Origin of the sequence: Oleomonas cavernae (assembly GCF_003590945.1) — a bacterium.
Lineage (GTDB): Bacteria > Pseudomonadota > Alphaproteobacteria > Zavarziniales > Zavarziniaceae > Zavarzinia > Zavarzinia cavernae.
In genome coordinates this window covers 3,348,013-3,405,242 of the sequence record NZ_QYUK01000011.1, presented here as the reverse complement: position 1 = coordinate 3,405,242, position 57,230 = coordinate 3,348,013, and the positions used below count along the sequence as shown (strand labels likewise).

General features: G+C 67.1%; 50 protein-coding genes and 3 pseudogenes (1 of these 53 running past the window's edge). 29 read left to right on the top strand and 24 right to left on the bottom strand.

Annotation, left to right across the window (positions count from 1 at the left end; all coding sequences use genetic code 11):
* The 3 genes from D3874_RS20320 to D3874_RS20310 all read left to right on the top strand — a co-directional run.
* A protein-coding gene (locus tag D3874_RS20320) for a methyl-accepting chemotaxis protein (protein WP_158596122.1) crosses the window boundary here: on the top strand, positions 1–111 show its 3' end. It extends 1,497 nt beyond the left edge of the window; only the last 111 of its 1,608 coding nucleotides appear in the window; its start codon lies off the left edge, out of view; its stop codon occupies positions 109–111.
* A 258-nt stretch (positions 112–369) separates the two neighbouring features.
* Positions 370–2,184, top strand: coding sequence for a calcium-binding protein (locus D3874_RS30685; protein WP_119780168.1), 1,815 nt, complete (start codon positions 370–372; stop codon positions 2,182–2,184).
* A gap of 37 nt (positions 2,185–2,221) precedes the next feature.
* A complete protein-coding gene (locus tag D3874_RS20310; protein WP_119780166.1) occupies positions 2,222–4,033 on the top strand; it encodes a calcium-binding protein in 1,812 nt (603 codons plus the stop codon).
* Here the strand turns inward: D3874_RS20310 and D3874_RS20305 are convergent, their stop codons facing one another.
* From D3874_RS20305 to D3874_RS20285, 5 genes are all read right to left on the bottom strand, one after another.
* Positions 4,034–4,930, bottom strand: coding sequence for a haloalkane dehalogenase (locus D3874_RS20305; protein ID WP_119780163.1), 897 nt, complete (start codon positions 4,928–4,930; stop codon positions 4,034–4,036).
* A 26-nt stretch (positions 4,931–4,956) separates the two neighbouring features.
* On the bottom strand, positions 4,957–5,760 hold the full coding sequence (locus D3874_RS20300) for an undecaprenyl-diphosphate phosphatase (RefSeq protein WP_119780161.1): 804 nt from the start codon (positions 5,758–5,760) through the stop codon (positions 4,957–4,959).
* 198 nt (positions 5,761–5,958) lie between these two features.
* Entirely contained in the window at positions 5,959–6,930 is a 972-nt protein-coding gene (gene corA, locus D3874_RS20295) for a magnesium/cobalt transporter CorA (RefSeq protein WP_119780159.1), read from the bottom strand.
* Between the two features lie 51 nt (positions 6,931–6,981).
* Complete coding sequence (locus D3874_RS20290; protein WP_119780156.1) at positions 6,982–8,823, bottom strand: potassium/proton antiporter; 1,842 nt, start codon at positions 8,821–8,823, stop codon at positions 6,982–6,984.
* Positions 8,824–9,025: 202 nt separating this feature from the next.
* Positions 9,026–9,925 carry a LysR family transcriptional regulator gene (locus D3874_RS20285; RefSeq protein ID WP_119780153.1) on the bottom strand — a complete coding sequence of 300 codons (900 nt, stop codon included), beginning with the start codon at positions 9,923–9,925 and terminating at the stop codon, positions 9,026–9,028.
* 190 nt (positions 9,926–10,115) lie between these two features.
* On the opposite strand from D3874_RS20285, the gene D3874_RS20280 reads away from it, so the two are divergent.
* Entirely contained in the window at positions 10,116–11,612 is a 1,497-nt protein-coding gene (locus tag D3874_RS20280) for a CoA-acylating methylmalonate-semialdehyde dehydrogenase (protein ID WP_119780150.1), read from the top strand.
* Positions 11,613–11,720: 108 nt separating this feature from the next.
* Here the strand turns inward: D3874_RS20280 and D3874_RS20275 are convergent, their stop codons facing one another.
* From D3874_RS20275 to D3874_RS20265, 3 genes are all read right to left on the bottom strand, one after another.
* Positions 11,721–13,352: an acyl-CoA synthetase gene (locus tag D3874_RS20275; protein WP_119780147.1), complete on the bottom strand. Its 1,632-nt coding sequence runs from the start codon at positions 13,350–13,352 to the stop codon at positions 11,721–11,723.
* Positions 13,353–13,425: 73 nt separating this feature from the next.
* A complete protein-coding gene (locus D3874_RS20270; protein ID WP_119780144.1) occupies positions 13,426–14,058 on the bottom strand; it encodes a TerC family protein in 633 nt (210 codons plus the stop codon).
* Between the two features lie 79 nt (positions 14,059–14,137).
* Entirely contained in the window at positions 14,138–15,448 is a 1,311-nt protein-coding gene (locus D3874_RS20265) for a hemolysin family protein (RefSeq protein ID WP_119780141.1), read from the bottom strand.
* 279 nt (positions 15,449–15,727) lie between these two features.
* Here D3874_RS20265 and D3874_RS20260 point away from each other — a divergent pair, with 279 nt between their 5' ends.
* Entirely contained in the window at positions 15,728–17,638 is a 1,911-nt protein-coding gene (locus D3874_RS20260) for a propionyl-CoA synthetase (protein ID WP_119782406.1), read from the top strand.
* A gap of 7 nt (positions 17,639–17,645) precedes the next feature.
* On the opposite strand, the gene D3874_RS20255 is transcribed toward D3874_RS20260, so the two are convergent.
* From D3874_RS20255 to D3874_RS20245, 3 genes are all read right to left on the bottom strand, one after another.
* Positions 17,646–18,476 (bottom strand): sterol desaturase family protein, encoded by an 831-nt coding sequence (locus tag D3874_RS20255; protein ID WP_119780138.1) that lies wholly within the window; start codon positions 18,474–18,476, stop codon positions 17,646–17,648.
* A 29-nt stretch (positions 18,477–18,505) separates the two neighbouring features.
* The gene (locus D3874_RS20250; protein WP_119780136.1) at positions 18,506–18,766 is read right to left on the bottom strand and encodes a cysteine rich repeat-containing protein; all 261 of its coding nucleotides are present in this window, start codon (positions 18,764–18,766) and stop codon (positions 18,506–18,508) included.
* A gap of 153 nt (positions 18,767–18,919) precedes the next feature.
* Positions 18,920–19,318 (bottom strand): hypothetical protein, encoded by a 399-nt coding sequence (locus D3874_RS20245; protein ID WP_119780133.1) that lies wholly within the window; start codon positions 19,316–19,318, stop codon positions 18,920–18,922.
* A 169-nt stretch (positions 19,319–19,487) separates the two neighbouring features.
* Here D3874_RS20245 and D3874_RS20240 point away from each other — a divergent pair, with 169 nt between their 5' ends.
* The 3 genes from D3874_RS20240 to D3874_RS20230 are packed head-to-tail and all read left to right on the top strand — an operon-like array spanning position 19,488 to position 22,342.
* Positions 19,488–20,213, top strand: coding sequence for a response regulator (locus D3874_RS20240; RefSeq protein ID WP_119780130.1), 726 nt, complete (start codon positions 19,488–19,490; stop codon positions 20,211–20,213).
* On the top strand, positions 20,210–21,571 hold the full coding sequence (locus D3874_RS20235; protein ID WP_119780128.1) for a sensor histidine kinase: 1,362 nt from the start codon (positions 20,210–20,212) through the stop codon (positions 21,569–21,571). Before D3874_RS20240 ends, D3874_RS20235 begins: the two co-directional genes overlap by 4 nt.
* Before the next feature lie 9 nt (positions 21,572–21,580).
* Positions 21,581–22,342 (top strand): SDR family NAD(P)-dependent oxidoreductase, encoded by a 762-nt coding sequence (locus D3874_RS20230; RefSeq protein ID WP_119780126.1) that lies wholly within the window; start codon positions 21,581–21,583, stop codon positions 22,340–22,342.
* Positions 22,343–22,502: 160 nt separating this feature from the next.
* Here the strand turns inward: D3874_RS20230 and D3874_RS20225 are convergent, their stop codons facing one another.
* The 4 genes from D3874_RS20225 to cyaY all read right to left on the bottom strand — a co-directional run bounded on the left by D3874_RS20225 (position 22,503) and on the right by cyaY (position 26,336).
* Positions 22,503–22,955, bottom strand: coding sequence for a PaaI family thioesterase (locus D3874_RS20225; RefSeq protein WP_119780123.1), 453 nt, complete (start codon positions 22,953–22,955; stop codon positions 22,503–22,505).
* Positions 22,956–23,054: 99 nt separating this feature from the next.
* Positions 23,055–24,125, bottom strand: coding sequence for a strictosidine synthase family protein (locus tag D3874_RS20220; protein WP_147385747.1), 1,071 nt, complete (start codon positions 24,123–24,125; stop codon positions 23,055–23,057).
* A 62-nt stretch (positions 24,126–24,187) separates the two neighbouring features.
* Entirely contained in the window at positions 24,188–26,014 is a 1,827-nt protein-coding gene (locus D3874_RS20215) for an ABC transporter transmembrane domain-containing protein (protein ID WP_119780119.1), read from the bottom strand.
* Positions 26,007–26,336 (bottom strand): iron donor protein CyaY, encoded by a 330-nt coding sequence (cyaY, locus tag D3874_RS20210; RefSeq protein ID WP_119780117.1) that lies wholly within the window; start codon positions 26,334–26,336, stop codon positions 26,007–26,009. Before cyaY ends, D3874_RS20215 begins: the two co-directional genes overlap by 8 nt.
* A 421-nt stretch (positions 26,337–26,757) precedes the next feature.
* On the opposite strand from cyaY, the gene D3874_RS20205 reads away from it, so the two are divergent.
* The 7 genes from D3874_RS20205 (at position 26,758) to D3874_RS20175 (ending at position 34,723) form a co-directional block, all read left to right on the top strand.
* Entirely contained in the window at positions 26,758–27,585 is an 828-nt protein-coding gene (locus D3874_RS20205; protein WP_158596121.1) for a substrate-binding periplasmic protein, read from the top strand.
* A complete protein-coding gene (locus D3874_RS20200; RefSeq protein ID WP_119780113.1) occupies positions 27,578–28,873 on the top strand; it encodes a dicarboxylate/amino acid:cation symporter in 1,296 nt (431 codons plus the stop codon). The genes D3874_RS20205 and D3874_RS20200 overlap by 8 nt, the downstream gene beginning before the upstream one ends.
* Positions 28,874–28,992: 119 nt before the next feature.
* Entirely contained in the window at positions 28,993–30,912 is a 1,920-nt protein-coding gene (gene thrS, locus D3874_RS20195) for a threonine--tRNA ligase (RefSeq protein ID WP_119780111.1), read from the top strand.
* 26 nt (positions 30,913–30,938) lie between these two features.
* Positions 30,939–31,724 (top strand): glycosyltransferase family 2 protein, encoded by a 786-nt coding sequence (locus D3874_RS20190; RefSeq protein WP_119780109.1) that lies wholly within the window; start codon positions 30,939–30,941, stop codon positions 31,722–31,724.
* Complete coding sequence (locus D3874_RS20185) at positions 31,721–32,788, top strand: glycosyltransferase family 4 protein (RefSeq protein ID WP_119780107.1); 1,068 nt, start codon at positions 31,721–31,723, stop codon at positions 32,786–32,788. Before D3874_RS20190 ends, D3874_RS20185 begins: the two co-directional genes overlap by 4 nt.
* Before the next feature lie 103 nt (positions 32,789–32,891).
* The gene (locus D3874_RS20180; protein ID WP_158596120.1) at positions 32,892–33,677 is read left to right on the top strand and encodes an FkbM family methyltransferase; all 786 of its coding nucleotides are present in this window, start codon (positions 32,892–32,894) and stop codon (positions 33,675–33,677) included.
* A 149-nt stretch (positions 33,678–33,826) separates the two neighbouring features.
* Entirely contained in the window at positions 33,827–34,723 is an 897-nt protein-coding gene (locus D3874_RS20175) for a class I SAM-dependent methyltransferase (protein WP_158596119.1), read from the top strand.
* A 7-nt stretch (positions 34,724–34,730) separates the two neighbouring features.
* Here D3874_RS20175 and D3874_RS20170 read toward each other — a convergent pair whose 3' ends face one another.
* Complete coding sequence (locus D3874_RS20170) at positions 34,731–35,345, bottom strand: methyltransferase domain-containing protein (protein WP_158596118.1); 615 nt, start codon at positions 35,343–35,345, stop codon at positions 34,731–34,733.
* A 165-nt stretch (positions 35,346–35,510) separates the two neighbouring features.
* Complete coding sequence (locus D3874_RS20165) at positions 35,511–36,221, bottom strand: FkbM family methyltransferase (RefSeq protein ID WP_119780099.1); 711 nt, start codon at positions 36,219–36,221, stop codon at positions 35,511–35,513.
* Positions 36,222–36,350: 129 nt separating this feature from the next.
* Between D3874_RS20165 and D3874_RS20160 the strand changes: the two genes are divergently transcribed.
* The 3 genes from D3874_RS20160 to infC all read left to right on the top strand — a co-directional run bounded on the left by D3874_RS20160 (position 36,351) and on the right by infC (position 39,111).
* Positions 36,351–37,334, top strand: coding sequence for a glycosyltransferase family 2 protein (locus tag D3874_RS20160; RefSeq protein ID WP_119780097.1), 984 nt, complete (start codon positions 36,351–36,353; stop codon positions 37,332–37,334).
* Between the two features lie 11 nt (positions 37,335–37,345).
* Positions 37,346–38,401, top strand: coding sequence for a glycosyltransferase (locus D3874_RS20155; protein ID WP_119780095.1), 1,056 nt, complete (start codon positions 37,346–37,348; stop codon positions 38,399–38,401).
* Between the two features lie 170 nt (positions 38,402–38,571).
* Positions 38,572–39,111, top strand: a complete 540-nt coding sequence (gene infC, locus D3874_RS20150; protein ID WP_119780093.1) for a translation initiation factor IF-3 — start codon at positions 38,572–38,574, stop codon at positions 39,109–39,111.
* Between the two features lie 99 nt (positions 39,112–39,210).
* On the opposite strand, the gene D3874_RS20145 is transcribed toward infC, so the two are convergent.
* Complete coding sequence (locus tag D3874_RS20145) at positions 39,211–39,744, bottom strand: cytochrome b (RefSeq protein WP_119782405.1); 534 nt, start codon at positions 39,742–39,744, stop codon at positions 39,211–39,213.
* 307 nt (positions 39,745–40,051) lie between these two features.
* Between D3874_RS20145 and D3874_RS20140 the strand changes: the two genes are divergently transcribed.
* The 9 genes and pseudogenes from D3874_RS20140 (at position 40,052) to argE (ending at position 49,884) form a co-directional block, all read left to right on the top strand.
* Positions 40,052–40,915 (top strand): pirin family protein, encoded by an 864-nt coding sequence (locus tag D3874_RS20140; RefSeq protein ID WP_119780090.1) that lies wholly within the window; start codon positions 40,052–40,054, stop codon positions 40,913–40,915.
* 253 nt (positions 40,916–41,168) lie between these two features.
* Positions 41,169–41,387: a 50S ribosomal protein L35 gene (rpmI, locus tag D3874_RS20135; protein WP_456306428.1), complete on the top strand. Its 219-nt coding sequence runs from the start codon at positions 41,169–41,171 to the stop codon at positions 41,385–41,387.
* A 14-nt stretch (positions 41,388–41,401) separates the two neighbouring features.
* Complete coding sequence (gene rplT / locus D3874_RS20130; RefSeq protein ID WP_119780088.1) at positions 41,402–41,767, top strand: 50S ribosomal protein L20; 366 nt, start codon at positions 41,402–41,404, stop codon at positions 41,765–41,767.
* A gap of 97 nt (positions 41,768–41,864) precedes the next feature.
* Positions 41,865–42,934, top strand: a pseudogene (gene pheS, locus D3874_RS20125) (phenylalanine--tRNA ligase subunit alpha); the annotation flags it as partial.
* Positions 42,935–42,938: 4 nt separating this feature from the next.
* Positions 42,939–45,344: a phenylalanine--tRNA ligase subunit beta gene (pheT, locus tag D3874_RS20120; protein WP_119780085.1), complete on the top strand. Its 2,406-nt coding sequence runs from the start codon at positions 42,939–42,941 to the stop codon at positions 45,342–45,344.
* 179 nt (positions 45,345–45,523) lie between these two features.
* Positions 45,524–47,325, top strand: a pseudogene (gene lepA, locus D3874_RS20115) (translation elongation factor 4).
* A 153-nt stretch (positions 47,326–47,478) separates the two neighbouring features.
* Entirely contained in the window at positions 47,479–47,871 is a 393-nt protein-coding gene (gene apaG / locus D3874_RS20110; RefSeq protein ID WP_119780083.1) for a Co2+/Mg2+ efflux protein ApaG, read from the top strand.
* Between the two features lie 93 nt (positions 47,872–47,964).
* On the top strand, positions 47,965–48,651 hold the full coding sequence (folE, locus tag D3874_RS20105; protein ID WP_233560065.1) for a GTP cyclohydrolase I FolE: 687 nt from the start codon (positions 47,965–47,967) through the stop codon (positions 48,649–48,651).
* 60 nt (positions 48,652–48,711) lie between these two features.
* Positions 48,712–49,884: an acetylornithine deacetylase gene (gene argE / locus D3874_RS20100; protein ID WP_233560063.1), complete on the top strand. Its 1,173-nt coding sequence runs from the start codon at positions 48,712–48,714 to the stop codon at positions 49,882–49,884.
* 142 nt (positions 49,885–50,026) lie between these two features.
* Here argE and D3874_RS20095 read toward each other — a convergent pair whose 3' ends face one another.
* The 3 genes from D3874_RS20095 to D3874_RS20085 form a co-directional block, all read right to left on the bottom strand.
* Positions 50,027–50,974 (bottom strand): lipid A biosynthesis lauroyl acyltransferase, encoded by a 948-nt coding sequence (locus D3874_RS20095; protein ID WP_119780081.1) that lies wholly within the window; start codon positions 50,972–50,974, stop codon positions 50,027–50,029.
* A 58-nt stretch (positions 50,975–51,032) separates the two neighbouring features.
* Positions 51,033–51,659 carry a DNA-3-methyladenine glycosylase family protein gene (locus tag D3874_RS20090; protein ID WP_119780078.1) on the bottom strand — a complete coding sequence of 209 codons (627 nt, stop codon included), beginning with the start codon at positions 51,657–51,659 and terminating at the stop codon, positions 51,033–51,035.
* A 70-nt stretch (positions 51,660–51,729) separates the two neighbouring features.
* Positions 51,730–53,343: an MFS transporter gene (locus D3874_RS20085; protein ID WP_158596116.1), complete on the bottom strand. Its 1,614-nt coding sequence runs from the start codon at positions 53,341–53,343 to the stop codon at positions 51,730–51,732.
* 300 nt (positions 53,344–53,643) lie between these two features.
* Here D3874_RS20085 and D3874_RS32125 point away from each other — a divergent pair.
* Both D3874_RS32125 and D3874_RS28650 read left to right on the top strand, forming a co-directional pair.
* Positions 53,644–54,480, top strand: a pseudogene (locus D3874_RS32125) (DMT family transporter); the annotation flags it as partial.
* A gap of 97 nt (positions 54,481–54,577) precedes the next feature.
* Positions 54,578–55,201, top strand: coding sequence for a LysE/ArgO family amino acid transporter (locus D3874_RS28650; RefSeq protein WP_119780072.1), 624 nt, complete (start codon positions 54,578–54,580; stop codon positions 55,199–55,201).
* On the opposite strand, the gene D3874_RS20065 is transcribed toward D3874_RS28650, so the two are convergent.
* The 3 genes from D3874_RS20065 to D3874_RS20055 form a co-directional block, all read right to left on the bottom strand.
* On the bottom strand, positions 55,198–55,821 hold the full coding sequence (locus D3874_RS20065; protein ID WP_119780069.1) for a TetR/AcrR family transcriptional regulator: 624 nt from the start codon (positions 55,819–55,821) through the stop codon (positions 55,198–55,200). The two genes, D3874_RS28650 and D3874_RS20065, sit on opposite strands and share 4 nt — an antisense overlap.
* Before the next feature lie 31 nt (positions 55,822–55,852).
* Entirely contained in the window at positions 55,853–56,698 is an 846-nt protein-coding gene (locus D3874_RS20060; RefSeq protein WP_119780067.1) for a DUF2145 domain-containing protein, read from the bottom strand.
* Positions 56,699–56,769: 71 nt separating this feature from the next.
* Positions 56,770–57,099, bottom strand: coding sequence for a hypothetical protein (locus tag D3874_RS20055; protein ID WP_147385744.1), 330 nt, complete (start codon positions 57,097–57,099; stop codon positions 56,770–56,772).
* Between the last annotated feature and the right edge of the window lie 131 nt (positions 57,100–57,230).

Below are 57,230 nucleotides of genomic sequence, written 5' to 3'. Positions count from 1 at the left end.
GCGGGCAGCGTCGTACACAAGGTGGCCGACGCGGCATCGTCCCTGGCCGAGCAGGCCGCCGGCATGCGCGAGGGCGTGGCCAGGTTCCTCGAAGAGGTCAAGAAGCTCTGACCGTTGCGACTCCCCTCCGCCCGCTTGCGGGGGGAGGGGCTGGGGAGGTGGGTCAGGCCGCCTCGAGATGTCGACACTTTGCCCCGACGACCTCCTCACCCAACCCTCTCCTCCCGCGGAGGAGAGGGCTTAGATATATCCGTTTGCCCCAGATTTCCGCCGCTTTGGCGCTATTGCCGCGTGCCGCAGGAATTCGCGCGTGTTACGCAAATTCCCGTCGGCGTACGAGCAAGAAACCAAAAATAGCGGAGAGGCAACGTGCCGATTTTCGACTACAAGGGCGAAGACGCCCGGCCATTGCTGTCGGATGCCTGGGGGCTTGCCGCCTATACCGGCATCCAGTCCTTCGCCTCGGAAGGGGCGTTGCCGATCGCCAATCCCCTGCTGAACATCACCTACGGCACCACGGCGGCCCCGCCCGACGGCTGGCGCGAAATCCCGGCCAGCGCCCTGGGCATCGGTCCCGAACACGTCGATTTCCTGGGCTTCATCATGGGCGACGGGCCGACGCTCCAGGGCCTGCAGACCTCCCAGGCCAAGATCTGGGGTGAATACGACGGTGCCGGCAACCTGACCAAGATCTCCCTGGTGCTGGCGCCGACCAACAACGTGACCGACGTCATCGACTATCCGGCGATGATCACGGGCGAGTACATTCACGCCTTCGATTATCTGATCGATGCCCTGACAGCCTATACCAAGGCCCATGGCCTGACCGGCAAGGATGTCCTGGTGACCGGCTACAGCCTGGGCGCCGGCGCCACCGACGACATGTTCGCGCTCAAAGACACCGACTGGGGCGGTTTCTATGCCGAGTCGGACTATCTGGCCGCGGAAGTGCCCAAGATCGTCGACCGGCCCGGCATCTTCAACATCGGCTTCGAGAACGACGTGGTCTATCGGGCGGCCGGCGACGCGGAAAGCGTGGGCGACGCCCTTGACACGATCCTGTTTCCCAATGACCCCAAGTTCAACACCACGGTCGACAACCTGATCCTGTTCGACGATGCCTATGCCTCGCCGCTGTGGCCCTACGGCATTTTCTCGATTCCCAACCTGACCGGCTGGATCTCCCATATCGAAGGCGTGTTCCTGAACATCGTCGACAAGATCAGCGCCTCCACCTTCTATGACTCTATCGAGCAGGACAGCGTCATCCTGGTCTCGCATCTGACCGCGCTCACCCGTCCCCTCACCTGGGTCTACGACCGGGCGACGCCTACTTCCGATCACTTCGGCGATCCGGCCTTCCTGATCGGCACGCAATTCACCGACCGGCTGCAGGATGGCCGCAGCGACGACTTCCTCGACGGCTTCGCCGGCAACGACCGCTTCCGCTTGTCGAGCGGCACCGACACGGTGGCCGGCGGCGAGGGCACCGACGCGGCCGACCTGGCGGGCAGCGCCGGCCAGTACGATGCGCTCAAGACGGCGGACGGCACGCTGTTCCTGCTCGATCGCACCGGCGCCAACGGCCTCAAGGGACTGCACGACGTCGAGCGGGTAACCTTCCAGGGCACGCTGCTGACCACCTACAAGGTCGAGGCGGGCGGCCTGAACGGCGGGATCGGCAAACAGGTCGCCTATGTGGCGCACCAGGACGGCGGGGCCGGCGTGGATGCGCTGACCGGCAGCGCCGGCGACGACCGCGTCTTCGGCCTGGGCGGCAATGACCGCCTGTCGGGTGGGCGGGGCCTCGACCTGCTGCATGGCGGCGATGGCGACGATGCCCTGGTGGGCAGCGTCGGCAACGACACGATCTATGGCGGGGCGGGCAACGACACGCTGCGCGGCGATACCGGCAACGACGTGCTGTCGGGCGGGGTGGGCAGCGACCGTTTCGTCTTCCGCGGGCCCGGCTTCGGCAACGATGTGGTCGGTGACTTCAACATCCACGAACACGGCCACGACCTGCTGGTGTTCTCCGCCGACCTGTTCGCCTCTACCGCTGCGGTGCTGGCGGCCGCCCACCAGCAAGACGACAATGTGGTCATCGGTGTCGGTACCGACAGCGTCACCCTGATCCACACCCAGCTTGCCGACCTCGGCGCCGGCGATCTCCTGCTGGCATAGGCCGGCCGGCACAAGCAGAACAATAGCGGAGGGGATTGTGCCGATTTTTGACTACAAGGGTGCGGACGCGCGCGAGCTCCTGTCGGATGCCTGGGGCCTGGCGGCCCTGGCGAATCTTCCGTCTTCTGCCTCGGTGGTATTTTCCGGCGCCGCCCCGCTGTTGGATCTCGCCAATCTCTCGCCACCGCCGCTGCCCGACGGCTGGCGGGAGATCCCGCCGGGCGCGTTGGGGATAGGCCCCGAGAAAGTCGATCCAACGGGTTACATCCAGGGGGATGGCCCGACCTTTCAGGGGCTTCAATCCTCCCAGGCCAAGGTCATGGGCGAGTATGACGCCGATGGAAACCTGACCAAGATCGCCCTGGTCTTCGTCGGCACCAACAGTGCCACCGATGTCATCGATTACCCGGCGATGATCACCGGCGACTATGTCCATGCCTTCGACTTCCTGATCGAGGCACTCAAGGCCTACACCCAGGAACAAGGGCTGACCGGCAGGGACGTGCTGGTCACCGGCTATAGCCTGGGCGCCGGCATCACCGATGGCATGTTTGCGCTCAAGGACACCGACTGGGGCGGCTTCTATGCCCAGTCCGACTATATGGCCGCCGAGCCGCCGAAGATCGTGGACCGGCCGGGCATCTTCAACATCGGCTTCGAGAACGATGTCGTCTACCGTGTTGCCGGGGACGCCGAAAAACTGGGTGATGCCTGGGATACGGTCCTGTTCCCCAACGACCCCAAGTTCAATACCACGGTCGACAACCTGATCCTGTTCGACGACGCCTATGCCGCGCCGCTGTGGCCCTACGGCATTTTCTCCCTGGCCAATCTGACGGGCTGGGCCTCCCATGTGGAGGGCATATTCCTGAATGCCGTCGACCGGATCGGGGCGTCGACCTTTTATGACCATATCGAGCAGGACAGCGTCATCCTGGTCTCGAACCTCACCGCGCTCACCCGTTCAATCACCTGGGTCTACGACCGGGCGACGCCGACCTCGGATCATTTCGGCGATCCGGCCTTCCTGATCGGCACGCAATTCACCGACCGGCTGCAGGACGGCCGCAGCGACGACTTCCTCGACGGCTTCGCCGGCAACGACCGCTTCCGCTTGTCGAGCGGCACCGACACGGTGGCCGGCGCCGATGGGACCGACGCGGCCGACCTTGCCGGGGCGGCCGGCCAGTATGACGCGCTCAAGACGGCGGACGGCACGCTGTTCCTGCTCGACCGCACCGGGGCCAACGGCCTCAAGGAACTGCACGACGTCGAACGGGTAACCTTCCAGGGCACGCTGCTGACCACCTACAAGGTCGAGGCGGGCGGCCTGAACGGCGGGGCGGCCAAACAGGTCGCCTATGTGGCGCACCAGGACGGCGGGGCCGGCGTGGATGCGCTGACCGGCAGCGCCGGCGACGACCGCATCTTCGGCCTGGGCGGCAATGACCGCCTGTCGGGCGGCCGTGGCCTCGACCTGCTGCACGGCGGTGACGGTGACGATGCCCTGGTGGGCAGCGTCGGCAACGACACGATCTATGGCGGGGCGGGCAACGACACGCTGCGCGGCGATACCGGCGACGACGTGCTGTCGGGCGGGGTGGGCAGCGACCGTTTCGTCTTCCGCGATGCCGCCTTCGGCCATGACGTGATCAGCGATTTCAACATCCACGAACACGGCCACGACCTGCTGGTATTCTCCGCCGATGTCTTTGCCTCGGCCGGCGCGGTGCTCGCCGCCGCCCGCCAGCAAGGCGACAGCGTGGTGATCGACACGGGCGGCAGCAGCATCACCCTGCTGCACACCGCCCTGGCCGATTTCGGGGTGGGCGACGTCCTGCTGGCCTAGTCAGCGCCCGCCGAAGGCGGCGAGTGCTGCCGTCGCGATCGGCTCGCCCCATTCCTGCACGAAGTGCCCGCCGCCCTCGATCTCCAGGGGCGGCGGGCAGTTGCGGATCAGGCGGTGGAGGAAGCGCATGGCCGGCGGGCCCAGCACCGGGTCGGCCATGCCGATGGCCATGAAGCTCTGGCCCTGCCACGCGTTCGACCAGAAGGCGCGGGCGCGGATGCCCTCATCCGTGCCGTCCATCTCAGGGCTGACCGGCACCAGTTCGGGGAACCGCCGCACGCCACCCTTGTAGCGGGCATCCGGGTAGGGCGCGTCATAGGCGGCGGTTTCGGCCGGGGTCAGGTGCGGCGTGCCGCGGGCGATCAGGCGGCCCACCGCCATGTCGGGCTGGGTGCGGTTGAACGCCTTCCAGGCGTCAAAGCCGGGGCCCGGGCTCTCGCCCACCGGGATCGCCGTATTCATCACGATCAGGCGCGAGAAGCGCGCCGGCATATCGGGCACGATGGTCAGGCCGTAAAGGCCGCCCCAGTCTTGGCAAACCAGGGTGACGTTGGTCAGGTCCAGGTGCTCGATCAGGCGGATCAGGCTGTCGCGGTGGAAATGATAGGTATAGGTCGCGTCGTCCGCCGGCTTGTCGGAGCGGCCGAAGCCGAACAGGTCGGGGGCGATCACCCGCCCGCCCGCGGCGGTGAAGACCGGGATCATGCGCCGGTAGAGGTAGCTCCAGCTTGGCTGGCCGTGCAGGCACAGGAAGGTCTGTGCGGCCTCCCGCGGCCCTTCGTCGAGGTAGTGCAGGCGCAGGCCGGCGAAACCCGGCAGGTTCTCGACGTAGCGAGGCGGAAAGGCATAGCCGGGCAAATCGGCAAAGCGATCCTCCGGCGTGCGCAACACGTCCATGGCTCTCCTCCGTTGGCCGGCGGCGGTCAGCGCAGCGCCAGCCAGAGCAGAATGCCCGAGCCCAGCGCGATGCGATACCAGGCAAAGGGGGTGAAGCCGTGGCGTTCGATGAAGCCCACCGCCGCCCGGACCACGATGGCGGCGACGACGAAGGCCACGGCAAAGCCGATGGCGATCAGCAAGGCGCCGTCGCTGGTGAGCGTGCCGGCGGTCTTGTAGAGGTCGTAGCCGGTGGCCGCGATCATGGTCGGGATCGCCAGGAAGAACGAGAATTCGGCCGCCGGCCGGCGCGCCAGCCCGAAGGACAGGCCGCCCATGATGGTGGCGCCCGAGCGCGAGACGCCCGGGATCATGGCCAGGCACTGGACGAGGCCGATCTTCAAGGCCAGGCCCGGGGTCATCGCATCGATGCTGTGGACGCGCGGGGTCTTGACCAGACGCTCGATGGCCAGGATCGCCAGGCCGCCGACGATCAGCGCGACGGCCACGGTCCGTGGGCTTTCCAGCAGCACCGATTTGATGAAGCCGTAAGCCAGCAGCCCGACCGCCACCGCCGGCAGGAAGGCCAGGGTGACATTGACGGTAAAGCGCCAGGCCCTGGCGTCGCGGGCGACCAGGCCCACCACGGTATCGCCGAGCCGGCGGGAATAGACCAGGCACACCGCCAGGATCGCGCCCAACTGGATGGCGATGAGGAAGGCCGAGGGCAGGGGCACGCCGAGCAGTTCCTTCAGCACGATCAGGTGTCCGGTCGACGACACCGGCAGGAACTCGGTCAGGCCCTCGACCGCGCCGATCAGCAAGACCGAGAAGAGAAGAAAAAGGTCCATGGGCTAACCCTCAGTTGGACAGATGCGCGTCGTAAAGCCCTCTCCGCCCTCTGGGGGAGAGGGTTGGGTGAGGTGGGTCGACGGCGCAAAGCGTGTTCTCTCACGACCCGCCACCTCACCCTCCCGTTGCTGGCGCAACGGGCCCCTCCCTCTCCCCCGCAAGCGGCGGAGAGGGGATGCCGGTTTGACGGGCAGGGATCACAGCCAGCGTTTGCGCTTGAAGTAGAAATAGGGCAGCACGGCCGAGACGATCATCAGCACGATCGCCATGGGATAGCCGAAGTCCCAGTGCAGTTCGGGCATGACGTCGAAGTTCATGCCGAAGATCGAGGCCATCAGGGTGGGCGGCAGGAACACGGTGGCCGCGACCGATAGGATCTTGATGACCCGGGTCTGTTCGATATTGATCAGGCCTAAGGTGGCGTCGAGCAGGAAGTTCACCTTCTGGGCCAGGGCCGAGGCGTGTTCGGCGATCGAGCGGATGTCGCGCGCCATGGTCTTCAGCCGGGCGCGATAGTCCTTCTTCACCTCGGTCTGGAGCACCTGGGTCAGGAAGGTGATCACCCGCTCCATCGAGGCGGTGCTCTCCCGCACCTTGCCGGCAAGGTCGGAGAAGCGGCCGAGCTGGCGCAGCGCGTCCTCGAGGTCGATCGACTCCTTCTCGCCCGTCTTCACCCGGAAGATCTCCCGCGACAGCGCGTCCATCTCGGCGGCGACGTTTTCCAGCACGTCGGCGGCGCGGTCGATGATCGCCTCGATCAGCCCGGCCATGGCGGTTTCGCCGGTTTCGCAAAGGGCCGGCAGTTTCAGCGCCCGGGCGGCATAGACGGAAAAGGCCAGGGGATCGGTATAGCGCAGGGAGACCAGGACATGGTTGGCCATGACGAAGGTGATGGCGCTGGCCTCGGCCTCCGGCGTTTCGGCCTTGGAGAGCACCGTGGCTGTCATGAAGCGGGCGCCGTCGATTTCATAGAGGCGCGACGAGGCTTCGATCTCGCCCATCTGGGCGCGGGTCGGCAGGTCGAGGCCCAGCAAGGCCTCAAGCGACTGTTCCTCGGCTGTCGTGGGCTCGAAGATGTCGGCCCAGACCAGCCGCTCGGGCAGGGGCGCGCCCAGGCGCCAGGGCGTGCGCTCCAACCGGCCGTCGAGGATGTGGTAAAGCGTCACCATGCCTGCCGCCACTCCTCTTGTTGCGCCATGCGGCTTTGGTCCGGGCTCCTTTTAGGCGCCTCGGCCGCGTCTCGCAAGCCGGCGAAACAGGAAGCCCGGCGCGGCGCGCAGGCGCCGCGCGCCATTGCCCAGGGCCGCCCAGAGCCGGGGGCCGAACAGGCGGGCCAGGGTGGGGCGGTCGGCCTCGGGCTCCAGTTCCAGGCCGACGCCGATGATCTGGTCGCCGTCGTCCAGGGTGCGCACCACCAGTTCGACCGGGCCGTAGGGCAGGCGGTCGCCGGCCACCGGCTTGCCCGAGAAGGCGTCGGCCATCACCGTGGCGATGCTGTGGCCGACATCCTGGGGCCGGATGTCGATGCCGTAGAGGCGGCCGAGGTCGTCGATCGGCTGGCGGGCATCGACCATGAACTCGCCGATCGCGGCCAGGTTGCCGCCGTCCTTGCGCCGGGGGGCGAACATCCGGTCCAGGGTGTGGATCTGCTCCGGGTCGGCGACCACCAGCACGTAGTCGCGCGGCGCCAGCCGGTCCAGGGTGGCGAGTTCGACCACCGCCCCGGCGCGCAGGATCGACAGGATGCGGGCCCCTTCGGGCATGTGCAGCCGGTTGAAGGGCAGGTCCAGCACGCTCGATCCCGGCAGCACGGTGTAACCGACGATATCGCGGTGGGCGCCCAGCGGCACGTCGACGTCGCGCCGGTCGGCCTGGGCCTTGGACGGCGGCAGGGCCAGGTTGAGGAAGCGCGCGGCCGGCGCCACGGTCCAGCCCTGTAGCAGCAGGGAGGCGAGCACGACCACGAAGGCGACGCCGAACAGCGCCTCGCCGCCGGCCAGGTGTTCCAGGATGGCCGGCAGGGCGAGGTAGATCGGCACCGCACCGCGCAGCCCCACCCAGGCGGCGAAAGCGCGTTCGCGCATGGAAAACTTGAACGGCCACAGGCACAGAAAGACGGCGACCGGCCGCGCGACCAGCATCAGCACGGCGGTGATCGCCAGGGCCGGGAGCAGCACCGGCAGCAGCTTCGTGGGCGTGACCAGCAGGCCCAGCGTGACCAGCATGGCGATCTGGGCCAGCCAGGCGATGCCGTCGTGGAAGCGCAGGATGAGCTGGCTGGCGCGGTGGCGCTCGTTGCCCAGCACGCAGCCGGCGACATAGATTGCCAGGAAGCCCGAGGCATGGATCAACTGCGCCCCGGCGAAGACGGCGAGCGCCGAGGTGACGACCAGGATCGGGTAGAGCCCGGCCGCGGTTTCCAGCCGGTTGACCAGGAACACGATGGTCCGCCCCCCGGCCCAGCCGATCAGCGCCCCGCCGCCGATCTGGAGGGCGAAGCGCAGCAGGGCATCGGCCATGGTCAGGTCGACGCCCTGGACCAGTTCGATGGCGATCAGGGTCAGGAAGATCGCCATCGGGTCGTTCAGGCCGGATTCGACTTCCAGGGTGGCGGCGACGCGGCGCGCGATGTCGAGCTTTTGCAGGCGCAGCAGGAAGAACACGGCGGCGGCGTCGGTCGAGGCGACGATCGCCCCGATCAGCAGGGCGCCGGCCGGCGGCGTGCCGAACACGGCCCAGGCGGCGATGCCCACCAGGCCCGCGGTCAATGCCACCCCCACGGTTGCCAGCACCAGGGCCGGCCGGCCGGCGATGGCGAAGGTGGAGCGGTGGGTGCGCAGGCCGCCGTCGAACAGGATCACGGCCAGCGAGATCGAACAGACGAAATAGGCGGCCGAGACATCGTCGAAGCGAATGCCCAGGCCGTCTTCGCCCGCCAGCATGCCCAGGCCCAAGAAGACCAGCAGTACGGGGGCACCCAGGCGCGAGGAGACGCGCCCGGCGACAATGGCGAAGACACCCATCAGGGCGCCGATCAGGATGATCTGGTAGGTCAGATCCATGGCGATCCCAATTCGAGGAACGCTACTTTAGCGGTTCCGCGTGCCGCGGCCATGGGCAAAGCCCCCCTGTTTCGTCATCCCGGCCTCGAGCCGGGATCTTGTGAAGTTGAAGCAACGGGAACACCGCCCGAAAGATCCCGGCTCGAGGCCGGGATGACGCGGGGGGTGAATGTGGCGCGTTGTGTGCCGGCAACCTCAAAGATCACGGCAGGAACAGGTCGCGGCTGGCGCGGGTCTCCTCGGTCAGGAAGCGGCTGACGGCACGGATGCGCGGCAGGTCCTTGAGGTCGCTGTGGGTCAGCAGCCACAAAGAGCGGATCAGCCCGACCTTGTCCGGCAGGACCGGGACCAGGCTGGGCTCGCCGGCGGCGGCGAAATGGGGCAGCACGCACAGGCCGAAGCCGGCCTTGGCCGACTGCAATTGAGCGATCAGCCCGGCGCTGCGCAGCGAGGCTTTGATGCCGGGGTGGATCTCGGCCAGATAGTCCAGTTCCGGCGTGTAGAGCAGGTCGTCGATATAGCCGATGAAGGTGTGGCTGGGCAGTTCCTCGATCGCCCCGGGCATGCCGCGCAGGGCGATGTAGGATTTGGCGCCGTAAAGGCCCAGGCGATAATCGGTCAGCTTGGTCGCCACCAGCCGGCCCGAGCGGGGCGGCGACAGGCCGATGGCGAGATCCGCCTCGCGCTTGGACAGGCTGAAGACCCGGGGCATGGCGATCAGTTGCAGTTCCAGCCCCGGGTGCAGGTTGGCCAGGCGGCCGATGCGCGGCGCCAGGAACAGGGTGCCGAAGCCGTCGGGCGCGCCGATGCGCACCGCGCCCGAGACCTTGGCATCGGCGCCGGAGAGTTCGTCGAGCGCGGCCAGGGCCAGCCCCTCCATCTGTTCGGCGGCGGCGACCAGGGTCACGCCGCGGTCGGTCAGGTCATAGCCGGTGGGGCCGCGGTCGACCAGGCGGGCGCCCAGCGCCTCCTCCAGTACGCCGATGCGGCGGATCACCGTCGAATGGTCGACCCCCAGCCGCTTGGCTGCGGTCGAGACCCGGCCGGCACGGGCCACGGCCAGGAGATAGCGCAGGTCGTCCCAGTCGAGCTTGCCGGTCATGCTGCGCCTCTCCCCCTTACCCTATTGTGCCCTCACACCAGGGAGGGTAGGGCTTTATCCATAAAACCCATCATGCCCTGTCTGTGTTTGCGCACAATGGTACTGCGTCAACGCGGGTAGAAGATTTCGGGCACCTGTGCCAGTTTTCCCCCCAGCCAACGCTGACCGCCGTCATTCAGGGAAAAACGCCATGAAGCAACTGACCCATTTCATCAATGGGCGCCACGTGGAGGGCCAGAGCGGCCGCTTCCAGGACGTCTACAACCCGACGCTGGGCGAAGTGGTGAAGCAGGCCCCGCTGGCGACGCAGGCGGAAGTCGAAGCGGCGATCTCGGCGGCCGAGGCGGCCTTCCCCTCGTGGTCGGCGCAGAACCCCCAGAAGCGCGCCCGCGTGATGTTCAGGTTCAAGGAACTGGTCGAGCGCGAGATGGACAATCTCGCCGCCCTCCTGTCCGAGGAGCACGGCAAGGTGATCTCGGACGCCAAGGGCGACATCCAGCGCGGCCTGGAAGTGATCGAATTCGCCTGCGGCATCCCGCACCTGCTGAAAGGCGACTTCACCGAAGGCGCCGGCCCGGGCATTGACATGTATTCGATGCGCCAGCCGCTCGGCGTGGTCGCCGGCATCACGCCGTTCAACTTCCCCGCCATGATCCCGATGTGGATGTTCGGCGTGGCCATTGCCTGCGGCAACACCTTCGTGTGCAAGCCCTCCGAGAAGGACCCCTCGGTGCCGCTGCGCCTGGCCGAGTTGTTCATCGAGGCCGGCGGCCCGCCGGGCGTGCTGAACCTGGTGATCGGCGACAAGATCGCAGTCGACACCCTGCTGACCGATCCGCGCGTGCCGGCCATCTCCTTCGTCGGCTCGACCAACATCGCCTCCTACGTCTATGCGACGGGGGCGGCGAACGGCAAGCGGGTGCAGGCCATGGGCGGCGCCAAGAACCACATGATCATCATGCCTGACGCCGACCTGGACCAGGTCGCCGACGCGCTGATCGGTGCGGGCTACGGCTCGGCCGGCGAGCGCTGCATGGCGATCTCGGTCGCCGTGCCGGTGGGCGAGAAGACCGCCGACGCGCTGATCGACAAGCTGCTGCCGCGCGTCGAGTCCCTGAAGGTCGGCCCGTCGAACGACCCGACCTCGGACTACGGCCCGATGGTTTCGGCCGAACTGCTGGCCAAGGTGCGCGGCTATGTCGACCACGGCGTCTCGGAAGGCGCCAAGCTGCTGGTCGACGGCCGCAACTTCAAGCTCCAGGGCTATGAGAACGGCTACTTCATGGGCGGCTGCCTGTTCGACCATGTCACGCCCGACATGAAGATCTACAAGGAAGAAATCTTCGGGCCCGTCCTGTCGGTCGTGCGCGCCAAGGATTTCGACGAGGCGGTGGAACTGCCGACCAAGCACATGTACGGCAACGGTGTCGCGATCTACACCCGCGACGGCGATGCGGCGCGCGATTTCGCCAGCCGCGTCCAGGTCGGCATGGTCGGCATCAACGTGCCGATCCCGGTGCCGCTGGCCTATCACAGCTTCGGCGGCTGGAAGCGCTCGGCCTTCGGCGACACCAACCAGCACGGCACCGAAGGTGTCAAGTTCTGGACCAAGGTGAAGACGGTCACCAGCCGCTGGCCGACCGGCATCCGCTCGGGCGCGGAATTCTCGATCCCGACGATGAAGTAAGGCGGCGACACCCACCTCCCCCAACCCCTCCCCCCTGAAGGGCGGAGGGGGCTCAATTAGCCCTCTCCTCCTGGGAGGAGAGGGTTGGGTGAGGAGGGATGCCGGGTCTCAGAGCGCTTTAGCCCTATCCCTCAGCACATACTTCTGGATCTTGCCGGTCGAGGTCTTGGGCAGGTCCTCGAAGACCACGGTGCGCGGCACCTTGTAGCCGGCGAGGTTTTCCTTGCAGAAGGCGATCACTTCCTGCTCGGTCAGGGTCTGGCCGGTCTTGAGCGTCACGAAGGCGCAGGGGGTTTCGCCCCAGCGCTCGTCCGGGCGTGCCACCACCGCCACTTCCAGGATCTTGGGATGCTTGTAGAGCACATCCTCGACCTCGATGGTCGAGATGTTCTCGCCGCCCGAGATGATGATGTCCTTGGAGCGGTCCTTGAGCTGGATGTAACCGTCCGGGTGCATTACCCCTAGGTCGCCGGAATGGAACCAGCCGCCGGCGAAGGCTTCCTGCGTGGCCTTGGGGTTCTTCAAGTAGCCCTTCATGACCAGGTTGCCGCGGAACATGACCTCGCCCATGGTCACGCCGTCGCGCGGCACGGGCGCCATGGTCTCGGGATCCATCACGTCGAGGCCGGCCAGCAAGGGCGACTTCACGCCCTGGCGGGCCTTCAGCGCCGCCTGTTCGTCCGCCGCCAGGGCGTCCCAGTCCTCGTTCCAGGCGCAGATGGTGGCCGGGCCATAGGTCTCGGTCAGGCCGTACAGGTGCGTGATCTTGAAGCCGTTGGCCTCCATCGCCGCGATCACGGCGGCGGGCGGCGGGGCGGCGGCGGTCAGCAGTTCCACCTTGTGGGGCAGGGGGCGCTTCTGCTCGGCACCGGCATTGATCAGCATGCCCATGACGATGGGGGCGCCGCACAGGTGCGTGACCTTGTACTTCTCGATCGCGGCGAAGATGGCGCCCGCCTCGACCCGGCGCAGGCAGACATGGGTGCCCGCCACGATCGCCAGCGACCAGGTGAAGCACCAGCCGTTGCAGTGGAACATCGGCAGGGTCCACAGATAGACCGACTGCCCGACCATGCCGGCCGAGACGATGTTGTCGACCGCGTTGAGATAGGCGCCGCGGTGGTGGTAGACCACGCCCTTGGGGTTGCCCGTGGTGCCCGAGGTGTAGTTCAGGCTGATCGACTGCCATTCGTCGCCAGGGCCCGACCAGACGAAGCCCGGGTCACCGCCGGCGATGAACTCCTCGTACTCGATCTCGCCCAGGCGCTCGCCCTTGCCGGTGTATTGCGGATCGTCGATGTCGATGACCAGCGGCTTCACCTTGGCCAGGGCCAGGGCCTGCCTGGTTACGGCCGAGAATTCACGGTCGGTGATCAGCACCTTGGTCTGGGCATGGTCCAGGGTGAAGGCGATGGTCGCCGCGTCCAGGCGGATGTTCAGCGTGTTGAGCACGGCGCCCAGCATGGGTACGCCGAAATGGGCGTCGAGCACCGGGGGAATGTTCGGCGCCATGACCGATACCGTATCGCCCCGCGCCACGCCGCGCGCCGCCAGGGCCGAGGCCAGGCGGCGGGCACGGGCATAGGCTTGCGCATAGTCGATGCGCCACTCGCCATGGATGATGGCGGTGCGATTGGGATAGACCGCCGCCGCCCGCTCCAGGAAGCCGATCGGCGTCAGGGGAACATAGTTGGCGGGGTTCTTGTCGAGGTCGGTTTCGTAGGGATTGGGCGTGGTCATGTCGCTTCCCCCCAAGGAGGGGGCCATTCAGGTCTTGAGAACGGCCCTCTCGAAGACAGTCGATCGCGGCGTGTCAGCCCGCCGCTTCCACCACCTGTACCGTGCCACGATAGATCATGTCCACTGCGACATAGGCGATGACCGCGAGGCCGACATAGGCGATCCAGTGGTAGCGCTTGAGCAGGTTGGCGACCAGGGTCGCGGCCGCGCCCATCAGGGCGATGGACAGGATCAAGCCGGCAACCAGGACCCAGAGGTGTTCCTTGGCGACGGCAGCGACCGCCAGCACATTGTCGAGCGACATGGAGACGTCGGCCAGGATGATCTGCAGCACGGCGCCGCGGAAGGTCGTGGGGGCCTTCTCGCCGGGGAAGAACTCTTCCTCCCCCTCCTCCTTGCCGGCGGCGCGCGCCTTGCGCTGGGCATCGATCTCGCGCCACATCTTCCAGGCCACCCATAGCAGCAGGATGCCGCCCGCCAGGGTCAGGCCGATGATGCCGAGCAACTGGGTGGTAACGCTGGCAAAGGCGATACGCAGGACCATGGCACCGACCAGGCCCCACAGGATCACCCTCTTGCGCAACTCCGGCGCCACCGCCGAAGCCGCGAGGCCGATCACGATGGCATTGTCGCCGGCCATCACCAGGTCGACGAGAACGACGCCGCCCAGCGCCACCAATTGATCGACGATTATGTTCCAGTCCACCGGAGCCCCCTTATCTGGTTGGCAACGGCGCCACCCGGGCGCCGTTTGTCATTGGTATCAGCATCGGCCCGACACGCGCTCAGGTACCAGTGTCGTCGTCAGGTAACAGGCTGACCAGCACCTTGTCCACCCGGCGGCCATCCATGTCCACGACCTCGAAACGGAAGCCGCCGAAGGGGAAGTGATCCCCCGCGGACGGGATGCGCTTGAGGCGGTGCATCATCAGGCCGCCCAGCGTGTTGTAGTCGCCGTCCTCGATGCGGGGTTCGGCCACGCCGAGAACGTCCCACAGCCGGTCCAGCGAATAGCCGCCGTCGATCAGATAGGAACCGTCCTCGCGCTGGACAACCGATCTTTCGGTATCCGGCGTATCGGCTTCCTCGAGTTCGCCGATCAGGGCCTCGAGCAGGTCGGTCAGGGTGACCAGGCCCTGGATGTCGCCGTATTCGTCGACGATCAGGGCCAGCGGGCTGCCGTTGGCCCGGAACAGCTCCAGCGCCTTCAGGGCCGGCGTGGTCTCGGGAATGTAGAGTGCCGGGTGGATCGCCGCGGCGAGGTCGACCGGCTTGCCCTGAAGGGTCTGCGGCTGGGCGAACAGATCCTTGACCTGGACGAAGCCCAGGACGTGCTTGGAGGTGCCCTTCTTTACCGGGAAGCGGGAGTAATGGCTTTCCGCGATCTTGGTCCAGGTCTTGCGCGGGGCATCCTCCACATCCAGCCATTCGATCTGGGTGCGCGGGGTCATCAGGGCATCGACGTTGCGATCGCCCAAACGCAGGGTCATCTCGACGATGGCCCGCTCGGCCTCGTGGAAATGGCCGGTGGCGGTGCCCTCCTGCATCAGGATGCGCACTTCCTCGTCGGTGACGTCGGGTTCCTTCGAGCCCTTGGGCAGCAGCTTCAGCACCAGGTTGGTCGAGGTGTTGATGAACCACACCGCCGGCGCGCCGATCGCCGCCAGGAAGCGCAGGGGCCGGGCGACGAAGGTGGCGATCGATTCCGCCCGCGCCAGGGCCAGGCGCTTGGGCACCAACTCGCCCAGGATCAAGGTCACATAGGTGAGGCCGATGACGATGATGGCGATGGCCAGCTCGTCGGCATAGGGCGCCAGGGCGGGGATCCGGCTCAACTGCTCGGTCAGCGGGCCGGCCAGGACCTGGCCGCCGAAGGCGCCCGACAGGGTGCCGATGGCGGTGATGCCGACCTGGACGGTGGACAGGAACTTGCCCGGATCGGCCGCCAGGGCTAGGGCGACGCGGGCGGATTCGCTGCCGGCGTCTGCGGCCCGTTTCAGCCGCGCCCGTTTGGCGGCGACCACGGCCAGCTCCGCCATCACCAGGAAGGCGTTCAGCGCCACAAGCAGGACAAGAATGGAAAGGTCTAGGGTCATCGGGGGGATGTTGTGCGGCGCGCACTATAACACGGTGTCGGGAATCCGCACGGGCGTAATGAAAATCCCGCCAAATGCGTGCCGTCGGCAGCGAAAAACCTTGTCCGGGCAAGGCTCTAGCCGGCCTCGCGGGGGTTCGGACCGATCCTTGACGGCAAGGCGCAGGCCGATTTCTGCGACCAAAGTCAGGGGCAACCCAACCATTTGGACGTTGCATTCGGGTGAGCGCCTGCGCTGAATTCCCGCCAATCAGAACGACACTCCAACGGGGAAATGGTCATGGGCGCCTATTCAGACATGTATGCGCGGTGGCAGGCGGATCCGCAGGGCTTCTGGGCCCAGGCGGCCGAGGCGATCGACTGGGTGGCCAAGCCGACGGCGATCCTCGACGACTCCGCCAAGCCGATCTACCGCTGGTTCCCCGGCGGCACGGTCAACACCGCGTGGAACTGCCTGGACCGCCACGTGCTGGCGGGCCGCGGCGACCAGGACGCGCTGATCTACGACAGCCCGGTCACCAACATCAAGACCCGCTTCACCTATGCGCAACTGCTGGCCAAGGTTGCCGAACTGGCCGGGGCGCTCCGGCTGCGCGGCATCGAGAAGGGCGACCGGGTCATCATCTACATGCCGATGGTGCCGGAAGCGGTGTTCGCCATGCTGGCCTGCGCCCGCCTGGGGGCGATCCATTCGGTGGTGTTCGGCGGCTTTGCGGCCAAGGAACTGGCGACCCGCATCGACGATGCCAAGCCCAAGGCGATCCTGTCCGCGTCCTGCGGGGTGGAGCCGGGGCGGACCGTGGCCTACAAGCCGCTGCTCGACGAGGCGATCGAGATCGCCCAGACCAAGCCCGGCTTCTGCCTGATCCTGCAGCGGCCGATGCTGGAAGCCTCGCTGGTCGCCGGGCGCGACTTCGACTGGGGCAAGGTGGTGCCCGGCAGTGCACCGGCCGACTGCGTGCCCGTCGCCTCGACCGATCCGCTCTATGTCCTCTATACCTCGGGCACCACGGGCATCCCCAAGGGCGTGGTGCGCGACAATGCCGGCCACATGGTGGCCCTGGCCTGGTCGATGAAGCACATCTATGGCATCGAGCCCGGCGAAGTCTGGTGGGCGGCGTCCGACGTGGGCTGGGTGGTCGGCCATTCCTACATCGCCTATGGCCCCTTGCTGGTGGGCGCCACCTCGATCCTCTACGAGGGCAAGCCGGTGGGCACGCCCGATGCTGGCGCCTTCTGGCGGGTGATCGCAGAATACGGCGTCGCGGCCCTGTTCTGCGCCCCCACCGCCTTCCGCGCGATCAAGAAGGAAGATCCCGAAGGCAAGCTGGTCGGCCAGTACGACCTGGCGAAGTTCCGCACCTTGTTCCTGGCCGGCGAGCGCGGCGATCCCGATACCATCCAATGGGCCGAGCGCCTGCTGGGCGTGCCGGTGATCGACCATTGGTGGCAGACCGAATCAGGCTGGCCGATGGTCGCCAACCTGGTCGGTGTCGAGTTGCTGCCGGTCAAATACGGCTCGCCCAGCGTGCCGGTGCCGGGCTACGACATCCGCGTGCTGGACAACGACAACAAGGAAGTGGCGCGCGGCGACATCGGCTCGATCGTGGTCAAGCTGCCGCTGGCGCCCGGTGCCCTGCCCACGCTGTGGCACAATGACGAGGGTTACATCCGCTCGTACCTGCAGGATTTCCCCGGTTACTACAAGACCGGCGACGCCGGCTATATCGACGAGGACGGCTATCTCTATGTCATGAGCCGGACCGACGACATCATCAACGTCGCCGGCCACCGCCTGTCGACCGGCGGCATGGAGGAGGTGCTGGCCAGCCATCAGGCGGTGGCCGAATGCGCCGTCATCGGTGTCGCCGATGCCCTGAAGGGTCAGGTGCCGATCGGCTTCGTGGTGCTGAAATCGGGCGTGAACCGGCCCGAGGCCGAGATCGAGCGCGAACTGGTCAAGCTGGTGCGCGACCGCATCGGCCCGGTGGCGGCGTTCAAGACCGTGACCGTGGTCAAGCGCCTGCCCAAGACCCGGTCGGGCAAGATCCTGCGCGGCACCATGCGCAAGATCGCCGACAGCGAGGCCTGGACCATGCCCGCGACCATCGACGATCCCGTCATCCTGGACGAGATCGCCGAGAACCTGCGCACTGTCGGTTACGCCAAGGAAGCCAAGGGCGCGGCCTGAGGCCCCCTCAGGGCCGCCCGAACAGGGCGGCCCAGCCGGCCCGCAGCGAGCGGGCGGCGACCAGATGCCGGCCGACCTCGATCCAGCCGGCCAGGGCCACCTTGAGCGGGTTGCGGCTGGGGCCGGCGCCATTGCGCAAGCCAAAGCTCAGCGGTTCGGCCGGCACGGCCGCGAAGGTGCCCAGCAGGCGGTCGAAGACGATCAGCACGCCGCCGAAATTCCGGTCGAGACAGCTTGCGTTCGCCGCGTGATGGACATGGTGGTGGCGCGGCGTGTTGAGGAGCCATTCCAGCGGCCCCAGGTGCGGCATCCAACTGGCGTGCAGGAAGAGTTGGTAGAACAGGTTGGCGGCCAGCATCGCGAAGATGGCGTAGGGGTGAAAGCCGACCAGGGCCAGCGGCAGGTAGAAGGCGAAGCCGCCGGTCGCCGCGCCGCCCCAGCCCAGGCGCAGGGCGGCGCCCAGGTTGAGCCGGGTGCTGGAATGATGCACCCCGTGGGTCGCCCACATCAGGCGCCAGCCGTGCATCGCCCGGTGATGCCAATAGTAGCAGAATTCGAGCCCGACGAAGAGCGCGGCCAGCGACCATCCTTCCGTCGGCGGGATCTCGAACAGGCGGTGGTCATAGGCCAGGAACATGGGGGCCAGGACCAGCGGCGCTGCCGCCGCATTGATCAGGCGCTGCCCGACCATGATGACGGCGGTCGCGGCCGTCTCGCCCAGGTCGTAGGTGGCGCGCCCGCGCCACCAGCCGGCCAGGGCCTCCAGGACCATCAGGCCCAGCACGGCCAGGGGTAACAGGCCGCGGGCCGCCCCCCGCCCGGTGCCGATGCCAGCCATTCCATGGCTGCCCCCCAAACCGGCTCGCGTCACTGGGCGCCGCTGCGGGCGGCCTTGGCCTGTTCGAGGGCCGAGAGGCATTCCTTCGAGACCTGGTCCTGGTGTTCCTGAAGGCACTTCAGGACACGCCCGCCGCCGGGCTGGATGCCGTTGCACAGGGCCTTGTAGTCGGCCTGGCAGGCCTCGCGGATCTGCTTGCCCATGGCCGCCTGGGCAGCGGCCGGCGCAGCCGCCGCGACCGTCAAGGCCGTGGCGAGGCCGAAGGCGGCGAAAAGGCGTGAATAGAACATCGTGTGACTCCGGTTGATGGAAACTGTCCAAATCGTCATCCCGGAAACGGCGCATGCCGTTATCCGGGATCTTGTGACCAGTGGTTTCGTCGCTTGGCCGTCCCGAGATCCCGGCTCTCCGCGTTGCTACGGCCGGGATGACGAGTTCGGAATTTACGGCGCCGGCGTCACGGTGACCGACTTTTCCTTGGTCACGCTCTGGCCGTTGGGGCCGGTGGCGGTGCCGGAGTAGCTGTAGGTGCCGTTGCCGTCGGTCGTGCCGCTGCCCGAATAGGTGCCGCCGCGGCGGCCCTCGCCCGTGCGCTGCGTCGAATAGGTGCCGTCGCCATTGTTGGTGACGCTGCCCGAATGGCTGCGGGTGGCGCCCTGGGGGCCGGTCACGCTGCGGCCGCGGCTGCAGGTGCCGTTGGCGCAACCGCTCTGGAAGTCGCGGGTGACGGTGCCGCCGTTGCGGCCGGTCGCGGTCGACGAGCGCTGGCGGGCGAAGGCGTCGGCCGAGGCACCGGCAAGAATGACGCCGACGGCGAACGTGGTAACAAGCAGCTTTTTCATTACATGATCTCCCGTGGGGGGCACCCGATCGGCATCGCGTTCGGGCTCGGGGGTGATCATGGCCGGCGTTGATTGCCGGGGTTTTGCCGCCGCTTGTCGATTTGTAACGATTTGTAACCGGCGACGATCAGGCGTTGTTGGCACAGGGCTCTTGCGGAACAATCGCGCGATGACCGAGAAAACCATCCTGCTGGTCGAAGACGACGGCGAAATCCGCGACCTGCTCTCGACCTTCCTGCGCCGGGAGGGCTTCGCCGTGGAGGGGGCGGCCGACGCGGCCGCCATGGATGCCGCCCTGGCCCGGACAACACCCGACCTTGTCGTCCTGGACCTGATGCTGCCGGGCGAGGACGGCTTGTCGATCTGCCGCCGCCTGAGCCACCGGGGCGACCTGCCGATCCTGATCCTGACCGCCAAGGGCGACGATATCGACCGCATCATCGGCCTCGAACTGGGGGCCGACGACTATATGGCCAAGCCGTTCAACCCGCGCGAACTGCTGGCGCGCATCCGCGCCGTCCTGCGCCGCAGCACCAAGGCGCCGCCAGCACCCGCGGCCGCGGCCAATCGGCGCCTGGCCTTTGCCACGCTGGTGGTCGATCTCGACGGCCGCAGCGTGGAAGGCCCGGCGGGCCAGCGCATCGCCCTGACCTCGGCCGAATTCGACCTTCTGGCCTGCTTCCTCCAGCATCCCAAGCGGGTCTTGAGCCGCGACCAGTTGCTGGACTGGACCCGCGGGCGCAGTGCCGATCCCTTCGACCGCACGATCGATGTCAGCGTCAGCCGCCTGCGCCGCAAGCTGGAGGCGGTGGACGCCCAGGCGCCGGGCATGATCGTCACGGTACGCAACGGCGGCTACATCTTTTCGGGCGATGTCGCCGAGGGGCGCGGATGATCGCGCGCTTAGGCATCGTCGGCCGGCTGGCCCTGATCCTGCTGGCCGCCCTGATCGTCGTGCAGATGGCGACCACGGCGCTCTATTTCTTCCGGCGCGACCAGTTGCTGGATTCAGGGCTGCGCTCGCCCCTGGCCGACCAGGTGGCGGCGGTGGCCGAACTGATGGACGACGCCGATGCCGAGGGCCGGGCAAAGGTCCTGCGCGCGGTCAATGCCCCGGGGCTTCTGGTCCAGGTGGTCGACGATCCCGCTGAGGTGCTGGCCCGGGGCCGGTCGATGCCGGTCGTCGAGGATTTGATCAAGGACTACCTGGGCACCGAAGGGCTGGGCCGGGTGGTCGCGGTACGCCTGATCGATGGCGCGGCCGCCAATCCCGACCGGCCGCGCTGGTTTGGCCGCCTGGTCGACAGCCGGATCATCGCCGTGATCGGCCTGGCCGACCACCGCTACCTGGTGGTGGAGCCCAACGGCGACCTGATGCCCCGGGTCTTCGGCCTGCAACCGGGTTTCTTTGCCGGGATCGTCGGCTTCCTGGTCGGGCTGCTGGCCCTCCTGGGCTTCAGCCGCGAGGCCCGGCCCCTGCGGCACCTGGCCAAGGCGGTGGAGAGCTTCGGCGCGAAGCCCGAGGTGGATCCTGTCAAAGAGAATGGCGCCCGCGAGGTGCGGGTGCTGATCCGGGCCTTCAACGACATGCAGGGCCGTCTTGTCGCCCTGATGCGCAACCGGGCCTTCATCCTGGGGGCCCTGGCCCACGACCTGCGCACCTACCTGACCCGCCTGCGCCTGCGCGCCGAATTCCTGGCCGACGACGAGGACCGCCAGCGTTGGATCCGCACCCTCGACGACATGCATGCCCTGGTCGAGGACAGCCTGACCTTCGCGCGCGCCAGCTTCGGCGCCGATCCCCAGGCACGCAGCGACCTGGCCGCGATCGTCACGCACCAGGTGGAGGAGCGCGCCGCCATGGGCGCGGCGATCACCGCCGATCTGGCCCCGGGCGCCCTTTTCGTGCGGGGCGGTGCGGCGGCGCTGACCCGTGCGATCGCCAATGTGATCGACAATGCCCTGAAATACGGCGGGTCGGCCGACCTCACCCTGCGCCGGGAAGGGACGGCGGCACGGCTCGAGATCGCCGATCGCGGCCCCGGGATTCCGCTCGAGGCCCGCGCCAACCTGGGCGAGCCGTTCCAGCGGCTGGAGGTCTCGCGCAATCGCGATGCCGACGACGGCGCCGGTTTAGGGCTTGCCATCGCGACCCAGGTGGTGACAAGCCTTGGCGGCCGGATCAGCTTCGGCGACCGGCCGGGTGGCGGGGCCTGCGTGACCCTGCACCTGGTGTTGGCCGACAGGGTATGAGGATCGACAATGCGGTTGAAGGACAGGGTTGCCGTCATCACCGGGGCGGGCCAGGGCATCGGCCTGGCTTGTGCCGAGGCTTTTGTCGCCGAAGGCGCCAAGGTGGTGATCGCCGAGATCGACGAGGCCAAGGGGCGGGCGGCGGCAGAAAAGCTGGGCCAGCGGTTCATCGCCTGCGATGTCGGCACCAAGGCGTCGGTCGATGCCATGATCGCGCAGACCATGGCGCAGTTCGGCCGGCTCGACGTGGTGGTGAACAATGCCGCCGTGATCAAGGCGGCGGACATCCTGGACCTGACCGAGGAGGATTTCGACCGCGTCCTGCGCATCAACCTCAAGGGCGGCTTCCTGGTCTCCCAGGCGGCGGCGCGCGAGATGGTGAAGGCCGGGCGCGGCGCCATCATCAACATGTCGAGCGTGAACGGCGTCCTGACCATTCCCAACCAACTGGCCTATAACGTCGCCAAGGGCGGGATGAACCAGATGACCCGCAACATGGCAGTGGCGCTGGCGGCCAGGGGCATCCGGGTCAATGCGATCGGGCCGGGCTCGATCATGACCGACATGCTGAAGACGGTGATGAACGACGAGGCGGCGCGCAAGATGATCCTGTCGCGCACCCCCATGGGCCGCTGCGGCGAACCTGCCGAGATCGCCGCCGTCGCCGTGTTCCTGGCATCGGACGAATCGAGTTACATCACCGGCCAGTGCCTCTATGCCGACGGCGGCCGCCTGGGCCTGAACTACACGGTACCAGTCGCCGAGGGGTGATGGGAAAAAGCCCTCTCCGCCCTCAGGGGGAGAGGGTTGGGTGAGGTGGGTCGATGGCATAAGGCGTGATCTGTCCCGATCCACCACCTCACCCTCCCCATCGCTGACGCGACGGGTCCCCTCCCTCTCCCCCGCAAGCGGCGGAGAGGGCAAAGGATGACTACCCGATGAAGGGCACCGGGCGCAGGCTGGCGAGGCCGGCGGCGACCGGGCCGCGGCCGCCGGTGCCTTCGCATTCGATGCGGATCTCGACGGCCACGGTATTGCCGCCCACATGGCGCACCCGGGCGAAGGCATAGAGGCGATAGCCGGTGGCGGCGCGCAGGTGGTTCATCTTCAACTCGACGGTGGCGGCCACCTGGCCTTCGGGCAGCACCGTGTTGGCCGCCGCCGCGGCCGCCTGGTCGGCCAGGGCGGCGATCGCGCCGCCGTGGAAATTGTAGTGGAACTGCATCAGGTCGGCCCGGCCGTTGACCGCCAGGGTAACCGCGCCCGGCTCCACCGACAGAATCTCGAAGCCGTGGGCCGAGGCGAAGCCCGGCAGGGCCAGCACCTTGGCGACGATCGCCTTGCCCGCTTCCGCGTCGCGCGGTTCCTGTTCAAGCTGATCCATGAGGTTTCCCAAATCCGCGGGCATGACGATCATCCGCCGCGCCCGCCCGGGCAAGCCCTAAGCCGCCGTTGTGTGATGGCCGTCATGTGACCGGCCTCGTCAGCGCCGGCGGCAATCCAGCAGCTTCTCCTCGAACACGCTGCCCACCAGGAAACGGCCGCCGCCGGCGTCGGTCGCGACCGAACTGCCGGAGAGCAGCTCGCCCGGGTCGGTCAGCACGGTCTCGACCGTGAAGCCGTTGCCCTGGGGCACCAGGCGGACGACCTCCGAGGGCGAGGGCTTGCCCGCATCCTCGGCATGGGCGACGAAGTCGAGCAGGTGGGGATGGCCGGCGATCCACAGGCTGCCGTCGGGGGCGGTGTCGATATTGTCGGCGCCATTGGCGAGCGGCGTGCGGCTGAGGAAGGTCAGGCTGCCGCCGTCGATGTCGCGGGCATAGGCGGTGGCGGCAAAGCCGGTGGTCTCGGCGACATAGAGCTGCTTGCCGTCGGGCGAGACATTGATGCCGTTGGCGTATTTCAGCCCCTCGGCCACCTTGCGGAAACCGCTGCCGTCGAAATAGACGATATTGGCGCGGGGCAGTTGCAGGTAATTCTCCAGCGTGATGCCGAGCGGCGTGGTCGAGCCGTGATCGTTGGCGGCGTAGAAGCGTGCCGGCCCGACCGCGACCAGGTCGTTGGGCGAGTTCAACTCGGCGCTGACCACGCCGCCCTGGTGGGCCAGCTTGCCGTCGGCGCCGACGGTGAACAGCTCGATCCGGCTGCCGCCGAACTCGAAATGGTTGATCACGAACAAGGTGACCTCGCCCGAGGCCGGGTCGCGCCACAGGCTGATGCCGTGGGGGTGGAAATCCACTGGCTGGTCGCCGGTGATGTCGACGGGGACCAGCCTGTCCTGGGTCAGGTCCAGGAGGGCGATGCGGCCGCGCACCGGCCGCCCGGCCATGGCTGCCCGCCGGTCGTCGACCGAGACGAAGGCGCGCTTGCCCGGGCCGTCGATGACGATGTCCTCGGCCCCGACGACGCCGGTCACCGCCTGGCACTGGACATTGCCGGCCGCCGTGATCGTGCGGAACTGGCCCGCCTGGCTGAACACCCACAGCGCAAAGCCGGCGCAGGCGACGAAGACCACGGCGCCCATCGCGATCAGGCGCTTACCCCACTTACCCATGCTCTCCCCCGATTTTTTGTCAGGCGGTTATAGCATTGTTGCGGGTGGCGGCCAGGGCGTGATCAGACCTGCCGCAACCGCCGCTCGGGCGGGCGGCCTTCGGTTTCGCCGAATTGCAGGGCGGCGAGGCGGGCGTAGAGGCCGCCCTGGGCGACCAGATCGTCGTGGCGGCCGGTCTCGACCACCCGGCCGCCGTCCATGACGATGATGCGGTCGGCATTGATCACGGTCGACAGGCGGTGGGCGATGACCAGGGTGGTGCGGCCCTTCATCAGGCCTTCCAGGGCATCCTGGACCTGCACTTCCGATTCGGCATCGAGCGCGCTGGTCGCCTCGTCCAGGAGCAGGATCTTGGGATCGCGCAGGATGGCGCGGGCAATGGCGATGCGCTGCTTCTGGCCGCCCGACAGGCGGGTGCCGCGCTCGCCCAACTGGCTGGCGAAACCTTCCGGCAATTGCTCGATGAAGCCGCGGGCCGAAGCCGCCTCGGCCGCGGCCAGGACGTCGGCCATCGAGGCATCGGGCCGGCCATAGCGGATATTGGCGGCGGCGTCGGTGGCAAAGATCGTGGTTTCCTGCGGCACCAGGGCGAAGAGGTGGCGCAGTTCGACGGGATCGAGCGTCTTCACATCGGCGTCGTCGACCAGCACGGTGCCGCCCTCGGGATCGTGGAAGCGCAACAGAAGCTGGAACACCGTCGACTTGCCGGCGCCCGAGGGGCCGACCAGGGCAACGGTTTCGCCCGGCGCGATGTCGAGGCTGATTCCCTCCAGCGCCGGCAGGTCGGGCCGCGAGGGATAGTGGAAGGTGACGTTGTCGAAGCGGATGGCGCCCTGCGCCGGACTGGGCAGCGGCGCCGGATTTTCCGGCGCCTTGATGCGCGGCACCACGGCGAGGAGCTCCAGCAGCCGTTCGGTGGCCCCGGCCGCGCGCTGGAGGTCGCCCCAGACCTCGGACAAGGCCCCCAGGGCGCTGGCCGCGACCACGGCATAGAAGACGAATCCGGCCAGTTCGCCGCCGGTCATGGTGCCGCCCGAGACGTCCTTGGCGCCGATCCATAGAACCAGGTCGATCGCGCCGAAGACCAGGATGATGACCATGGCGGTCAGCCAGGCGCGGGTGCGGATGCGCCGGCGCGCCGTGCCGAAGGCGGTTTCGACGGCACCGCCATAGCGGGCGCTCTCGCCCGCTTCCTGGCCGAAGGCCTGCACGGTCTGGACCGCGCTCAAGGCCTCGCCCGCCACCGCCGCGGAATCGGCCAGGCGATCCTGCGAGGTGCGCGACAAGGCGCGGACCCGCCGCCCGAAGACCAGGATCGGCACCAGCACCAGCGGCACCACCAGGATCATCAGCAGGGCGAGCTTGGGCGAGGTCAGCACCAGCAGGGCCGAGCCGCCCAGGAACAGCAGCAGGTTGCGCAGGGCGATGCTGGCCGACGAGCCGATCACGCTTTCGATCAGCATGGTGTCGGCATTCAGGCGCGAGAGGATTTCACCGGTCTTGGTGGTCTCGAAGAAGGTCGAATCGAGGCGCACCACATGGCCGTAGATGGCCTGCCGGACATCGGCGATCACCCGCTCGCCCAGCCACGAGACGAGGTAGAAGCGGCCGAAGGTGGCGAACGCCAGGACCACGACGACGCCCAGCAGGGCGACGAAATAGAGATCGATGAGGCCAGGATTCTGCCCGTCGAAGCCATGATCGATCAGGCGGCGCAGGGCCTGGCCGATGGTCAGCATGGCCCCGGCGGCAATGGTCAGCGAGACCAGGGCCAGGGCAACCCGGCCGCGATAGGGCCGGATGAAGGGCCACAGCGCCCGCAGCCGGGTGAGGGGATTGTCGCGCCGGGAGGCGGGCGGCGGGGAGGCGGGTGCCGCGGTCTCAGACATGGGGGTCGACCTCGATGCCGAGGCTGGCGAGGTCGGCGATCAGCCGGGTCTCCAGCGGTTCGCCGCCGCGGGTGGAGCGCCAATCGCCCGAACCCTCGTCCCAGGCATAGTGGTGGGCGCCGGACACGGGCGAGGACAGCCAGACCTGCTTCAAGGGCACATGGCGGTTCAGGATGAAGGTCTGCCCGGCCTCGGTTTCCGCCTGGAGCACGCCGTCGGTCAGGTCGATGTCGTCGAAGCCGTCGCTGTCTTCCAAACGGTCGAGCCAGCGGCCCAGGCATTGGGCAACCAGGGTCTGAAACAGGCTGTCGTCAAGGGCCATGCGCAAATCCTTCCCGCGCCAATATGCGGGATCCAGGGCGTATGCGCTTGATTCATCGCAACCAAGCGGCGTCGGTGGGCAGACTTGTTACGCCCAATGGACAGGCGAGGCAACCGCGCGACCGGCCCTCGCGACATCGCGGCGCGGCCGTAGGGGGTGGCAGGGGCGGATTCACCGCCGCCCGCGAATCCTTGCGGACATGCGGCGCCTTTCGTGTTAAACGCGAGTTGCTCTCGTCTGAGGAATTGAAGCGACGGCGCGGTTAGGGAGACCGCTCTGACGCCAGATTGTTCTGACGGTCTGAAATTGCCACAGGGCGAGAGCAAGCCTGGACGCCGCGCTTGAGTTGCAGCGATTCCGAGGCACGGCCATGACCTTTTTTGCTCCCGCCAAACTTCTCCTTTCCCCGATTTTTCTGCTGGTGACCGCTCTCGCCTTCGCGGGTCTCGCGAAGGCACAGGATTCTTCTGCCGCCATCGAGCGTATCCGGCAGAAGGGCGTGCTGACCGTCGCCATGTTTGCCGAGGACGTGCCGCCGTTCTTCTATAAGGACCAGGGCGGCAGGCTCGTCGGCATCGATCCCGGCCTGGCCGAGGACATCGCCAGCAAGCTGGGCGTTCAGCTCGTCTTCAACCGCTCCGCCACCACCTTCGACGGTGTCGTCGACGAGGTCGAGGCGGGGCGCGCCGATATCGCGGTCAGCCTGCTCAGCGATACGCTGGACCGGGCGAGACGGGTCAATTTCAGCCGAAGCTATGTCAGCGTGCGGCAATTCCTGCTGATCAACCGCCTCGAGCTCGGCAAGCTCATCGCCAAGAACGGGGGCGGGCGCGCGGATGCCACGGCGATCCCCGCCATGCTCAACGACCAGGCTTCCAGCATCGGCGTGATCGGCGGGACATCCTATGTCGGCTTCCTGAAGGAGGATTTCCCCAAGGCCAGGACGGTCGAGTTCGAGACCTGGGACGCCATGCTGGCGGCGGTCAAGGCCGGGCAACTGGTGGCGCTCATGTATGACGAGATCGAGATCGGCAACTGGCGCCTCGCCGATCCGGCCGGCTCGCTCGAACTGCGGCCGTTCCACCTGGCCGGCCATCCCGACACGATCGCCATCGCCATGAACCGCAACGATCCGGACCTGAAGGCCTGGATCGACCTCTATCTCCAGAAAGTGGAGGGCAACGGCTTCCTTGCGTCAATTCTCAACACCTACCTCTATTCAACCGACCGGGTGCTGACCAATGATTGAGAAGACGCAGAAAATCCTGGGCGCCGTCCTGCTCCATCCCGTGAGCGTCTTCGCCGGCATGCTGCTCGGCTGCCTCTACGGCTGGATCGACAAGGGCGGGACACCCCTGATCGAGCCGGCGGGACAGGTCTATCTGCGGCTGCTGCAGATGTGCGTCATCCCGCTGCTGTTCACCGCGGTGGTGACCAGCCTCGCCAAGCTGTTCTCCGACGGGTCGGCGCGGCGCTACATCGGCCGCCTGATCGTGATGGTGCTGCTGGGCATGGTCATCGCCGGTAGCCTGGGCCTCCTGCTCGGCGAATGGGGCGAGCCGGGCGCCGAGCTTCAGCAACAGGCGCGCACCATCATCGGCGAGGTCATCTTCCGCGCCGAAACCGGCTCCCATACGGCGGCCGGGGCAAGCAATCCGGCCGATATCGTGCTGATCGCCGTGGGCATTGTGCCTGAGAACATCTTCGTGGCGCTCAGCACCGGCAACATGCTGGCGATCCTGTTCTTTGCCGTGCTCTTCGGCGTGGCGCTGGGCTCCATCGGCAAGGAGAAGTCCGAGCGGGCGATCGTGGTGTTCGAAAGCCTGTACGAGACCTTCATCAAGATCATCGCCTGGCTGATGTATGTCTTGCCGCTCGGCCTTTTCTGCCTGGCCTACAGCCAGATCTCGGCGATCGGGATGCCCATCCTGGTCGCCATGACCAAGCTTGTCCTGCTCACCTATGCCGGCTGCCTGGCCCTGGTCGCATTTTCGTTCGTGGTCATCTGGGTGCGCATGGGCGGCAGCATCTGGAAGCCGATCTCGACGCTGCGCGAGACCATTTTCGTGGCTTTCGGCACGTCCAGCAGCTTTGCCGCCGTGCCGGCTGCCCTGCGCGGCCTCAAGGACGGGCTGAAGGTCGAACGCAATGTGGTCGACCTCGTCATGCCCCTTGGCATCACGCTCAACCCGCCGGGCTCGGTCTTTCATTTTGCCATCGCCACGGTGTTCCTGGCCAATCTCTATGGGGTCGACCTGGACGCGGGCCAGATGGCCTATGTGCTGGTCGCCTGCGTCCTGGCGGGCATTGCCGCTTCGGGCGCGCCGGGGGCCGCCGCCCTGTCGATGATCTCGCTGGTCCTGGTGCCGCTGGGCCTGCCGGTGGAAGTGGCGATCATCCTGCTGGTCGCGGTCGACCCCATCCTGGATCCGGCGCTCACGGTCGTGAACGTCCAGGCGAATGCGGCGACGACCGTCCTGCTGGGTACCCCGAGGCGGGGCGCCAGCCCCGTCGGCGTGGCAAAAGCCGAGGCATAGGCCGCCACACCCGCCCAAGGACGGCGCGGGCAGCCCTGCCGCGCGGGGCGGGTGCTTGACAGTTGGCGCGCCAGCCGTGAAGTTCGCCGCCCAATGTTTCTTGATCGGAGAGCTTCATCATGTCGGTTTCACTGACCCTGCCCGACGGCAGCGTGCGCTCCTATCCGGGGCCGGTCAGTGGCACTACGCTCGCCACCGACATCGGACCCGGCCTGGCCAAGGCGGCCCTGGCCATGCGCATCGACGGCAAGCTGGTGGACCTGGCCGCCGTGATCGAGCGGGACGCGAAGATCGAGATCATCACCCGCAAGTCGCCGGAAGCCCTGGACCTGCTGCGCCACGACTGCGCCCATGTCATGGCGGAAGCGGTGCAGGAACTGTTCCCCGGCACCCAGGTCACCATCGGCCCATCGGTCGAGAACGGCTTCTACTACGACTTCGCTAGGGAGCAGCCGTTCACGCCGGCCGATCTCGAGGTGATCGAGAAGCGGATGCACGAGATCGTCGACCGCGACGAGGCGATTGCCCGCGAAGTCTGGGACCGTGACAAGGCCGCCGCCTTCTTCCTGGACAAGGGCGAGATCTACAAGGCCGAGATCATCCGCGACCTGGCCCAGAGCGAAGAGATCAGCCTGTACCGGCAGGGCGACTTCATCGACTTGTGCCTGGGCCCGCACCTGCCCTCGACGGCTAAGCTGGGCCATGGCTTCAAGCTGACCAAGGTGGCCGGCGCCTATTGGCGCGGCGATCACCGCAACGCCATGCTCCAGCGCATCTACGGCACCGCCTGGCGCGACGAGAAGGAACTGAAAGAGTACCTGACGCGCCTGGAAGAGGCCGAGCGCCGCGACCACCGCAAGCTGGGCCGCGAGATGGACCTGTTCCACCTCCAGGAAGAGGCGGCGGGCTCGATCTTCTGGCACCCCAAGGGCTGGACGCTTTACCGGGCGCTGGAGAACTACATCCGGCGCAAGATCGAGGCGGATGATTACGTCGAGGTCCGCACCCCGCAACTGGTGGACAGTTCGCTCTACATCGCCTCGGGCCACTGGGAGATGTATGGCGACAACATGCTGAAGGTGCCGGTGGACGAGGGCCGGCGCATGTTCGGCGTCAAGCCGATGAACTGTCCCGGCCACGTGCAGATCTTCAACCAGGGCCTGGTCTCGTATCGCGACCTGCCCATGCGCATGGCCGAATTCGGCTGCTGCCACCGCAACGAGCCTTCGGGCGCCTTGCACGGCATCATGCGCGTGCGCCAGTTCGTGCAGGACGACGCTCACATCTTCTGCACCGCCGACCAGGTGGTGGCGGAAACCAAGCGGTTCTGCCGCCTGCTCGAAAGCGTCTATGCCGATTTGGGCTTCAGCGAGTTCAAGGTGATCCTGGCGACGCGCCCGGACAAGCGCATCGGCACGGACGCGGAATGGGACAAGAACGAGGCCGATCTGGGCGCCGCCATCGAGGCAGCGGGCATGACCTACGAAATCGCACCCGGTGAGGGCGCCTTCTACGGCCCCAAGATCGAATTCCACCTCAAAGACGCGATCGGCCGGACCTGGCAGTGCGGCACGCACCAGTTGGACAGCCTGCTGCCGCAGCGGCTCGACGCCTCCTATATCGCCGCCGATGGATCCAAGCAGCGCCCGGTCATGCTGCACCGGGCGATCCTGGGCAGCCTGGAGCGCTTCATCGGCATCCTGATCGAGCACTATGCCGGCCACCTGCCGCTGTGGCTGGCGCCTACCCAGGCGGTGGTCGCCACCATCACCTCGGACGCCGACGGTTACGCCGCGCAGGTCGCGGCGGCGCTGAGGGCGCGGGGCCTGCGGGTCGAGGTCGACACGCGCAACGAGAAGATCAACCTGAAGGTGCGCGAGCATTCGCTGACCAAGGCGCCCTATATGCTGGTGCTGGGCAAGCGCGAGGCCGAGAACGCCCAAGTGGCCCTGCGCAAGCTCCACGGCGGCGAGCAGGCGGTGCTGGCGCTCGATGCCGCCATCGAGCAACTGGTGGCGGAAGCGACCCCGCCGGGTTGACGACCAGGGAATGGAGGCCGCCACCCATGACGGACAAGTTGCCGCTGTCGGCCTTCATCATCACCTTGAACGAGGAAGATCGCCTCGGCCCGGCGATCGAGAGCCTGTTGCCGCTGGTCGACGATATCGTGGTGGTCGACAGCGGCAGCACGGACGGCACCGTGGCCCTGGCGACCCGGCTGGGCGCCCGCACCGTCCATCATGACTTTGCCGGTTACGGCCCGCAGAAGCGCTTCGCCGAGGCCCAGTGCGGCCATGACTGGGTGATCAACCTCGACGCCGACGAGCGGGTGACGCCGGAACTGGCGGCCGAGATCCGCGGCCTGTTCGCCGGCGGCGCGCCGGCCCAGGGCGGCTATCACCTGCCGATCCTGCAACTCTACCCGCACCAGACGCGGCCGACGCCGGGCGCCTTCGAATATGATCCCGTGCGTCTCTATGATCGCAGCCGCTCGCGCTATTCGGACAGTCCCGTGCACGACCGGGTGGTGCTGGGCGAGGGGGTCTCGGCCGGGCGGCTGAAAGGCGGCCTGCTGCACCAGTCGATCCGCTCGCTCTCGCACCTGATCGAGAAATCCAACGCCTATACCGACAAACAGGTGGCCGACATGCTGGCCAAGGGCCGCCGCGTGCCGGCGCTGCGCTTGGCTGTCGAATTTCCGCTCGCCTTCGCCAAGGCCTATGTCGGCCGGCGTTACTTCCTGATGGGCGCCTACGGCATCATTGTCTCGACCACTTTCGCCTACTTCCGCTTCATGCGCCTGGCCAAACTCTACGAGGCCAACCTGCTGCGTCGCAGGGACAAGCCGTGAGCGCACCGCGCTGCCTGATCGTCACGCCCTACGCGGTCGGCGGCGGGGTGACCGAGGCCTTCTTCACCAGCATCGAGATCATGCGCCGGGCCGGCGCCGTGCCGATTGCCATGGTCGATGCCAAGGCCTCCTTCCTCGAACGCCTGGCGGCTGCCGGGATCGAGACCGTGACCGTGCCGGGCCTGGGCGCCGGCGGCTCGCTCAATGCCTGGGCGGCCGGGCGGCGGGCCGGGGCGAGCGCGCGGCGGCTGGCGCCGGCGGTGATCCTGGCCCACAACGGCCGCTATATCGACGCACTGAAGAGGCGCGTGGGGTCTATCCCGGTGGTGGGCGTGGTTCACGGCGGCAAGCTCGACCGTTTCCTGGGCGCCGATCGCCTCATCACAGTCAACCAGGAACAGGCCGTCGGCCTGGTTGCCAAAGGTTACGCGGAGAGCCGGCTGGCGGTGATCCCCAACGTGCTGCCGGTCGACGCGATTCCGCCCTTCACCACCCGGCCGTGGGCGCAGCCGCCGGCGATCGGCACCCTGCGCCTGCTGGTCAAGGCCAAGGGCGTCGACATCCTGATCGCCGCCGTCGGCCTGCTGGCGCGGCGCGGCCTGACGGTCGGCCTGCATATCGGCGGCACCGGCGAGGAAGAAGCGGCGCTCAGGCGCCAGGTCGCCCAGCTTGCCCTGGACACCCAGGTCACCTTCCATGGCTGGGTCAGCGACCAGGCGGCGTTCCTTGGCGCCATGGACCTCTACGTCATGCCGTCGCGCTTCGAGACCTTCGGGATCGGCATCCTCGAGGCCCAGGCGGCAGGGCTGCCGGTCATCGCCAGCAACTGCGAGGGGCCAGCCTCGGTGCTCCGCGACGGCGACACCGGCCTGCTGGTGCCGCCGGGCGAGCCCGCCGCCCTGGCCGATTCCATCGCCCGGCTGATCAGCGACCGCGCCTTTGCCGAGAGTCTCGCCCGTAACGGCCATGCCGATTGCGCCGCGCGGCACCTGTTGCCGGCGATCGCCGGTCGGTATGGCGATTTCGTGTTCGGCAGGAATGGGCTTTCAATTGAAGGTTGCTGACGATTTCGCAATAGTCCATCGCCGGGCGACTACGAGGCAGGCGACCGGATCAGCCGGGCATGCCTGCCTCATTGGCTGCCGAAAACTGGGGTTCCGAGAGATCATGCTGTCTTCCTACCTGCGCACGAAGCTTAGTGTATTGCGTCATAATCTCCGGCGCAGCGACGGCCGAACCCCCATGTCGATTCACGCCGAAGGCGGCGGCCTCATTCGCCTGCGGTCTCAGGGGCGCACGATCTACCTCTCCAACCTCGCTCGCTGGAAGCTGTACCGGCTCGGCCTGAATTTCCGCCTGACCGACCTGGTCAATCAGTATGGCCTGCTCGACTTGGCCAAGGCGTTTCCGGGCAAACTCGTCCTCGATGTCGGCGCCAACATCGGCGAGTTCAGCATCTTCGCCCGTGACCACGGGGCGAAGGTCATTGCCTTCGAGCCGGACCCTCAAAATCAGAAAGCGCTCAGAAAAAACGTCGAGCCGCTGGGGGTGGAAGTGGTTGGCAAGGCCCTGTGGAACTGTCCGGAGACGCTGACGTTCTTTTCCGTCACCGCCACCGCCGACAGCTCGCTGATCGAGCCGACCAGCGACGTCGACACCTCCTATCAGGTCGATGCGATCCCCCTCGACGATTTCACGAAAGCCCGCAACCTCGGTGAGATATTCCTGATCAAGGCTGATGCCGAAGGCGCTGAGCCTGAGGTGCTTTCTGGTGCGCGCGAAACACTGAAGCAAACGCGGTACATCGCCATCGACTGCGGCCCGGAACGCCAGGGGGCCGATACCGTGGCAGCGTCTCGGCAAATTCTTGCCGATGCCGGCTTCGACGTGACCGTCCTTCCCGGCGGCCGCATGGTGCTCTTCGGGCGGAATCGAAATCTCGCAGCACAATAGTCTCCGCTCAGGGACCGACCGGGGACTGTATTGCCGGAGGCCCCTGGCCGCCGTTCGATGTCGCAGCCGTCATCGGCCAAGCCATAGATCGCGCCTATCGGTTGAATTTTTTTCCTGCTAGGTTGCGCCTCGTCTGCGGGGGCAGCGCCTTGGCATCAATACGAAAAAGTTCATTTCACTTTATTTCGGGCGATCGCCCACTCAATCAATTGGAAGAAGGCGTTTATCGCCTCAGCTATTTGTTTGAGCGCTTCATCGGCTCGATAAGATCGACAGGAATTTCCTGTCAATTTTACCGGCCGACGTTGGATGCCGAACGGCTCGTGCGCATCTTCGGCGAGCGCGCAAGTAGCGGCAGCCCATCTCGCATCTTGAGTTTCGACTTTATTCTGGAGGTCGCCAAAAAAGAGTTCGGCCCCGACAAATCTGTGATCGACCTTGGATGCGGCTCCGGCGTATACGCGCAGCATCTGCATCGCGCCTTCGGCTATCGGCATTACAACGGCTATGATATCGCACCGCATCCGGAGTGGCCGAATTTTGCCGCCGCCAATGTCCACTTCGCCACCGCCGAGTTGGGCAAGGACTGGATCGATGTCGACGATGCCGACATCGTGTTTTCGCAATCGGTATTGGAGCACATCCAATACGATTGTCAGGTGTTCGCGCGGTTCCGTACCGCGCGCGCTCGCCGGCTCCGCCATGTTCACCTTGTCCCGGCAACGCTGTCCTTTTTCGAGGGGCGCCTACATGGCTATCGCCGCTATGGCCTGCGGGCCATAGCCAACCTTTTGTCGGCCAAGGGTATTTCAGAGGTCGAGCTCTACGCGCTGGGCAACTGGGTTACGCGAGAAATTCATTGGGAGTCCAAGGGCAAGCCGAAACGCGCTGAGTTCCACGATGGGCATGTGACGCTGGTCCCCTACGACCGCTCCCTGCCGGTGGTGGAAAACATGGCCCGAAACCGGGCCAACCTCGTTGCCAAACGTGTCGAGGATGCCGCGTTCTTCGCCCTGATTTTCACTCAGGATGTCGATGCCGAGTAAGCTTGGCTCATTCGGTACGGGTGATGACGAGGAACCTCAGGTAGCTGACGTTGTCGCCCTTGGTGGGGGCATCGAGGATCTCCCGCACGCTGTAACGTCCCTTGCCCCAATTTGCGATGAGATAGGGCATCAGGACGATGTCGGCGCCGAAGGGATCAAGTTCGGTGGCCCCGGTGGGGCTGTGGGCTGAACTGTGCTCGAGGATGCACAGGCCGCCGGGGCGGACGCAGGACATCCATCGGTTCAGGCACATCTCCGGATCGTAGCTGTGGTCGAACGAATTGCTGTAGATGAAGTCGACCCGATCGAGCCATTCGGGCTTGGTCTCGTGAAAGTCCCACTGGATCGTGTGTGGGAAACTGGTCGCCGTATCGGAGATTTCGGTCCCGATGACCTCGCAGCCCAGATATTTCCGGAACCACACCTGCTCGTTGCCGCGCCGGGTTCCGTGGCACAGACCGAAGTTGACCTCACCGAGCCGGCCTTTGATGTAATTGGACAGGAATTCGATATTGGACTCTATGACCCAGGTGTTGGCGAGTTTGCGCTTGTTGCCCTCGATCTGAACCGCCCGGTACTTCTGATAGTCGAACGTGCCATCGGCTGCCCGGTAGTCGAACAAGGTAAATCCCGCGCCCGACTGCCCGGTGCCACGGCGCCTTTCGTATCCAAGGCTTCGGGCGATGGGATTGAGCAGGCGTTTCTCGATCGTGCTCTTGAATGAGGCCATGGTGCTGCTCTCGGACAATGGGAAGAACCCGGGGATTGTGGTGAGAAGGGCGGAAAATCAGGTGGGCGCCGCACGCACGAACAGATAGGCGGCGCTGATCGTCTCGCACAGCTCGAAGCCGCTGGCCTTCACCTGGGCGATCAGGGTGTCGATCTTGTCCTGGCCGACGATCCAGGGGTGCAGTTCGACCACGATCTTCTCGATGCGGGCAAGGTCGATCGCCGGCAGCAGGGTGGTCTCCGCCCCCTCGACATCCATGATAATGGTGTTGGGCATGAAGTCGGTGACCACGTCGCCGATCGCGTCGCATTGCACGGTCTGGGCGCCGCCGAAGTCGCGGTCGATCAGGCTCGATGAATAGATGTTGTCGTTGAAATAGAAGGTGGTTTCGCCCTTCTCGAGCGCGGCGGCGGCGATGCGCAGGCGCGGCACCATGCCGTTCAGGGCGAAATTGTGCCGGATGACGCGCTCCAGCGCCGGGTTGGCCTCGTAGCTGAGCACCGCGTCGGGGCCGCAGATGCGGGCGCAGAACAGGCTGACCAGGCCGACGCCGGCACCGATTTCCAGCACCCGGTCGCCCGGCTTCAGGGCCTTGGTCACCAGCTTGCGTTCGGCATGCTCGTGCTTTTCGCGGTACAGCGCCTTGGCGATATCCTTGGTCACGAAGGCCCGGTCGGCGGAGATCTTGATGCCGTCGATCGTGATGACGCGCGGCTTGGCGCGCATGCGGTAGGCGACGGCGAGCGAGGTTTTCAGGCGGTCGAGCATGGTGGCCGCACACTAGCATGGGGCCTGCCGCTGTCCAGCGTGGCACCGTCCTCATGCAAGTTCGATTGACAGATGCCCCCCCGATAGGCTCCATCCCCGGCGATTGGCCGCGCGAAGGGGCGCCGTTGCATGAATAGTGTCGTTGCCTCATCGGGGCCGTCAGTGGCCGGTGGGGTCGTCGGGATCTGCGTCTGCACCGCCCAGCGGCCGCAAATGCTGCGCCGTTGCCTCGAGTCGCTGGTCACCCAGGAACTGCCGCAGGGCTGGTCGTTCGAGGTCTGCGTCATCGAGAACGACGCCGAGCCCCGCTCCCGGGCTGTGGTCGAGGCGATTGCCGGCCAGGCCCCCATCCCCGTGCGCTACTATCAGGAACCGCGCCGCGGCATTCCCTTCGCCCGCAACAAGACGATCGAGGTGAGTCTCGCCAACGGCTATGGCTGGATGGCCCTGATCGACGACGACGAGGCGGCGCGGCCGGGCTGGCTGGCCCATCTGGTCGCGGCGGTCGTGGCCCATCGCGCGGATGTCGCCAATGGCCCGGTCCATCGCATTTTCCATGCGCCGCTGCCCGACTGGTGGAAATCGCTGAAGCCCCTGGCAGCACCCACCGGTCATGTCCTGAACGAGGCGCCGACCAACAACACGCTGCTGTCGACCCGGCTGGTCGCGGCCGGTGGCCTGGGCCTGCGCTTCGAGGAAGCACTGACCTTCGGCTACGAGGACATCGACTTCTTCGCCCGGGCGCACAAGCAGGGCGCCCGGATCATCTGGGTGGCCGAGGCGATCGTCGACGAGGAAATTCCCGAGACCCGCATTTCGCCCTGGCGCCTGTTGCGCCGGGTGGAGATGCAGGCGGCGAGCCTTGCCTTTGCCAGCAAGTTGCGGCGCGGGGCCTTCAAGGCGACCTTACGCTTTGGCCCCAAGGGTGCCCGCCGCGCCGTGGAAGGGGTCATCACGGCGATCCCCGCCGCCATCGTCTGGCTGTTCAACCGCAAGGCCGGCCGACGCATGCTGTTCCAGTCGGCCCAGCGCAGCCTCAAAGGCATCGGCAACCTGCGCGGCCTGACCACCAGCTTCAAGCCCGACTACTACAACACCATCGACGGCAACTGACCGCGAGAGCCATGACCAAGCGACTGATCCACATCCATCTGGGCATCAAGGGCGGCGCCGAACGCTTCTTCGTCAACCTGGTCAATGGCCTGGCCGAGCGGGGCGTGGAGCAGATGGCGATCATCTGGCCCGACCGGGAGTGGCGCGACGAGATCTCGTCGGTGGCGCAGATCCGCGAGATGCACTTCAGCCGCTCGCACCTCGCGCGCTTCTTCATCAACCGGCGCATCGCCAAGCTGATCCGCGAATTCCAGCCCCGGGCCATGATGTCCTGGATGTCCCAGGCCAGCCGCTGGATCCCCGACAATCCCAACCTGCTGACCGCGGCGCGGCTGGGCGACTACCCGATCAAGCTCGACTATTTCGAGGATTGCGACTGGCTGGTCTGCAATACGCCCGACATCGCCCGGCACTGCGCCAGCCTGGGCTGGCCGGCCGAGCGGGCCAGGGTGATCTCGAACTTCACCACCACGCAGCCCTGCCGGCCGATCAGCCGCGCGGCCCTCGACACGCCGGAAGATGCCTTCGTCGTCCTGGGCATGGGCCGCTTCGTCGACCGCAAGGGCTTCGACACGCTGATCGAGGCGGTGGCGAAGGTCGAGGGCGCCTATCTGTGGCTGCTGGGCGAGGGGGAGGAGCAGGCCAACCTGGTCGCCCAGGCCCAGCGCCTGGGGCTGGGCGAGCGCATCCGCATGCCCGGCTGGGCGGCCAAGCCCGACCCTTACCTGATGGCCTGCGACGCCTTCTGCATCCCGTCCAGCCACGAACCCCTGGGCAATGTGGTGCTGGAGGCCTGGGCCCTGGGCAAGCCGGTGGTCTCGACCGCGAGCGAGGGGCCGTCCTGGCTGATCAGCGATGATGCCGACGGCCTGATGGCGCCGATCGGCGATGCCCCGGTGATCGCGGCGGCGCTCAACCGGCTGAAGGCCGAGCCGGGCCTGGGCGCGCGGCTGGCGGCGGCGGGTACGGCAAAGCTGGCGCAGGAATTCTCCCGGGACGTCATTTGCGACCGCTATATGGAATTTTTCTTCGAGACGCCGCTGCACCCTAAGCGCAAGCACAAGTGAGCCCTGCGCGGCCGGGACTTGATTTGAGGCGCCGGCTGGTCCAAATTCAATCCGTGACGGGGCCTTTGTGCCTTGGCGCCGATTCAATCAGACGCGGAGGCTGTGGTGCGGCAGGGCTTTGAAGCCCAGACGGCAGTAAAGGTCCCCGCGGAGCTAGACGGAGACCTTACATAGCTCGCCCACCCTATCCCCAAGCAGTGCCCGACAAGGGCGGCCCGCGCATCAATGACCAGATTACCGTGCCGCGTGTCCGCCTGATCGACGAGACCGGCGAGAATCGCGGCGTCGTGACCTTCGCCGAGGCCCTGCACCTCGCCGAGATGGCCGGCGTCGACCTCGTCGAGATTTCGCCCAATGCCGATCCGCCGGTGGCCAAGCTGCTCGACTACGGCAAGTACAAGTACGAGGCGCAGAAAAAGGCGGCCGAGGCGCGCAAGAACCAGAAGGTCATCGAGATCAAGGAGATCAAGATGCGCCCCGGTATCGACCAGCACGACTACGACGTCAAAATGCGCGCGATCCGGAAGTTCTTCGAAGAAGGCGACAAGGTGAAGGTCACCCTGCGCTTCCGCGGCCGCGAGCTCGCCCACCAGGACCTCGGCATGAAGGTCCTGCTGCGCGTGCGCGACGAGACCGAGGAAATCGCCAAGATCGAGCAGATGCCCAAGATGGAAGGGCGTCAGATGACCATGGTGATGGCGCCCAAGTAGGCCTGTATCTCCCTCTCTGCCGGGGGCCGGCGGCGCACAATCCGCCGTCCTTCAGGCAGGGGCCCATGTCGGGGAGGGCCGCGGCCGTGCCGGACAGCCTCAACCGGCTCCCGTGTGCCCGGCTCCCCGCGTGCCCGGCCGCAGCATGCGCACCAGGGCATCGGACTTGGCGATGAAATGCTGCCACAGGGCGCCTGCCACATGAAGGGCGAGGGCGATGATGATCACGGCCTTGCCCAACTCGTGAATCTCGCCAGCAGGCCCCACGCCCAGATACCAGGCCAGGATGCCGGTGACCGGCATGAGGAAGATCACGGCATAGAGGACCAGGTGAACCGCCGCGGCGACCCAGCGCAGGAGAATGCCTTCGCTCTCCGGGGCGGGAGGCGCCCCACGGATGAGCCGGATGGCGAGCCGCAGGCAGGCCAGGGCCAGGATGGCAAGGCCCGTATAGATGTGCAGGTCGGCATTGAAGAGGTCGTCGGCGCCCGCCGTCTCGTCCCGCCGCATCGCACGGTAGGCCGGGGCGATATCCTCCCCGAAAGAGACCTGGAACAGGACCAGCAGCGCGATCAGCCAATGGAGCAGGATCTGGGCGGCGCTGTAACCCGTCGGCTGGTGCTCGTTACGCATGACTATCCTTTCGAAGCGGCATCCCAAGGACCCGGTCAGGATCGCCGCCATTCTGCCCTGCGGCATTGATGCAGGACAAGAACCGGCGGTCAGCCCAGGGCGGCGTCGATCGCCGCCCGGTTGGCCGCCTCGAAGGGATCGAGGAAGGCGACCCGGCTCCGCCGCCGGCCGGCTGGCGTCCATTGTTTATTATTCACGTTTCGTGATCTGTTTCTTTATCCGGCGCGGGATTGTTAACCCCGTAACCGGGGCCATATGGTTTTCCAATGATGCGGCAGTTGCGCCGCCCACTGTTGGAGACCCGATCATGTCGCTCGCCCACACCACCTCGAAGACCGGCCCGCGCGCCGTGGTGCGCGTCATCCGCGGCCAGGCGACCTCGGACGGCGCCGGCGTGCGCCTGACCCGCCTGCTGGGCCACGAGACCATCGAACTGGCCGACCCATTTCTGATGCTCGACCATTTCGACAACGACCAGTCGAGCGACTATATCGGCGGCTTCCCCAGCCATCCTCACCGCGGCTTCGAGACCGTCACCTATATGCTGGCCGGGCGCATCCGCCATGGCGACAACAAGGATCATTCGGGTGTCATCGATGCCGGCGACGTGCAGTGGATGACGGCCGGCAGCGGCATCGTCCATTCCGAAATGCCGGAACAGGAAGCCGGCCTGATGCGCGGTTTCCAGCTCTGGGTGAACCTGGCCGCGCGGGACAAGATGACTCCGGCCGCCTATCGCGAGCTGCCCACCGCCGAGATCCCGGTCGAGGCGCGCGAGGCGGGTGTCAGCCTGAAGGTGATCGCCGGCTCGACCGACCACGGCACCGTCGGCCCGATCGATTCCGGGGCCACCGCGGCCAGGTTTTTCGATATCCGCCTGGCCCCCGGCGCCCGGCTCGAGGAAATGGTCCCGCCCGACCTCAACGCGCTGCTGGTCGTCTATGACGGCCAGGTCGCGGTCGAGGGCACGGATGTCGCCGCGGTCAATGTCGCGATCCTCGACGACGGCGGCGCGGTCCGCGTCGAGAACACCGGCACGGTCGAGGCCGGCCTGCTGCTGATCGCCGGCCGGCCCCTGGGCGAGCCGGTGGCCTGGGGCGGCCCCTTCGTGATGAACACGCGCGAAGAGGTCATGCAGGCCGCCCGCGACTTCCAGGCCGGCAAGTTCTGACCAGGCCCGGGTCGATGGATTTGCGTGGTTCGACAGGCTCACCATGAGGAAAGTCTTTTTGCCACAAAGACTTGCCTCATCCTGAGCTTGCCTGCGGACGCAAGGCCGATGGGCCTGCCCATCCGCGCATGGGTCCCTTCCAAAGGGTTGTCCAGCCTGTGCTTGCGGTCAATCGGCGGGTCGGCTATAAGGCCCGCTTCCATCGTGCGACCGGGCGAAAAGGGCTGCCTAGGCCGCGCATTGACGATCTTGAATGATCAAGGAGGTCGAAATGCCCAAGATGAAGACCAAGAGCGGGGCGAAAAAACGCTTCTCGCTCACGGGTACCGGTAAGGTGAAGGCTCTCCATGCCGGCAAGCGCCATGGCATGATCAAGCGCACCAACAAGCAGATTCGCAATCTTCGCGGCTCGACCATCCTGTTCAAGACGGATGGCGACAACGTGAAGAAGTACTTCCTGCCGAACGCGTAAGGGAGGGCTGACACATGTCGCGAGTCAAGCGGGGCGTCACCGGCCATGCCCGTCACAAGAAAGTCCTGGAACTTGCCAAGGGGTACCGCGGTCGCGGCAATACCTCGTTCCGCGTGGCGATCGAGAAGGTCGAAAAGGGCCTTCAGTATCAGTACCGCGATCGGCGCGCGCGCAAGCGCAACTTCCGTGCCCTGTGGATCCAGCGCATCAACGCCGCTGTCCGCGAGCATGGCCTGACCTACAGCCGATTTATCGACGGTCTCGCGAAGGCGGGCGTCGAGGTTGACCGCAAGGTCCTCTCCGACATCGCCATCCGCGAGCCCGGCGCCTTCAAGGCGCTGGTCGACCAGGCGCGGGCGGCACTGCCTGTAGAGGCATAAGGCTTCCCCCACGCCAGATTGCGTTAGCCCCGGGTTTTGCTACCCGGGGCCATCGCGCCCGCCCCGGCCGGGGACGAGTGGCGCGTTTGTGGGGTTGATCATGACTGATTTGACCGGTCTCAAGGCCGAACTGCTGGCTGCCGCAAAGGCTGCGGCGGATCTGGGCACCCTCGACGAGATCCGCGTTTCGGCCCTGGGCAAGAAGGGCCGCATCACCGACCTGATGAAGACCCTGGGCGCCATGGCGCCCGACGAGCGCAAGGCTTTCGGCGCTGCCGTCAACCTGGTCAAGGACGAGGTCACGGACGCCATCGCCGCCCGCAAGGCAGCCCTCGAAGACGCCGCCCTCGATGCCCGCCTCGCGGCCGAGCGCATCGACGTCACCCTGCCCATCGGCCACCAGGCCCAGGGCCGCATCCACCCGATCACCCAGGTGACCGAGGAATGCATCGAGATCTTCGGCGCCATGGGCTTTTCGCTGGCCGAAGGGCCGGATATCGAGGATGACGAGCACAATTTCACGGCGCTGAACTTCCCCGTCGGCCACCCGGCGCGGGAGATGCACGACACTTTCTTCCTGCCCCCAAGGAAAACGGCGAGAAGGTGCTGCTGCGCACCCACACCTCCCCGGTGCAGATCCGCACGATGAAGGGCAACCCGCCGCCCATCCGTGTGATCGCGCCGGGCCGCACCTATCGCTGCGACAGCGACCAGACCCACACGCCGATGTTCCACCAGATCGAAGCGCTGGTGATCGACCGCGACATCCACATGGGCCACCTGAAGGCGACGATCGAGCATTTCGCCGCCGCCTTCTTCGAGGTCGAGGCGGTGAAGATCCGCTTCCGCCCGTCCTTCTTCCCCTTCACCGAACCCTCGGCGGAGGTCGACATCGGCTGCGCCCGCGCCAAGGATTCGATCCGCATCGGCCAGGGCGACGACTGGCTAGAAATCATGGGCTGCGGCATGGTGCACCCCAATGTTATCCGCAATTGCGGCCTCGACCCCGACGAGTGGCAGGGCTTTGCCTTCGGCATGGGGCTGGACCGGATCGCCATGCTGAAATACGGCATTCCCGACCTGCGCGCCTTCTTCGAGTCCGACCTGCGCTGGCTGCGCCACTACGGTTTCGCGGCCCTTGACCTGCCCACGCTGGGGGAGGGCTGTCGCGATGAAAATCACCGTCAATTGGCTGAAAGAGCATCTGGAGACCGCTGCCGGGGCCCAGGAAATCGCGGAACGCCTGACGTCCATCGGCCTGGAGGTCGAGGGGATCGAGGACCGCGCCGCGGTGCTGAAGCCCTTCACCGTCGCCTATGTGGTGGAAGCGGTGCAGCACCCCAATGCGGACAAGCTGCGCCTGTGCACGGTCGATGCCGGCGACGGCACGCCCTATCAGGTGGTGTGCGGCGCGCCCAATGCCCGCACCGGCCTGAAGGTCGTCTTCGCGCGCATGGGCACGACGATTCCCGGCAACGGCATGGTGTTGAAGCCGACCGCCATTCGCGGCGTCGACAGCCAGGGCATGATGTGCTCGATGCGCGAAATGGGCCTGGGGCAAGACCATGACGGCATCATCGAGCTGCCCGAGGATGCCCCGATCGGCAAGCCCTTCGCTGAGGTGCTGGGCCTGGATGACGCGGTCATCGACCTGTCGGTCACGCCCAACCGGCAGGATTGCCTGGGTGTCTCGGGTATCGCCCGCGACCTGGCGGCCGCCGGGCTGGGCACATTGATCACGCCGGCGATTGGAAAGATACCGGGCACGTTCCCGTCGACCGTCTCCGTCCGCCTGGATGAAAGCGTCAAGGACAAAGCCTGCCCGCTGTTCGTCGGCCGCCTGATCAAGGGTGTTACGAACGGCGACAGCCCGGCCTGGCTGAAGGCCCGGTTGGAGGCAATCGGCCTGCGCCCGATCTCGGCCCTGGTCGACATCACCAACCTGATCACCCATGACCGGGCGCGGCCGCTCCATGTCTTCGATGCGGCCAAGCTGACCGGCGGCATCCATGTCCGCTTCGGCAAGGCCGGCGAGAGCGTGGAAGGCCTGGACGGCAAGGCCTATGCGCTGGACGAGCAGATGATCGTGGTCGCCGACGACGCCGGGCCGCTGGGCCTGGGCGGCATCGTCGGCGGTGTGCCGTCTAGCGTTACGGGCGAGACGGTCGACGTCTTCCTCGAGGCGGCGCATTTCGATGCGCTGACCGTGGCGGCGACCGGCCGGCGCCTTGGTGTCGTGACCGACGCGCGCCATCGCTTCGAGCGTGGCGTCGATCCCCAGTCCGCCTTCGACGGCATCGAACTGGGCACGAAGCTGATCCTTGAGCTGTGCGGCGGCGAGGCCAGCGAGATCGTGTTCGCCGGCGCCCCGCCCGCACCGTTCCCCAACCAGACCTTCCGCCCGTTCAGGGTCGAGAAGCTGACCGGCCTCAAGGTCGCGGACGAACGGATGGTGGAAATCCTGGCCGACCTCGGTTTCGGCCCTGATCGCTCGGTCTTCCCCTGGAACGTCTCGGTGCCCTCGTGGCGCCGCGATATCGAGGGCGAGGTCGACCTGGTCGAGGAAGTCGCCCGCATCACCGGCCTGGACAAGCTTCCTGTGGAGCCGCTGCCCAGCGTCTCGGTAGTGCCCTTGCCGGCCCTGAATCCGGCCCAGCGTCGGGTACGCGCGGCCAAGCGCCTGCTGGCCACCCGCGGCCTCACCGAGACGGTGAACAACAGCTTCATCCCGGAAGCCCATGCCGCCGCCTTCGGCTGGTCGGACTTGGCCCTGAAGGTCGCCAACCCGATCTCGGTCGAACTCGCCGTGATGCGGCCCCATCTGGTGCCCAGCCTGGCCGCCGCCGCCGTGCGCAATGCCGCGCGCGGCATCGAGGATGTGGCGCTGTTCGAGGTCGCCGGCACCTATCACGGCATTGCGCCCAAGGACCAGGCGAGCGTCGCCGGCGGCATCCGCACCGGTTACACCACGCCGCGCCAGTGGCAAGGCGGCCGGCGTGCGGTCGATGCCTTCGATGCCAAGGCCGATGTCCTGGCGTTGCTGGGCGAGTTGGGCGCGCCGGTCGGCAACCTGACCGTGGGCACCGATGTGCCCGCCTGGCTGCATCCCGGCCAGGCCGGTACGCTCAAGCTGGGGCCGAAGACCGTGATCGCGGTGTTCGGCGCCCTGCACCCGCGCATGGCCCGGCTGCTGGGCGTCGAAGGCCCCGCCGTGGTGTTCGAGGTCTATCTCGATGCCATTCCGGCGGCCAAGGCAAAGCCGACGCGCGAGAAGCCGGCGCTGGTCCTGTCCGATTTCCAGGCGGTGAGCCGCGACTTCGCCTTCCTGGTGGACGAGACCGTGGCGGCCGAGGCGGTGATCCGGGCGATCAAGGGGGCGGACAAGGCCCTGATCGCCGATGTTTCCGTGTTCGATCTCTATCGCGGGCAGGGCGTGCCGGCGGGCAAGGTCAGCATGGCGCTTGCCGTGCGGCTCGAGCCGCGCGACAAGACCCTGACAGAGCCCGAGATCGAGGCTGTTTCCGCAAAGATCGTCGCCGCCGTCGCCAAGGCGACCGGTGGATCGTTGCGGGGCTAGTTGATGACCCTCTCCGCCGCTTGGCGTCGGAGAGGGAGGGGACCCGGCGCAGAGCGACGGGAGGGTGAGGTGGTCGCGGGGCAGGGCGCGCTCTACGCCGTCGACCCACCTCACCCAACCCTCTCCCCCCTGAAGGGCGGAGAGGGTTTTTGCCAGTTGAGTGAAACGAGACCCCGTCGATGACCGACCTGAAGCATATCCGCAACTTCTCGATCGTGGCCCATATCGACCACGGCAAGTCGACCCTTGCCGACCGCCTGATCCAGAAGTGCGGGGGCCTCGCCGACCGCGAAATGGTGGAGCAGGTGCTCGATTCGATGGATATCGAGCGCGAGCGCGGCATCACCATCAAGGCCCAGACCGTGCGCCTGACCTACAACGCCAAGGATGGCGAGACCTATGTCCTGAACCTGATGGACACGCCCGGTCACGTCGACTTCGCTTACGAGGTTTCGCGCTCGCTGGCTGCCTGCGAGGGCGCCCTGCTGGTGGTCGACGCCTCTCAAGGGGTGGAGGCGCAGACCCTGGCCAATGTCTACCAGGCCATGGACGCCAACCTGGAAATCGTCCCGATCCTCAACAAGATCGACCTGCCGGCGGCGGAGCCCGAGCGGATCCGCGCCCAGATCGAGGATGTGATCGGCATCGACGCCTCCGAGGCCCTGCTGGTCTCGGCCAAGTCCGGCATCGGCATCGACGACGTGCTGGAGGCGATCGTCACGCGGCTGCCGGCCCCTCAGGGCGATGCCGATGCGCCCTTGAAGGCCCTGCTGGTCGATAGCTGGTACGACGCCTACCTGGGCGTCGTAATCCTGGTGCGGGTGGTCGACGGCGAGATCCGCCGCGGCCAGAAGGTCAAGATGATGGCCGCCAACAAGGTCCACCTGGTGGAGCGTGTCGGTATCTTCACCCCAAGAAGGTGACGGTCGATCGTCTCGGCCCCGGCGAGATGGGCTTCATCACCGCCGCGATCAAGGAAGTGGCCGATACCAAGGTCGGCGATACGCTGACCGACGAGCGGCGGCCGACCGCCGAGCCCCTGGCCGGCTTCAAGCCCTCGGTGCCGGTGGTGTTCTGCGGCCTGTTTCCGTCGGATGCGGCGGAGTTCGACAACCTGCGTGACAGCCTGGCCAAGCTGCGCCTGAACGATTCGAGTTTCCAGTTCGAGATGGAAAGCTCGGCCGCGCTGGGCCTGGGCTTCCGCTGTGGCTTCCTGGGGTTGCTGCACCTGGAAATCGTGCAGGAGCGGCTGGAGCGGGAATTCAACCTCGACCTGATCACTACCGCGCCCAGCGTGGTCTATCACATGCACATGACCGACGGGACGATGCTGGAAATGCACAATCCCGCCGACATGCCCGACCCGGTGAAGATCGCCCGCATCGAGGAGCCCTGGATCAAGGCGACGATCTTCGTCCCCGACACCTACCTCGGCGATATCCTGAAACTGTGCCAGGACCGGCGCGGCCAGCAGGTGGAACTGACCTATGCCGGCACAAGGGCGATGGCGGTCTACCGCCTGCCCCTGAACGAGGTGGTGTTCGACTTCTACGACCGGCTGAAGTCGGTCTCGCGCGGCTATGCCTCGTTCGACTATCACCTGGACGGTTACGCCGAGGACGACCTGGTGAAGATGTCGATCCTGGTCAACCAGGAGCCGGTCGACGCGCTGGCCATGATCGTCCACCGCACAAGGGCCGAGGCGCGCGGCCGCCAATTGTGCGAACGCCTGAAGGACCTGATCCCCCGGCAACTGTTCCAGATCGCCATCCAGGCGGCGATCGGCGGCAAGGTGATTGCCCGCGAGACGGTGAAGGCGATGCGCAAGGACGTGCTGGCCAAGTGCTATGGCGGCGACGTGTCCCGCAAGCGCAAGCTGCTCGACAAGCAGAAGGCCGGCAAGAAGCGCATGCGCTCGGTCGGCAACGTCGAGATCCCGCAGGAAGCGTTCATCGCGGCACTGAAGATGGATGACAATTGAGGTCGGTCCAGCCGTAGCCCACGTCAGTGGATCCCGGCTTTCGCCGGAATGAGGGCAGAAATAGGCCCCGCTTTCCCCCATGCAACCCGGTAAATACTGTGTTTCCGGCGTCGGGCTGGACAATCCCCGTGATGCTTACGATATGATGAGGGCATGTACGACAAGATCACCCGCGCCATCCGCGTCACGGTCAAGCCGACCTTCCTCGAGGACCAGTCCTCGCCGGACGAGAATTACTATGTCTGGGCCTACCGGGTGCGGATCGAGAACCAGGGCGGCGAGACGGTGCAATTGCGCGATCGCTATTGGCGCATTACCGACGGTTTCGGCCGGGTGCAGGAAGTGCGCGGGCCCGGCGTCGTCGGCGAGCAGCCGGTGCTGCGCCCGGGCGAGCGCTTCGAATACACCTCCGGCACGCCGCTGCCGACACCGTCCGGCATCATGCTCGGCACCTACCGGATGGAGACCCAGGCGGGCGAATCCTTCGATGTGGAAATCCCGCCGTTCTCGCTCGACAGCCCGCACCAGCCGGTGCGCCTGAACTGACCTTAAGGGGCCATGCCCCCATCAACCGGCCGGCAAGTGATTGGGGCCCGGAAACACGGGGGGATATCCCCCCGAACGAAAGGGAAGTGGAACATGCCTGTCACCCCCACCACCATGAAGCTGGCCGGCAAGCCCGCCCGCCCCGCCCGCGGCCGCGAAAGCGGCAACCTGGTCCTGGGCAGCGCCCGCACCGACAAGCCGACGCGCGAGGAGGCCGAGGCCGCCGTGCGCACCCTCCTGCTGTGGGCGGGCGACGATCCCGATCGCGAGGGCCTGGCCGACACGCCCGGCCGCGTCGTGCGCTCCTACGAGGAATTCTTCGCCGGCTATGATGCCGATCCCGTCGAAATGCTGAACCGCACCTTCGAGGAGGTCGACGGCTACGACGAGATGATCGTGCTCAAGGACATAAGGCTGGAGAGCTACTGCGAACATCACATGGTGCCGATCATCGGCAAGGCCCATGTCGGCTACCTGCCGTCGACCCGGGTGGTGGGCATCTCCAAGCTGGCCCGTGTCGTCGATGCCTATGCCAAGCGCTTCCAGGTGCAGGAGAAGCTGACCGCGCAGATCGCCAATTCGATCGAGGAAGTGCTGCAGCCGCGCGGCGTCGCCGTGATCATCGAGGCGGCGCACCAGTGCATGACCACGCGCGGCGTGCACAAGCCGGGCGTCGCCCTGGTCACCTCGCGCATGCTGGGCGCCTTCCGCCACGACCCGCTGACCCGCCGGGAATTCCTGACGATCGTGGGCAACCCGTCGTCCAGCTTCGGCGTGTGATTTCTGCTATGGTACAGCCGCCCGCCCCGGTCGGGGGCGGGCGGTTGGTTTTTGGAGAGCATGATGGCTGGTGAAAAGATCGATGCGACCCAGATGCTGCGCAAGCTCGTGGCCTTCGATACGACCAGCCGCAATTCCAACCTCGACCTGATCGATTTCGTCCGCGGCTACCTCGACGGCCACGGTGTTAAGAGCGAGCTGGTGTTCGACCACGGCGGCGCCAAGGCCAATCTCTATGCGACGCTGGGCCCGCGCGAGGCAGGCGGCATCGTGCTGTCGGGCCACACCGACGTGGTCCCGGTCGACGACCAGGATTGGGAAACCGATCCCTGGACCCTGACCGAGCGCCACAACCGCCTCTATGGCCGCGGTTCATGCGATATGAAGGGTTTCGTCGCCTGCTCGCTGGCCCTGGTGCCGGAGTTGCTGGAACGCGGCCTGAAGGAACCCGTCCACCTCGCCTTCTCCTATGACGAGGAAGTGGGGTGCCTGGGCGTTCACAGCCTGATCGCCCATATCATCGAGCATCACCCCAAGCCCCGCCTGTGCCTGGTGGGCGAGCCGACCATGATGGGCGTGGTCGACACCCACAAGGGCATCCGCTCCTACGTCACCACGGTGACCGGGCTCGAGGCCCATTCCAGCCAGACCCAGATCGGCGTGAACGCGGTGATGGTCGCGGCCGAGCTGATCAATTTCTTAGGCCAGATGGGCGAGGACCTGAAGGCCCAGGGCGATGCCACCGGGCGCTTCACCCCGCCCTATACCACCTTGTCGGTCGGCACGATCGAGGGCGGCACGGCGGTGAACATCATCCCGCGCCATTGCCGCTTCGCCTGGGAATACCGCTCGCTGCCCGGCACCGATGCCGAGGCGCCGATCCGCCGCTTCGAGGATCATGTGACCAGGCGGGTGCTGCCGGCGCTGGAGGAGAAGGCGCCCGGCATCGCCGCCATCACCACCGTGCCGCGCTCGGTTACCCCGGCGCTGAAGCCCGATCCCGGCTCCTTGGCCGAGACCCTGGCCAAGGCCCTGGCCGGCAGCAACGAGACGCAAGCCGTCTCCTATGCGACGGAAGCCGGCATCTTCCAGGTTCACGGCATCCCGACCGTCGTCTGCGGCCCCGGCGACATCCTCCAGGCCCACCGCCCCAACGAGTTCGTGAGCATCGAGCAACTGGAAGCCTGCACGACCTTCCTGCGCCGCCTGGCCGACCGGGTGTGCGTGGCATAACAGCCAAAAATCGTCATCCCCGCGTAGGCGGGGATCCACGGGAATGGCAGGCGGGATCGACTTGGCTCGCCGCGACGACCGCCCCAGCGCTCGACGACAGTGGATCCCCGCCTGCGCGGGGATGACGGCGGAAATGAATGCCCTACCGCCAGCGGCGATGCAGCCAGTTCCATTGGTCGGGGCGGGCGCGGGCCCAGGTCTCGACCGTCGCGGTGATGCGGGCGGTGATCGCGGTCTCGGCCGCCTTCACGTCGGCGCACGCGTATTCGGCGCTGAAATCCAGGGCCTCCGTCATGTGGATGCGGAAGCGGCAGCCGTCCAGGCGCTCGGCCCAGGCCCCGTAGACGTCGCATTTGAAGCGCCGGGCCAGCTTGGCCAGGGTGGTGGCGGTCTTCACCTCGCGGCCGAAGAAGGGCACCTTCACGCCGCGGCTGAAATGCTGGTCGACCAGCATGCCTAAGTGCCCGCCCTCGTCCAGCACCCGCGCCGCCACCACGGCGGCCTGGAAGCCGGTCGGGACGAGCTGGCCCATGGCATCGCCCCTGATCCCCAGCAGCAGCTTCTCGGCGATCGGGTTGTTGGGGCTGCGGAACATCACCGCCAGCGGCAGTTCATGGCGCGCGGCGCCCACCGCCAGGATCTCCCAGTTGCCGATGTGGCCGGTGAAGATGATCGCCGGCTTGCCGTCGTCGCGGATCGCCAGGAAGCGTTCGACCACGCCGGGATCGACCTCGATGCGGGCGCCGGGCGGCGGCGGGTCGTCGCCGGTGCCGGGCCACAGGGTGCGCAGGTGGGCGTATTCGGTGAAATAGCGGCCCAGATTGTCCCACACGCCCAGCAGAATGCGTTCGCGCTCGGCCTGCGTGATGCCGGGATAGGCAGCCTCGATCTGGCCTCGCGCCATGGTCGAGACGGCCAGATGAGGCCCCAGCTTGCGCGCGACCCAGCCGCCAGCGGCCGAGGCGCGGTCAGGCCCCAGCAGGCCGCACAGGGCCATGATCAGGTAGATGGCGGCCGCTTCCACCAGCCACTGCACGCGCAACAGGGCGCGGTAGAGCCGCAGCTTGGTCTTCAACCACCAACGACGCATCGCTCGACTATCTCCAACCCTGGCCGACCGCGCGACCTAAAGGATGCCGTGCCCCAGGTCAAGCCTTGGCCGCGCTGAGGCTGTGGCTGTAATAGCGCCACAGCACCAGCGCGGCGGTGGAGCGGTGCGGCGCCCAGCGCTTGCCGATCTCGTCCAGCGCCTTGAAATCGGGTCGCGATTCCAGGCCCATCAACCGCGCCGCGCCTTCCGCCAGGGCGACGTCGAAGGCCGGCCACAGGTCGGGCCGGCCCAGGGCGAACATCAGGTAGATCTCCGCCGTCCAGCGGCCGATGCCCTTGAGCGCGGTCAGCGCGGCGATGGCCGTCGCATCGTCCATCAGCGCGATCGCGCCCAGGTCGACCTCGCCCCGGGCGACCGAGCGGGCCAGGCCGTGGATATAGCGGGCCTTGGGCCGGCTCAAGCCGAAGCGGGTCAGGCCCGCCTCGTCATGGACCAGCACCGCGGCGGGCGTCACCGCGCCGCCCAGGCCCTGCTCCAGCCGGGCCCAGATGGCAGCACCGGAGGCGACCGAGACCTGCTGCTCGACGATGATATGGACCAGCGCGGCAAAGCCCGGCTCACGCACCCGGGGCGCCGGGATCCCCGCGGTCTTCAGGGCATGGCGCATGTAGCGGCATTTGCGGCCCAGGCGCGCCAGCACCTCCTCGTGGGCGGCGGGGCTCATGCCGCTGCCGTCCGCCGGCGCAGGCGGCCTTCGATGGCACCCTGGAACAAGGGCACCACGGCGGCGCAGGCTATCGCCGCCCAGGCCAGCCGGGAACCCCCAGCAGGGCGCCGCCGGCCCCGGTCGAGAGCATGGCGCTGGACAGGCCCGCCCCGGCCGAGGCGGCCAGGTGCTGGGTGGCCGAGAGCAGCGACATGAAGCCCGCCCGTTCGGCGGGCGGCGGCACCTTGGTCATCAGGGTCTGGGTCGCGACATTGCGCGCCGACATGATCAGCATGAACAGGGGGAACAGCACGATCACCGGCAGCGGCAGGGGCACCACGACGAAGCAGGTGACCAGCAGCGCCGACAAGGCCGCGGTCGCCACGACATTGACATTGGTGGTGCCCAGCCGGTCGACCAGGCGCCCGGTCAGGCGCATGCCGACCAAACTGAGACTGCCGCCCAGCAGGTACAGCACGCTCAACCCGTCGCGCGGATAGCCTAGGTTGAAGATCAGGAAGGCGGTGATCGAGGGGATGATCATGAAGCTTTGCAGGTTGGCAAAGCCGACCGCGGCAAAGGCCAGGAGGTGTTCGCGCCGCCGCAGCAAACCACGCCAGGACCGCGCCGCCGCCGGCCGCCCGCCCCGGGGCAGGGCCACCCAGGCGAAGGCCGCGGTGACCAGGGCGGCGCAGCCGACGACCAGGAAGGGCAGGCGCCAGCCACCCAGGCGCGCCATCTCCAGGCCCGCCGGCACGCCCAGCACGGCGGCCAGGGCAAAGGCGCCCATGACGGCGCCCATGGCCCGGCCGCGCCGTGCCTCGGGAATGTGATCGGCCAGCACCGACATGGCGAGCGCCGTCGCCGGCCCGCCGAAGGCCCCGGCGATCACCCGCGCGCCGATCAGGCTGCCCAGGTCGACGGCGATGCTGCCCGCCATGGTGCCCAGGCCCAGGCCGCCCAGGGCCACGGTCAGGGCCAGCCGGCGGGGAAAGCGGTCGAGGACGAAGGCGCCAAGGAGGCCGGCAAGGCAGGCCGCCACCGTATAGGCGGCGGCAACATAGCCCAGGTGCGCAGGATCGATCCCTAAGCCCACGGCATAGTCGGGGCCCAGCGGCATCACCATCATGAAATCGACGATGTTCACAAACTGGATGGCGCCGACCACCAGGATGATCCGACGCTCCGACACACCCGTCACCGGCGCTCCCCGCGTTATCGCCCCTCTTTTCGCACGGGCGCTGCGGTTATGCCAGCAGCACCCAGGCGGCCGCGCCCAGCGCCGCCACGGCGCCAGCGACGAGGGCCGCGACCTGCGGCGGGCGCGGCTCGATGACCGAGTCCTGGGGGCGGCCGGGTTGTAGCGGACCTTCAGCGCGGTGCCCTCGGGGAAGCGGGCCAGGAAGGCCTTGGCCTCGTCCTCGTGCTCGAACAGGGTGGGTATGTTGGACAGGCGGCTGCCGATCTGGTCCTCGCCCGCCACGCTGTAGCGGTAGGCGACGGTGGGAATATGCACCAGCCGGGCGGCATGGCGATGGAGGCGGCGTTCGGCATCCAGGCCGGTAATGGCAACCTGGCCCGGCACCATCGGCCAGGCGGTCATGGCGCGGTAACGCAGGTACAAGGACGCGGCAAAGCCCGCCAGACCGAGCCCGACGGCCACCAGCACCAAGGCAATGGCCATCGCCAGCCATGACGCCATCTGAACTCTCCCCTTGATTCGCCCCGCCATCCTCGCCCGCGGGCGGGGACGGGGCAAGAACAGCTCCTTTTTGCTCCCCTCCGCCCGCTTGCGGGGGAGGGGCTGGGGGAGGTGGGTCGGGCCGTCTCGGGATGTCGGTTTTTGTCCCCTCGACCTCCTCACCCAACCCTCTCCTTCCGCGGAGGAGAGGGCTTTGCGCGTCATGCCTGTCCGGCATGGCTCGCCCCCGATCTGCACAATTTGCGGGCAGGGCAAGCTCGGTCAGGATCCGGCGGCGTAGTCCCCCTCCGGTCCGGTGTCATGTCGCTTGCCAATCCTGCGGCCCCTCTCCAGGCGAACGTGGCTGTGCCGGTGCGCGGCTATCTGTTCGCGCTGCTGGGCGTCGCCATCTGGGCGGGCTGGACCGTGCTGACCCGGGCCGACATGCGCGGGGCCATGGCGGTGACCGACCTGGTCGCCCTGCGCTTTGCCACCGCCGGCCTGATCCTGCTGCCAGTGCTGCTGCGCAAGGGCCTGGCGCTCGACCGGCTGGGCCTCCACGGCGTGCTGCTGCTGGCGGGCGGGGCCGGGGTGCCTTACGTGCTGATCGGGGCGGGCGGTTTTGCCTTTGCGCCGGCCGCCCATGGCGGGGTGCTGATCTGCTGCAGCGTGCCGCTGGCCACCGCCCTGCTGGCCAAGGTTTTCCTGGGCGAGCGTTTCACCCGCCTGCGCCTGGCCGGCTACGCCCTGATCCTGGGCGCGGCGGCGGTGCTGATGACGCAGGCCGGCGCCAGCCTCGACGGCCAGGTGATCATCGGCGATGTCATGTTCGTGACCGCGGCCGCGATGTGGGCCGGCTATACCGTGCTGGCGCGGCGCTACGGCCTCGATCCGCTGCATTCGACCGCCATCGTCGCCGTGGTTTCCGCCGTGCTCTACCTGCCGGTCTATGCCCTGTTCCTGACGCCGGGCATCGCCGGCCTGTCCTGGCCCAGCATCGCCATGCAGGTCGGCTGGCAGGGCATCGTGACCTCGATCATCTCGCTGCTCGCCTTCTCGGCGGCGATCCGCCTGATCGGCGCCTCCAAGACCGCGGCCCTGACCGCGCTGGTCCCGGCCGCCTCGCTGCTGCTGGCGATCCCGGTGCTGGGCGAGGTGCCCAGCCCGGCCGAGGTCGCCGGCGTGGTCCTAGGCACGGCCGGCGTCGCCCTGGCCAGCGGCGCCATCGCCTTGGCCCCCGCGCGACAGCGTCGTGATGGACAGCTTGTTCCTGCCGGGCCTGCAGGGCTTCCTGCTGGGCGCCAGCCTGATCATCGCGATCGGGGCGCAGAATGCCTTCGTGCTGCGCCAGGGCCTGCTGCGCCGGCACGTCTTCGCCGTCTCGACCATCTGCTTCCTGTCGGACGCCCTGCTGATCGCAGCCGGCGTCGCGGGCCTGGGCAGCGTCATCCAGGCCATGCCCGACACCTTGCGCTACATCACCGTGGGCGGTGCGCTGTTCCTGAGCGTCTACGGCCTGCTCGCCTTTCGCCGGGCCCTGCATCCGTCGCAGATGCAGGCGAGCGAGGCCAAGGCCGGCGGCCTGGCGGCGGCGATCGTCACCTGCCTGGGCCTGACTTTCCTCAACCCCCATGTCTATCTCGACACGGTGGTGCTGCTGGGCGGGCTGTCGGGGCGCTTTGCCGGCGAGGCGCGCCTGGCCTTCGGCCTGGGCGCCGCCGTCGCCTCGGCGGTGTGGTTCTACGGCCTGGGCTATGGCTCGCGCCTGCTCCAGCCGCTGTTTGCCAGGCCCATCGCCTGGCGCGTGCTGGATTTCGCCATCGCCGCCATCATGTGGCTGATCGCGGCTAGCCTGCTGGCCCAGGCGATCGGGGCTTAAGGCGCCTTGGCCAGGCCGGCGATGACGAAGCCGGCCAGGGTCTTCAGCACCAGCTCGCTGTCGAGATTGCTGCGTTCGGCGTGATAGGCCGCCTGTTCGACCATGCCCAGCAGGGCATGGGCGATCAGATCGGCATTGAGGTCGGCGCGAATCTCGCCCCGCTCCATGCCCTGGGTCAGTGATTCGGCGGTGAGCTGGGCCAGGCGGTCGCGCGGCCGCACCGTCGGCTCGCCCGAACCAGGGTCGATGATCGACAGGTCCATCAGCGCCGCGGCGATCACCTTGCGCTCCGATTCCTCGAAAGCCAGTGTCGCCTTCAGCGTGTTCAGGATGCGCTGGTCCCACGGTTCGGGCGCATGCAGCGGGCCGATGATCGCAGCCTCGATCTCGGCGCAGGCCTCCTCGGCAAAGGCCAGGAAGATCTCGCGCTTGTCGGCGAAGTGCAGGTAGAACGTGCCGTTGCCGACATCCGCCTCGCGGGCGATATCCTGGGGCCGGGTCGCGTGGTAACCCCGCTCGACGAACAATTTGCGCGCGGCCGCCAGCAGGCGCCGCCGGCTTTCCTGACGCCTGCGGGCACCGCGGGCGCCGGAAGCCTGATCTTCTGCAATCGAAACCATGAGCGGATTAGGGCTTGCGACTGACGACTTGTCAATCTAGCGCTGGCGCGCTCGCCGGGCGGCCGATGATGCCGATGGGCGTTACCTCGAAAACCTCCTGCGCCAGGCCGTAGGTCTCGTAGAATCGGGCCAGGGAACCGAAGGTCGCGGTATTGATGTTCCAGTCCTGGTCGTCGGTGTGGGCACCCTCGACGAAGAGCGGGCCGAACAGGCGGCGCAGGGGATCGAGGTCGACCACGGTCGGCTCGAAATAGGCTTCGACATTGGCGCGGATCTGGCGCCGGTCGTCGGTGCCGTAGATCGCGGCCATGGTGACGTCCAGCACGAAACTGGTGCAGTTCTGGTAGTCGTCGCGCAGCGGATTGGCGAGCAGGGAGTAATGCGGATCGTGCAGCCGGGCATAGCTGGGCGAGGCGATCACCCGGGCCAGGCGCGCCTGCATTTCCGGGGTCGGGATGATCACCCCCGCGCGCTGCACGAAGATCTCGGCGAAGAAGTCGAGCGGGAAGTCCTGGACCAGGCTGGAATGGTCCGGATCCTCGTTCGAGCGGTAGAGGTTGAACACGGCATAGCCGGGGAGCTTTCGCCCGTCCGCCGTCGTGATCTCGCTGTACACCCACAGGCCGACATGGGTGTAGTCGATGCCTGCCGGCAGTTCGTCGGGATCGCGGCCCAGGCGCGCCACCAGGGCGACGCGGGCGCCCCGCGCCGCCAGGATTTTCTCCACCGACTTGGCGAAGCTTGCGGTTTCATCGATCGAGAAGGTCGGGGCGGTGCCCCCGGCCAGGCTGGAAGCCTGGGCCGGCATGGTCGCGGCCGCCATGGGGGCGGCGGCGAGGGCGAGTGCCAGGGCGGCGGCACGGCGGCGGTTGGTCATGGGAATCTCCGGAATTGAGTGAATAATCACTCGCCATCGGGCCGGAAAAAAACCGGCCCGATGGCGGCGGATCAGCGGGCCAAGGCCACATCAGGACGCGGCCCCGCCGTCACGGACTGGTCGGAGACCGGCAGGGGCTGCGGCAGCGGGGTGATGGCCGCCGCGCCATCGGCGATCTCGGTGCCGACACCGCCGACGGCCTGGCCGAGTTCGCCCACGGCGATCAGGGGAATGGCCACGCTGTAGCCGACCACGGCGGTACCGGCGGTGATCACCGCGCCCACGGCCTGAAGCGACTGCTCCGAGGCTTTCACCAGGCCCTCGGCATGGGCCGTACCGGCCAGGGGCAGCATGAGCGCGGTGAGGCCGATCGCCAGGCGATGCTTAAACGACAAAGACATAGAAACCTCCATGAGTGAATGTTTGCTCTCAAGGTGGGCGGATTGGGTTCTACTCACCTTCCAGCCGGCCCGTGCCGATCTGTGAGTGAATAATCACTCACAACGTTCACCCTGTCAAGCGGTGCTTTCGC

Coding starts and splice junctions, on each gene's coding strand:
- D3874_RS20305 (WP_119780163.1), bottom strand. CDS start 4,930: ATGGACGTGTTGCGCACGCCGGAGGATCGCTTTGCCGATTTGCCCGGC.
- D3874_RS20300 (WP_119780161.1), bottom strand. CDS start 5,760: ATGGACCTTTTTCTTCTCTTCTCGGTCTTGCTGATCGGCGCGGTCGAG.
- corA (WP_119780159.1), bottom strand. CDS start 6,930: ATGGTGACGCTTTACCACATCCTCGACGGCCGGTTGGAGCGCACGCCC.
- D3874_RS20290 (WP_119780156.1), bottom strand. CDS start 8,823: ATGGATCTGACCTACCAGATCATCCTGATCGGCGCCCTGATGGGTGTC.
- D3874_RS20285 (WP_119780153.1), bottom strand. CDS start 9,925: ATGACCGGCAAGCTCGACTGGGACGACCTGCGCTATCTCCTGGCCGTG.
- D3874_RS20280 (WP_119780150.1), top strand. CDS start 10,116: ATGAAGCAACTGACCCATTTCATCAATGGGCGCCACGTGGAGGGCCAG.
- D3874_RS20275 (WP_119780147.1), bottom strand. CDS start 13,352: ATGACCACGCCCAATCCCTACGAAACCGACCTCGACAAGAACCCCGCC.
- D3874_RS20265 (WP_119780141.1), bottom strand. CDS start 15,448: ATGACCCTAGACCTTTCCATTCTTGTCCTGCTTGTGGCGCTGAACGCC.
- D3874_RS20260 (WP_119782406.1), top strand. CDS start 15,728: ATGGGCGCCTATTCAGACATGTATGCGCGGTGGCAGGCGGATCCGCAG.
- D3874_RS20255 (WP_119780138.1), bottom strand. CDS start 18,476: ATGGCTGGCATCGGCACCGGGCGGGGGGCGGCCCGCGGCCTGTTACCC.
- D3874_RS20250 (WP_119780136.1), bottom strand. CDS start 18,766: ATGTTCTATTCACGCCTTTTCGCCGCCTTCGGCCTCGCCACGGCCTTG.
- D3874_RS20245 (WP_119780133.1), bottom strand. CDS start 19,318: ATGAAAAAGCTGCTTGTTACCACGTTCGCCGTCGGCGTCATTCTTGCC.
- D3874_RS20240 (WP_119780130.1), top strand. CDS start 19,488: ATGACCGAGAAAACCATCCTGCTGGTCGAAGACGACGGCGAAATCCGC.
- D3874_RS20235 (WP_119780128.1), top strand. CDS start 20,210: ATGATCGCGCGCTTAGGCATCGTCGGCCGGCTGGCCCTGATCCTGCTG.
- D3874_RS20230 (WP_119780126.1), top strand. CDS start 21,581: ATGCGGTTGAAGGACAGGGTTGCCGTCATCACCGGGGCGGGCCAGGGC.
- D3874_RS20225 (WP_119780123.1), bottom strand. CDS start 22,955: ATGGATCAGCTTGAACAGGAACCGCGCGACGCGGAAGCGGGCAAGGCG.
- D3874_RS20220 (WP_147385747.1), bottom strand. CDS start 24,125: ATGGGTAAGTGGGGTAAGCGCCTGATCGCGATGGGCGCCGTGGTCTTC.
- D3874_RS20215 (WP_119780119.1), bottom strand. CDS start 26,014: ATGTCTGAGACCGCGGCACCCGCCTCCCCGCCGCCCGCCTCCCGGCGC.
- cyaY (WP_119780117.1), bottom strand. CDS start 26,336: ATGGCCCTTGACGACAGCCTGTTTCAGACCCTGGTTGCCCAATGCCTG.
- D3874_RS20200 (WP_119780113.1), top strand. CDS start 27,578: ATGATTGAGAAGACGCAGAAAATCCTGGGCGCCGTCCTGCTCCATCCC.
- thrS (WP_119780111.1), top strand. CDS start 28,993: ATGTCGGTTTCACTGACCCTGCCCGACGGCAGCGTGCGCTCCTATCCG.
- D3874_RS20190 (WP_119780109.1), top strand. CDS start 30,939: ATGACGGACAAGTTGCCGCTGTCGGCCTTCATCATCACCTTGAACGAG.
- D3874_RS20180 (WP_158596120.1), top strand. CDS start 32,892: ATGCTGTCTTCCTACCTGCGCACGAAGCTTAGTGTATTGCGTCATAAT.
- D3874_RS20165 (WP_119780099.1), bottom strand. CDS start 36,221: ATGCTCGACCGCCTGAAAACCTCGCTCGCCGTCGCCTACCGCATGCGC.
- D3874_RS20160 (WP_119780097.1), top strand. CDS start 36,351: ATGAATAGTGTCGTTGCCTCATCGGGGCCGTCAGTGGCCGGTGGGGTC.
- D3874_RS20155 (WP_119780095.1), top strand. CDS start 37,346: ATGACCAAGCGACTGATCCACATCCATCTGGGCATCAAGGGCGGCGCC.
- D3874_RS20145 (WP_119782405.1), bottom strand. CDS start 39,744: ATGCGTAACGAGCACCAGCCGACGGGTTACAGCGCCGCCCAGATCCTG.
- D3874_RS20140 (WP_119780090.1), top strand. CDS start 40,052: ATGTCGCTCGCCCACACCACCTCGAAGACCGGCCCGCGCGCCGTGGTG.
- rpmI (WP_456306428.1), top strand. CDS start 41,169: ATGATCAAGGAGGTCGAAATGCCCAAGATGAAGACCAAGAGCGGGGCG.
- rplT (WP_119780088.1), top strand. CDS start 41,402: ATGTCGCGAGTCAAGCGGGGCGTCACCGGCCATGCCCGTCACAAGAAA.
- pheT (WP_119780085.1), top strand. CDS start 42,939: ATGAAAATCACCGTCAATTGGCTGAAAGAGCATCTGGAGACCGCTGCC.
- apaG (WP_119780083.1), top strand. CDS start 47,479: ATGTACGACAAGATCACCCGCGCCATCCGCGTCACGGTCAAGCCGACC.
- folE (WP_233560065.1), top strand. CDS start 47,965: ATGCCTGTCACCCCCACCACCATGAAGCTGGCCGGCAAGCCCGCCCGC.
- argE (WP_233560063.1), top strand. CDS start 48,712: ATGATGGCTGGTGAAAAGATCGATGCGACCCAGATGCTGCGCAAGCTC.
- D3874_RS20095 (WP_119780081.1), bottom strand. CDS start 50,974: ATGCGTCGTTGGTGGTTGAAGACCAAGCTGCGGCTCTACCGCGCCCTG.
- D3874_RS20090 (WP_119780078.1), bottom strand. CDS start 51,659: ATGAGCCCCGCCGCCCACGAGGAGGTGCTGGCGCGCCTGGGCCGCAAA.
- D3874_RS20085 (WP_158596116.1), bottom strand. CDS start 53,343: ATGGCGTCATGGCTGGCGATGGCCATTGCCTTGGTGCTGGTGGCCGTC.
- D3874_RS28650 (WP_119780072.1), top strand. CDS start 54,578: ATGGACAGCTTGTTCCTGCCGGGCCTGCAGGGCTTCCTGCTGGGCGCC.
- D3874_RS20065 (WP_119780069.1), bottom strand. CDS start 55,821: ATGGTTTCGATTGCAGAAGATCAGGCTTCCGGCGCCCGCGGTGCCCGC.
- D3874_RS20060 (WP_119780067.1), bottom strand. CDS start 56,698: ATGACCAACCGCCGCCGTGCCGCCGCCCTGGCACTCGCCCTCGCCGCC.
- D3874_RS20055 (WP_147385744.1), bottom strand. CDS start 57,099: ATGTCTTTGTCGTTTAAGCATCGCCTGGCGATCGGCCTCACCGCGCTC.